The organism is Sphingobacterium rhinopitheci, assembly GCF_022627575.1.
GTDB lineage: Bacteria > Bacteroidota > Bacteroidia > Sphingobacteriales > Sphingobacteriaceae > Sphingobacterium > Sphingobacterium rhinopitheci.
On record NZ_JADEYQ010000010.1, the window covers coordinates 1 to 57,671 of the forward strand.

A 57,671-nucleotide genomic window follows, 5' to 3' on the forward strand; every position below is an offset into this window, starting at 1 on the left:
TGGGTTTATTAACTCCATTAAGTTATTTTATTTACAAAATTTGTTTAGATCAAGATAAATAGTATGAGTTTAAAAAGTGATATTACTGATAAGGTAAAAGAAATATTAGATACAAATTTTCAGATTGAAGATGTAAAATATGTTCCTGAAATATCTGATTCTAAATTAACTTTTGGAAATAAAGGATTACAGTTTGAAGCAACAGTATTATATATTGATTTAAGAGATTCTACAAAAATTCTTAACAAGCATAATAAATCCACAATTGCAAAAATTCATAAAGCGTATCTTTATACAACAGTGAAAATTGCAAAATCTTTAGGTGGAGAAGTTAGAAGTTTTAATGGAGATAGTGTATTAGCATTTTTTGAAGGTACAACAAAAACTACGCTTAGTAATGCAGTTGAAGCGGCTATGAAAATTCGATATATGATTGCTCATTCAGAATCTGGTATTAATACACTACTTTCAAAATATTCTGCTGTAGATTTCGGAATTGGACTTGATTATGGGAAAATACTATGTGTTAAAGTTGGTGTAGGTGGTGATACAAATACAAAAGATTTAATTTGGATTGGAAATCCCGTAAATAAATCTGTTAAAATAAGTGATGAATGCAGAGCTTCAGACTATATCGGAATTTCAAGCTATGTATATAGCAATCTTAATGATAGTGTAAAGTATGGAACAAGAAAAAACTATTTTGGACAAGATGAAAAAGTAGATATGTGGACACCATATCAAGTTTTATATAATGGGAAATATGAAACTTTTTATAAAACAAATTGGTACTGGTCTATTTGATTATAGGACTACGGCTAACATCGTATTGGCGAAATGGCGGGTTAAGGGAGAAAATTTAAAGTTTCTCCTTTTTTTGTCGCAACAGCCTTTTATATTTCCTTTTTTCATAAATTTAGAAAATAATAAAAGGCTGTTGCTTAGCTTAGTGTAAAATTGAAAGTTTAGGCTTTCTAATCCGCCACTATCGCCAATACGCAGCCCGTTATGTGTAAGCTACACCAAGAATCCTTATGAAAATTAGAATTACAAAGTTTAAAAAAATTGACGACGTTGAAGTCCAATTAAAATCACTTAATATTTTTATTGGAACTAATAATTCAGGGAAAAGTAGTTTTATCCAAGGTATTCAATTTGCGATTTCAAGTGCCCAAACTTTAAAATTAAAAAACGTTTCATGGCGAACTCAATCTAACACACAAACTCTAAATCTTGATTCTACAGATTTTCTATATACTCCCACAAGGCACATTGAAAATTTGTATCATGGAAGGAAACTCGTTACTTCTCAAAAAAGAGCTGACAGAATATCAATGGATTTTAAATTTACAGAGGAAGAAGAAGAATCTACTATTTCTGTCTCACGAGGTAAGAATGGAGGATTTGCGACAGTAGTTAAAGGAAAATCTTTAGGAATTCAAATAAATGATATTGATAATCCATTTTGTGTTTATGTTCCTGGAATAGCTGGAATTCCTATTCAAGAAAAATTTGAAGTTCCAATAGCAATTAAAAAATCAGCGACGAGAGGTGATAGCAATAATTATTTGAGAAATATATTATTAGACATTTCAAAAAGCGAAGCTAAATGGAATTCATTCATATATTCTATAAATCAAATATATAAAGACATAAAAATAAAAGTTATTTTCAGAGACAGCGTTTCTGAATTCATTGATGTTTATGTTACTACAGATCAAATTGAATTACCACTTGATTCAATTGGAACAGGGCTATTACAAACAATTCAGATTTTTGCTTATATAGAATATTTCAATCCGAAAATTATACTATTAGACGAACCTGATTCACATTTACATCCAACTAAACAAAAAGAATTAGCTAAAGAACTTTTAAGGAGAACAAATGAAAATCAAGATTTAAAAGTGGTATTTTCAACACACTCTCGTTACATATTAGAAACATTAGAAGATGTTGCTAATGTTGTCCATTTCCAAAGTGGTAAATCTTTCCCTAATATTCAAGGAAGTAAAATTTTACTTGATATAGGTGCTGCTGATGCGGAATATTTATTTTCTAAAAAGAATTTGAAATATATTATCGTAACAGAAGATAAAGTTGATAATGTAAATGAAAAAAAAGAATTTCTTAAAAAATTTGTGTTAGCAAATGGTTTGGATGAAGACGAATTTGTGTTGCACTCTTATGAAGGTTGTACTAAAGTCGATTTTGCAAAAATTTTAGAAGGATTTGTTCGTAAACAGATTCCTGGAGTAAAAGTTATAGTTCATATAGATCGAGATCAAAAAGTAGATGGTGATAGAGATCTAATAAAATTAGAAGATGATTGTGAGAAAAGAGACTTACAATTATTCGTAACTAAATATCAAGAAGTTGAAAATTACTTTTGTCAACCAGAACATATTGCTGAAGTGTTTAAAATTGATATAAATGACATTAAGTCTAATTATGAAGAATTTGTAGAGTCTTTGAAAGAAGAAACCAGAAGAAAATTATCAAACTTTATTCTTAGAGAGAGAAAAGATTTATCTCTAAATAAAGATGGAAAACAAGACATTATTCTTATAAATAATATTGTTGACAAATGGATTACTGAACATTTGAATATATTAGTACCAGGAAAAGAACTTTTAGGGAAAACAAAAAACTATTTACAAACTGTTCATCATCAGAATCCAAATGAAATAATTAATATTTCAAAGTACTTAATTGATGAAAATTTTAAAAAACTAATAACATAGCCTACACATAACATCGTATTGGCGAAATGGCGGTTTAAGTGAGAAATTGAGAGTTTTTCCTTTTTTTGTCGCAACAGCTTTTCATATTTCCTTTTTTCATAAATTTAGAAAATAATAAAAGGCTGTTGCTTAGCTTAGTGCAAATTTGAAAGTTTCGGCTTTCTAATCCGCCACTATCGCCAATACGCGACCCGTTAGCGGCAAGCTTAAAGACAGACATTACGACATTGAAAGATAAAATTGAAAGTTTAGTTTATAATTTTTTTTTGAAATCATCTGATTTCAATGGCATTCCTTTACGAAATATCTCTAAGGAACTAAATATTGAATATGAAGGTTCAATTGACTTAATAAAAGAGCTTGTAAGCGAAGAAATTGTTTCTATACAATCAAGCACCAATCCACATATTATCGGCTTTCAGCATTATCCAATTGACAGTCAAAAACACATTTTGGAAGATGCAAAAAACACAAAGGAAAAAATACATTCTTTCGGAGAATTTTCTTTTTCCTCTGAGGAAACAGAATTCCCGATTTTTCTTTCATAGGCATTTTTTTAGATTTATTTTGTCCAGTACAGACATTTTGATGTATATCATAAATCTGTTTATTCGGCTTTATAATCTCCTTTAGCTTGTTTAATATATTGTTAGTCAGATAATTAATTCTTGTTGGTTTTAGCGTGGGTTTGGTTGTGCGTTATGATGGGTTCGTTTTGGTTTTTAGGATAGCACAGCGGTCGCAGGGAATCTATCGAGCAAAAAAAGGACATCTGTAAAGAAGTCCTTTTCTGTCGATTAGCTATCGTTCTATCTGAGGATTGTTGGAGCTTATAAGTACGTCGTAATTACTTTGGATACTTTCCAACCTTCTTTTGTTTGCGCCAGAGTGATGTAATCTACTCTAGAGAATGTATCAAATTTATAGATAGATTTTGCTATAGCTGTTTTTCCAGTTATGTCCAGTATTTCAGATGAAGTGACACAATTATAATTTAGGCCTTTATTTTCTTTTAGGTATTTTAAGTATTCTCTTTTTCCAGATTTGCTATTGTTGGATGCATTTTCGTATTGAAAGTCATCGGCGAATAAGAAATTATTGTAATCAGTATTGCCTATAGATGTACATTCAGCGTACGTAAGGAGTATTTCTTTGGCATCTTTAGCTTTTAATGGATTACTGTAATTATTTGCAAATGATGATAATGATAAGGTCATTAATAATGCGGTAACGATTGTTGAGATTTTACTTTTCATGATTTTAGAAGTTATATTTTAATAGTTTTTTTAGTTGTTGATTCAAAAGTACAGCTACATGCGGTCTGTCGACGATGGTAATTAGACCAACGATTTCAATTTTTCGGTGAAAATGGGGGAGGTTTCGGTGAACATTTTTTTTATTTCAGTAAATTTTCGGCTGAAATATCATTTTTGTGGATTATTTTTTACGAATAGGAAAAATAAAAATACTTTTTAATAGTATATCATTTCTTTGTGTAGCATTGCTTTTAACAACTTGTAGTTCTTTGTTTTAGCTATTTTATTTTGTCCGCTGTATCTCCAGATTTACGCTATAAATAGTAGTTATAGCGGTATAGAGCGCTTTTTTTTGCATAAAAAAGGAAAATAAAATTTGCAGGGGAGGTTAATTTTTCTACCTTTGTGCCGGAGAGCTGGCAGAGTGGTCGAATGCGGCAGTCTTGAAAACTGTTAACTGTCACAGGTTCGGGGGTTCGAATCCCTCGCTCTCCGCAGAATCATTGTTACGATGATTTCACTATAAAGGGTTTAAGTGCTTCCAAACTTAAGCCCTTTTTTTATGTCCAATATTTTGGGATTATCTCGATATTAGGGATTTATAAAAATATATATTATTGCTGTTGATATACTTTTACGTAATCTACATTCATCTCAAAAGGAAGGTCTTTGTCGTCAATCTTGCCAGGCCAGCCTGCGCCTCCCGATTGGTTTAAGATGATATAAAAAGGAGCGTCAAATGGCCATTGCTTTGAGGTAGCGTTATCACTTTTGTGGTAGGTATATTGTAATTCGTCATTTACAAAAAATTCTATCTTAGTAGCATCCCATATTATACCATACACATTAAACTCGTTAATCTTATAGTTGGATTTGAAAGTAGATTTACTCGCGCCATCTGCATTCGTTTCAGATTGTGTATGTACGGTCTGATGTACGACTTCCTCCTTATTGACATGCTCCATGATATCTATTTCACCACTATTGGGCCAGTTGCCATACTGATGTGGTGATTCGGGCATCATCCATATCGCTGGCCATGAACCTTGGCCATGATTGAACTTTGCTCTTACTTCTACTTTTCCATATTTGAAATTGAATTTTTGTGCCGTTTGTATTCCTCCAGAATGGTAAGGGAGAGGGTCGCCTTCTATCTCTTTATTGTCCATACGTAGTTTTAATAGCCCTTTTTCTTGGCTTACGTAATCATGCCCTTCGGTAAGGAATTTAGCCCAGGCAGGGTGCCATCTCGGGGAATAAGACCACTTGCTCGTATCAAAACTAATCCCTTTGTCAAAATTGTCTTCAAATATGAGTTTCCATTTTATTTTACTTTCTTTTTGTTGAAGCTTACTTAACTGAGGATTGATTTTTTTGGTGCTATGACAGCTGGTGCTTGCTAGTACTATGAGTATTGCTAAGATAGATAAGAATTTAGGTGCCATTTTAATAGGTTAATTATAGTATTGAGGTTTTAATATGTTATACATAATGTAAATATAAGGAATTTTTGATAATTCAATATACAGATCAGGATAGATTTGCATTGTGTCGTTATGTTTTGATGGAGTTATGATTTTATAAGCTATGAAACTAAATATTTTTGTATTTTTACTTTAAGTTAAATAAATTTCTTTATTTTTCTTTATTTTTACAGTTGTTAAGTATTAATATAATCGTTCTATTCTAAATATTATAGTGTGCAAATTTTAATAATTGAGGACGATAAGCGGATAAGTGATTTCCTGATCAAAGGATTGGAGGAACACAATCATTTAGTTACGTTGTGTAAGTCTGCAGAGGATGTGTTGAGTAATTATCTATTCATAGCTTGGGATTTGATAATATGTGATATCATGCTCGGTGAGGTCGATGGCATTCAATTGGTGCAAACTATGCGATTTAAGAAGATATATGCCCCAATATTAATGTTGAGTGCCCTCAATACCGTTCAAGATAAAGTAGCAGCATTAGATAGTGGTGCGGATGATTATATCATTAAGCCTTTTCACTTTGACGAATTATTGTCCCGTATAAAGGCGCTCACACGGCGCAACTATTATCAAAATCAAGAAACGCCAGCCAATATTTTAGTATTTGATGAATTGAAGATTGACCAAAGTCAGCATCAAGTCTATGTATATGAAGAGAGCGTAGAATTGTCTCCGCGCGAATATAAATTGCTAAACTACTTGGTGGAGAATACTGATAAAACGGTCACACGTATTCAGATTCTAAATGCGGTATGGGGTATTACTTTTGATAATCATACCAATGTCGTAGATGTCTATATCTCTTATTTACGAAATAAGATCGAAAAAAAAAGTAAATATATTGTCACCATCAAAGGCGTCGGTTATATGTTTAAAACGAGATGAGCCTATGAAATTGAGATATCGTTTGTCCTTGTATTCGTTGCTGTTATTTAGTGTTGTCTTTTTGATACTGTCCCTATCGGTTTATTTATCTCTATATAAGGTGATGGAGAAAACGGAGATACAGACGGTGGAGAGCAAGTCACTATTGGCAGCTGTTTATTATCTAGAGAAAGATGAGTTATCTTATAATGAACATGCATTGATCACCATTCAATTGGAGAATGCTATCTCGAGGTCAAATATTGCTATTTTCAATGCTAAAGGCCAACAAGTAAATGGCGATATGGATTTTCCGCTGTCCAAGGATTTTTTGGAAGATGTGGTTGCTGACCATATAAGTCATTATATAACGGATGAATATTTCTATAATGGCATCTTTTACAAAGATAATGAAGGTGATTTTGTTGTCATAACAAGAGCATCCAAAATAGAATTTAACAAACAGGTAGACGCTTTAGTGAAGATATTGATTACGATCTCGGTAATCTCTTTATTTATAATTTTTGTTTTTAGTCAGCTGTTGGGGTATATCGCTTATCAACCTATTGTGTCTATTATCGATCAGATTAGAAAGCGTAAAGAAAGTAACTTTTATCAACCATTGGAATTGAAAAAAGCATATACGGAAGTGAACGACTTAATCATTACATACAATCAGTTTATAGATCATATAGCTAAAACATTTGCTGTACAGAAGAACTTTATCGACTATGTGTCTCACGAGTTACGTACGCCCATTGCTGCATTGTTTGGTACGCTAGATGTCACAAAACAGAATAAAAGATCTACCAAAGAGTATGAAGAGGTTTTGGAGCAGCTAAATCAGTATGCCAATGATTTGCAAGATACCTTGGATCAGATGATGCTGCTATCAGGCGCAAAGACCACCTTTGAACTGATTACAGTGCGTATTGATGAGGTGATATGGCAAGTTATCGAAAAGGCTATTCTATACCATAGTGCACGTATTGAAGTTGATATCAATGTATCAAATGATCAATTACTGAAGGTCAATGGTAACGATAAGTTGCTTGAATTGGCTTTAGATAATATTGTAGGTAATGCTATCAAGTATTCGGATAATCAAATTGTAAAGTTGAATTTTTTGGAGCGAAATCATCATTTAGAGATAGATATAATTGATAATGGAATAGGGATTCTAGCTGAAGATATAAACCAAATCAAGCAAAACTTTTATAGAGGGAGTAACTCGAAGAACTATCCAGGAAAAGGTATCGGCCTATCAATAGCTAATATTATATTCAGCCTGCATCAGATTAACTTACGTATTTCACCCAATCCCGCAGGAGGAACTATTGTAACCCTAGTATTTGATAACTAATACCTTCTTGATATTCTAATGTAATTCTAATGTGATTCAAAAGTTTCTCTAATGTTGGGATACTAATTTTGTTCTCTTAATATAGTTATGGAAAAAAATAAAATTGCGCTTATTTTGTTGCTATGGTGTGCCTGTGGTCCGCTGAAGGCACAGATTTACTCCTTGAAGGATTTAGAGGTTCATTTCTTGGAGAACAATACGGCATTAATCGCTAATAAGTATAATATAAGCAAAGCTGATGCAGAGATTGTCCAAGAGAAACTGTGGCCTAACCCCAATCTAGCTATTACCGATATTAATTTATGGAAAAATGATACCGCAGATGAGCAGCCTTATCTGTTTGGGAAATTTGGTCGTTATCAACAGATTTCTTTTGAACTACAACAATTAATAGAGACTGCGGGAAAGCGTAAAAAACGTATTTCTATGAAAGAGCTGTCTAAGCAGTCGGCCTTATATGATTATGAAGAATTGATGCGTGCCCTCAAGAAAGAGCTCCGCCTGTCTTATTATGCTTTGGAGCGTATACACCGTGAAGAGCTGCAACTTATCACTATGATCGATCTTTTTGAGCGCTTAAATGCGCAATATGAACGACAGTCCGCACTTTTGAATGTACGCAAAGCTGATTATTTCCGTATTCAAACAGAGCTATTGGGTCTTCAGAAAGAACAGGTAGAACTAGAAAATGCGAAGCATGATGCCCTTACCAACCTTCGCGTATTGACCAACTTGTACCATTTGGATAGTGAGCAGGTTTATTTTAGTACTTCCAGCCTATTATTGACCTCTCTACTTCCAAATGATTTAGTAGAGCTAGCGACAACACTTAATATAGATCTGCTACGACAGGAAAATGAAGTCAATAGATCAAAGGGGCAGTTGGCATTAGAGATAGCGGAGCGTACGCCTAATGTTACGTTTCAACTCAATTATGATAGAGCAGACAATATCATGAAGAATTTCTTGGGGATAGGGGCAAGTATGGATATCCCCGTATTCAATAGGAATAAAGGAAATATAAAGGCTGCAGGATATGAAATGGAGGTACAAAAGCATACGCAAAAGGCACTGCAAAGTCAATTGGAACAAGAAATTCAGAAGCTTCTTAATCAAATCCACAGAATAGAAGCTTCTTTGGTCAACTGGCCTAATAAGCAAATGGAGGAACAAGTATTGATGATTGAACGCTATAAAAAGTACCTTCAGAATCGTGAAGTAACCTTGATGGAGTTTATTGATTTCACGCAATCCTATAGAGAAGCGATACAGGCGTACCTTCAATTGCAAGAGACCTATCACCAAGTGTTTGAAGAGTTACAATATAACGTAGGTAAAGATTTTTAAGATGAGAAAACAATTTATAATACTTATTTCTGCAGCGCTATTGATCACCAGTAGCTGCGCCAGCAAGGCAGATAGTCAAGGCGATGAAATAACAGATAGTTCTAAATTTTGTTTGAATGCTCAAATGAAGGAAAATACTCTGATAGAGGAAGCAGTGGAGCAAACTATAGCCGATCAGTTGACGCTGACGGGGAAGGTTTCGTACGATGAGAATAACCTTGTATCCTACAAAAGCTTGATACAAGGAATTGTCGTGAGGGTAGATTTTGAATTAGGTGATTTGGTCCAAAAAGGGCAGGTGCTTTCGGTTGTGAAATCGACAGAGATACAAGGTCTTTTGGAAGATAAACGAACGCAAATGAATAATGCAGAATTATTGCGAAAGCAACTTGCTGTAAAAAAGGAACTCCTCCACGACGGACTAGCGTCACAACCTGAAGTTTCGGACTTGGAGTATCAATTAAAATCTATACAGATAGAAATAGATAGAATAAGTAAATCCTTGCGCATGTATCGGTCTATTGGAGATGGGCAATTTCAAATAATAGCTCCTCAAGATGGTTATATCGTACAAAAGGATATTAGTGTAGGGCAGTCTATTTCTGTAGAAGCAGAGTATTCTTTATTCTCCATATCTAATCTTAATAGAGTCTGGGTAATGGCTAATATATATGCTAATAATCTAAAATTTGTGCAAGCAGGTGATTTGGTACAGGTACGCACTGTTGCTTATCCAGATCGTATATATCCAGGTAGAATTGATAAAATATATCATGTATTTGATAATAATGAGCATGTAACAAAAGCACGTGTGGTATTGGAAAATCAGGATTTGAGCCTTTCGCCGGGCTTGAGTGCTGATATCATCATCAGCAAGAAAAATACAGCAGGGAAGGCTTTTGCTTTCCCTAAAAAGGCGGTCATTTTTGTGAATAATAACAACTATGTAGTGGTTTATAAAGATGATTGTAATTTGGCTATTCGTAAAGTCACACCTATTACAGGTACTCAAGAATATATCTTTGTTGAAGAGAAGTTTCAACCAAATGAAAAAGTTATTACCTCAAATGCTTTGTTAATATTTGAAGAACTAAATAAATAGCCATGAAAAAGTTTGTACAAGCTATCGTGACTTTTTCGTTGCGTAACACCACTGTTATTCTTTTCGGAACCTTACTGTTATTTTTTTGCGGTATATATGCGCTCCGATATACTGCTATAGAAGCATTTCCTGATGTAACAAATACGCGGTCACGTGTCATCACACAATGGCCCGGGAGGAGTGCAGAAGAGGTAGAGAAGATCGTTACTTTACCTATTTCTAAGGTGCTAAATAGCATCCCTAATAAGGTAGATATACGCTCTATATCCTTGTTCGGTCTTTCCGTGGTAGAGGTTCAGTTTGGCGATGGTATTGATGATTTCTATGCACAACAGTACGTTTCTGCAAAACTCCGTTCTGTGGATCTCCCAGATGGGGCAGATGCTGAAATTGAACCGCCATCTGGAGCCACAGGGGAGATTCTTAGGTATATTATCAAGAGTGATCTGCCTATCAAGGAGATTACCGCGATCCAAGATTGGGTGCTGGAAAGAGAGATACTTTCTGTGCCTGGCGTTGCAGATGTCGTAACTTTTGGAGGTGAAGAAAAGATTTACGAAATAAAGATAAACCCTATACAGTTAAAGAATTATGATCTTTCTTCTTTGGATGTGTATGAAGCAGTATCCAAGTCTAATATCAATGTCGGTGGAGATATTATTCAACAGGGAGATCAAGCATACGTGGTACGCGGGGTTGGGTTGTTGGACAAATTGGAAGATATAGGTAATATCATTATTAAGGCCGATCGCTCTACGCCGATATTGGTGAAAAATGTTGCTGATGTCGCTATCTCTAGTAAGCCAAGGCTTGGTCGTGTGACCTATAATGAGCATGATGATGTATTACAAGGTATAGTAATATTGCTACGTGGCGCCAATCCTTCTGAAGTAGTTGCCCGGTTAAAGGGAAAAATCGAAGAGCTGAATACGCGCACATTACCTGATAATGTAAAAATTGAAATTGTTATCGATAGGACCAAGCTCGTTGATAATACCATATATACCGTATCCAAAAATCTAATCGAAGGTGTCTTATTAGTTTCTTTGATCGTCTTTATATTCTTATACAATTGGAAATCTACACTTATTGTAGCATCGGTTATTCCGCTGGCTTTTCTGTTTGCTATCATTATGTTGAAAATACAAGGGCTACCAGCTAATCTTATATCTATGGGCTCTTTGGATTTTGGCTTGCTGCTGGAAGGAACATTGGTTATTGTGGAGACTGTTTTTGTCGCTTTAGCAACAATACAGCATAAGGTAGGAGCGGAGCGTTTTGCCAAGATGAGTAAAATGGGCGCCATCAAGAAAAGTGCGGGTAGTGTTGCTTCCTATATATTCTTTGCTCTTATTATCTTGATTGTGGCTCTATTGCCAATTTTTTCCTTTCAAAAGGTCGAAGGGAAGATGTTTACGCCTTTGGCGTATACCTTAGGTTATGCATTAATAGGATCTCTTATTTTGAGCCTTACTTATGTGCCAGCCATGTGTAAGCTGTTGTTTACCGAAGGTATGGTCGAAAAGGAGAATTTTATAGCTAGGTTCTTTACTCGGTCTATTTATGGATTGTTTAGTGTTGCTTTTGCGTATAAAAAAACAACCATAATATCATTTCTGGTATTATTGATAGTGTGTGTAGGTCATTTTGCTAATTATGGCTCTGAGTTTCTCCCTAAATTGAATGAAGGTGCCATTTATATTCGCGCTACTCTTCCCAATAGTGTCAATCTACAGGAGTCAACAAGACTTACCAAAGAGATGAAAGAGCTGCTGTGGGAGGGCAATGAAGAGATAGATTTTATATTCACACAAACAGGTCGTCCCAATGATGGTACTGACCCTACAGGCTTCTTTAATATTGAGCTGAATATTCAGTTGAAAGACCCTAAAGAGTGGAAACGTAATATATCTAAGGAGGAGATGATCCAAGAGATGCGTACTAAGCTGGTAAAATATCCTGGTGTTACTTTTGGCTTTTCGCAGCCTATTCAAGACAATGTCGAAGAGTATGTTGCTGGCGTAAAAAGCCCTTTAGTAATTAAGATTTTTGGCGATGACCTATATGACTTAGAGAAGTATGCGAATACGGTAGCTAAAGCTATTGCTCAAGTGAAGGGAATCACCGATATCAAAGTCTTTAAGAATATTGGTCTTCCCGAATTGAAGATTCAATTGGAGGATCATATGATGGCGCGCTATGGTGTCACCACTGCTGAAGTACAAGCGGTGATAGAGATGACGATCGGTGGGCAGGTAGCTACAAAGTTTTATGAGAATGATAGGCAATTTGATGTGGTTATTCGTTTTCAAGAGCAATACCGTGATACAGCAGAGAAAATCGGTAATATAATGATCCCTACTAGTGATGGGCACAGTATCCCTCTGAAAGAGATTGCTACAATAGGATATCAGACAGGACCTGCATTTATATATCGTCAAGGCAATAGCCGTTATATAGGTATAGGCTTTGGGATAGAAGGGCGCGACTTGGGGTCTACGATTCATGAAGCAAAGGAAGTGGTCGCAAAAGAGCTGAAGCTCCCCAAAGGGAATTATATGACTTGGGCAGGGGAGTTTGAGAGTAAAGAAAGGGCAGCCAAACAACTGACTTTAGTAGTGCCGATTTCGTTAGTTTTAATTCTGTTACTATTGTATTTCAATTTTGGTAATCTCAAGGATACAGCGATCGCTTCTCTTACGTTGCCATTTGCTTTTGTTGGTGGTTTCATTTCCCTATGGGTGACGCAGACCATATTTGGTATTTCCGCAGGTATTGGTTTTATTATTCTCTTTGGTGTCGCCACTATAGATGGTATTGTATTGCTAGGGGTGATCAGGGATAATATGAAAACCTATAGCAATCTGATGGAAGCCATCAAAGATGGAGTCAAGAGTAGGATTCGGCCCGTAGTGATGATTGCCCTGATGGGTTCTTTGGGATTGCTACCCGCAGCTTTATCTACAGGGATGGGAGCCGAGATCCAAAAGCCTTTGGCCATCATGATTGTTGGTGGATTGATCGTGTGTTTATTTCTTTCTTTTACAGTGTTGCCCGTCGTTTTTTATCTTGCTTATCGCAATGATAAAGGCTATAAAAAAAGTATAGAGCGGATGAAAAATTAGTTTTAAAGAAAATGTGTTTTTTAAACCTTCCTGTTGATTTACAGGAAGGTTTTTTTATATTTAACTAATAAGAAAATTAGGTCTAATGTGTTTTATATAGTTTTGGTAATCAGTACTTTTAATTGTTTTATATCATTTATAAATTCATCTATTATATGCTCGTTTGTAGCCCAAGATGTTATTATTCGTATCGCGGAGTAGTCCTCGTTAATTTCCTTCCACTCTAAGAATAGATACTTCTCTTTTAACTTTTGGATAAGTGATTTAGGGAGTATAGGGAATAGCTGATTGGTGGTCGAATATGTCAAAAAGGAATATCCATTCGCTTCCATTGCTTGCGTTATTTTCATGGCCATCTTATTCGCGTGAGCAGCTAAATCGAAGTATAGATTGTCCTTGAATAGTTCAAGAAATTGAATGCCTAGTACTCTTCCTTTTGCTAATAATGCTCCTTTTTGCTTGATGATATAATCAAAATCTGGCACCAAGGAAGGGTTGTTAAATACGATTGCCTCTCCCAATAATGCGCCATTTTTAGTACCTCCAATATAGAATACATCCGTTAGTTGAGCGATGTCAGCGAGTGTCAAATCATTGTTGCCCGCTGTCAATGCATGTCCCAATCGGGCACCATCCATAAATAGGTACAGTGAGTGTTGTAGACAGAATGCATACAGATCTGCTAATTCGGATTTGCTATATAGTGTTCCAATTTCTGTAGAATTGGAGATGTACACAAGCTTTGGTTTTACCACATGTGGACGCATGCTATAGGCTTTTAGTACCTGCTCGATGGCGCTAGGTGTAATCTTACCATCCATACTTTCAATAGTGATGATACGATGCCCTAATGCTTCTATAGCGCCAGTTTCATGTGCATATATATGACCAGTCTGTGCACTTATTACAGCTTCGTGTAGCTGTAGTAGAGCTGATATAATCAATAAATTTGTTTGTGTGCCACCGGATACAAAATAGATGCTTGCCTTTTCATTTTGTATGTGTTGTTTTATTATTTTTTTTGCTTCTATGCTGTATTCATCTTCCCCGTATCCATTTTGCTGGGATAGATTCGTTTCTATGAGCTTTTGGAGGATGTTTGGGTGTGCTCCTTCAGTATAGTCGTTTTTGAAATTATACATTATTTATTGTTTAATTGTAATCGCATCATGATATCGGTTTGTTCGTCGTCACCGAGTTTAAAAATATGTTTATCAAATGCCTCAAATCCATTTCTTTGGTAGAAATTGATGGCTTTATGGTTTTCCTCCCAAACACCTAACCAGATGAAATCGGCTTTTATTTCTGTAGCTATCTGTACCGCTTTCTCATAGAGTAGCTGTCCTATTTTATGGCCCTGGTATGCTTGGAGGACATAGATTCGTTCGATCTCTAGACTGTTGTGTTCTTTTAGTTCTGTCTGTGCAAGGCCTGTGTTGACTTTTAAATATCCTACTACGGAAGCTTTGTCTTTAGCAAAATAATAGCTGCTGTCTGTAGTGTTCAACTGCTGGTATAGCTCCTCATTGGCAAAATTTACATCGAGATATTTCTGCATATCTTCTTCTGTATTGTCAGTGGCAAAAGTTTCCGAAAATGTTATTTGGGCAATATGTTGAAGTTCTGCAGCTTCATTGGGGCCAACTTTATGTATTTTAATAGATTCCAATTTATACTCCTTTTTGTAAGTAAAGATAGGCGATTATATAGATTATTTCAATTGACCTTCGTTAAGCAATTCCATTTATTAGATAGGGGTATAGCTAATATTTTTATACCTTAGTAACTGCATTATTTTAGAATGCCTACATTACCTTAAACCTAATTATAGATTAAAAATGCGCTTTTATATTTTCCTTTCCTGTTTATTGTGTTCATCACTTTGCTATGCTCAACAAGTTAGGGAAGAGGTTGTTACCTTTGATAAAGCCTATAAAAGGAGTTATACAACCTATAAATTGGAATCTGACGCCCCAAAAATAGACGGAAAGCTAGATGACGATGTATGGATTAATAAAGGAGAATGGTCTGAAAAATTTTCACAGGTTATACCATTCGAACGTGTATACACTCCTTCTTGGACACGAATGAAAATATTTTATGATGATGCTAATATCTATGTAGCTGTCTATTGTAAGGATGTAAATCCTGAAACTATGAATGCTTTTATCGGAAATAGAGATGATAATAGTAATGGCGATTTGATCAGTATTGCCTTTGATACTTATCATGATTATCGCGCTGCGGTAGAGTTTAATATCAATCTTGGAGGCAATAAAACGGACCTCACTGTTACCGACAAATTATCTGTAAATCTGAGTTGGAATGCAGTCTGGGAGGGGCGTACACATATCAATCTAGCTGATTCTAGCTGGACAGCAGAATTAAGGATTCCATTTAGCCAATTGCGGTACAATAAGGATAATCTTGATGGCAAATGGGGCCTTCATGTACGTAGGATAATCCGTAAAAACAATGAAGTACAAAACTGGAGCTTAATACCTATCAAGAACAATGGTCATGTATTCTCCTTTGGTACCTTGGAGGGTGTAGATAAGTTACCAAAACCTCGTGGTATTGAATTCTTACCTTATGCAATGGCAAAATTTACGAAGGAGCCTAAAATTGCAGGCAGTCCTTTTCAAAATGGCCATCGCTGGGGTAAAAATGTAGGCTTAGATGGTAAAGTGGCGATTAATGATTTTACCTTGGACATGACTATCAATCCTGATTATGGTCAAGTGGAATTGGATCCTTCGGTGATAAATCTGTCTGCTTATGAGGTATATTACGAAGAGAAGCGTCCTTTCTTTTTGGAAGGGAAGCATATTTTTGAATTTGATAATAACGCTGAGGGAATGATGTTTTATTCCCGACGTATAGGTGCTCGACCATCTTATTCGCCTGCGAATATTGATAATGTGGACAATTTTGCCAGCAATACAGCTAATATCCCAATATTAGGCGCGCTAAAGCTTACGGGGACCAATCGTAGTGGTGTAACTATTGGCTTATTAGAGAGCGTCACAGGGCAAACGATGGCACAGGTGATGCGCAACAAGGTGACTGAGGAGGTGATCACCGAGCCACTGACCAATTATACGGTTGCTCGCGTGCAAAAAAACTGGGAAGGTAATACCTTGATCGGCGGAATGGTCACTTCAGTCAATCGGCGTTTGCAAGATGAATATCTAAAAGATGTGTTGGTGCAAAATGCCTATACCGCAGGGCTGGATTTTACGCAGTATTTTGCCAATAGATTGTATTATATCGATGCTAAAGGGATGTTTAGCAGTCTTCACGGATCTTCCAAAGCGATATTAGCTACTAAGCGAAATGCCACCCATTACTATCAACGTGAATCTTCACGTGATTATCTGCATATGAATGAAAATCTAGATTATCTACAAGGCTCAGGGGGATATGTCAAAGTCGGTAAGAAGGGAAATGCACAATGGAATTTTTCTGAAACTTTCAGTTGGTCTTCTCCAGGTTTTGATTTGAATAATATCGGGTACATGAAACAGTCTGATTACAAGCTTAATGAGAGCGAGATAGCTTTTCGTAAAACCGACCCCTGGGGGCCCTTTAGATTTGCAGGAGTCAATCTTACGCAAAAGAATATGTGGAATTATGGTGGTAAAGCTATTAATAATGATGTCGCTATTCGATTTAGAAGTCTTAGTATCAAGAGGCGCATTGAGCTGGATATAAAAGAAGCTTTTGCTTGGAATACAATAGATAGCCGTCGTTTGCGTGGGGGGCCTGATATGAAATACAATAGTAACCTGGAGACGACGGTGGCTATAAATACAGATCGTGCCAAGCCTATCATGTTCAAAATGGAGTATTATGGACGACATTATTTAGATCAAGCAACAGGGTACAATGAAATAAGACCAAGTGCCGTTTTTAGGTTAGGTAATCATTGGAGGGTAGCTGGTCAATTTAATTATGGTAATAATCGCGATGCTTTACAGTATGTCGCTACTATCCAGCCCGATAATGATCCTAAAAAGAATACTACTTATATGCTTGGCAATATGGCACAGCGGACCTATGGTGTTACCTTGAATATGCAATACAATCTGACACCGGATTTGTCTTTCCAATATTACGGTTCTCCATTTACTTCTATCGCCTCATTTGATAATTTTAAAATAGCCAGTAATACAGCATCTAAGCACTATAATGAGCGTTTTGTGCCTGTTGATGATGCGCAACTGATGCTTCAAGGAGATAGCTATTCAATGAACTACAAAGGCAATACATTGGATTTTAAGAATCCTAATTTTAGCTTTAATGAATTGAGGTCTATATTGGTTACGCGATGGGAATACTTGCCTGGCTCTACTATTTACTTAGTTTGGGAACACAATCGCTCTAATAATGCCGGAAACTATTATGCAGGTTGGTCAAATAATCTGGATAGCATGTTTAGTCTACCGTCTTCAAATACCATTATGCTTAAGGTAAATTATTGGTTTGCACTATAATATAAGAGCTCTTTGGTTTGATGAATGCACTTGATTGGTACCTTGATTTTGTTGTGTATGAAAACGATTAACGGTTCTCTTAGTCCTCTAAAATAACAGACCATATGATCTCTTTATTCTGCTGATTCGCTCTTCAGTAAAGAGAAATAGAGGGTTTGTGGTTTATTTTATCTATTTGAATAAAAGTGATTTATGTATCTATTGATAAATAAACATTTTAAGTGAATGGCTGCGTTTATTCAATAAAAAAGGTTCTGATGGAATACATCAGAACCTTTTTTCTATATGTGTTTTCGTGTGCAATCTATGCTACGTCTCGTAAGTCTACAGGGACAACACGTGATACGCCTTGTTCTACCATCGTAACACCGTAGATGATGTCTGTACTAGCTATAGTGCGCTTATTGTGTGATACTACAATAAATTGTGACTCATTAGAGAAGTCTTTGATGATCTTATTGAATTTGTCAATATTCGTGTCATCAAGAGGGGCGTCTACCTCATCAAATATACAGAATGGTGCAGGCTTCAATAGGTATAGGGAGAATAGAAGGGCCGTGGACGTCAATGTCTTCTCTCCACCAGATAGCTGATTGATAGACAATGGACGCTTCCCTTTAGGACGTGCGATGATGTCAATATCAGACTCTAAAGGATTTTTAGGGTCTGTCAATAGGATATCACAGCTATCTTCTTCATTGAATAGTGAACGGAATACCTTGATAAAATTCTCACGTACGGTCGTGAAGGCATGCATGAATTTCTCATTAGCAGAGCCGTCGATTTCTTCAATTGTAGACATCAAAGTAGCTTTTGCATCTAGGAGGTCATTCTTTTCTTTATCGATAAACTGATAGCGTGTAGTGATCTCATCGTAGGCCTCTTTGGCCATTGGGTTGATCGTGCCGTAGTCATCAAGCTGTTTTTTCAAGCGTGTACACATCGAACCTAGTTCTTCGATAGATTCTGTTATTTCTGGCATTTCGCCTTCCAACAGTTCTTTGATATCAATATTGAATTCTACCGAAAGTCTTTCTTTCAAGGAGTTGAGATCAATTTGCAATTCTGTTTTCTTGTCTTTGATTTCGGTAATCAAGAAGTCGTATTGATCTTTAGCTTTACGTAAGCTAGCGACCTCTTCTTCTAAGTCATTCAGTCGTTTACGGAAGGAGTAAAACTCTTCTTCCATCTCTATTAGCGCTTTCTCTAAAGTGTCTTTTTCTTCGTAAAGGCCTTTTAAGTCCTCATCATTGCTGTCCGTAAACGTCAAGGCATCTTTCATGTCTACCTTGATTTGCTCTTGCTCAGCAGTGCTTTTATTGATGCGTTCTTCTAAGGCTTCTTTTTGGCTTTCACGGTATTCCAAATCTTTTTGGATACCCGAGACTTTATTTTGCTGCTGGTGAAGACGTATATTTTCTTGATTATAAGCGGTAGATTTTTCGTTTACAATTTCCTGTAACTCTTGGTAAGCAGCTTGTAAGTCCGCTAATTGTTTTTGACCTTGCTCGATCTCTACTTTTAATATTTTGAGTGCAGGCTCTGCTTCTGTTAGCTCCTGTGCAATCTGTGATAGGCGATGCTCAATATCCTGCTTGCGGTTTTGTGCATTCGATATGAATGCTTGATACTGCTCTTGCTTAGTTTTTACCGATGTCCATTCGTTTTGGAGTCGCGCCAATTGTATACGCAATTCGTCGATAAGCTCTTTTTGCGACTGTGCCTTCAAACTTTGGATCAGTGCTAGTTGTTTTGACTCTTCCTCTTGAAGGGTTTCAATGTGTGCATTTAGCGTTTTAATCTCTTTAGCGAGGATTTCTATGTTTTTGGCTCTACCAATGCGTTTGCCTTCAAATAATCCAACAGAACCGCCGCTAAGGCCCAATTTGTGCTTGCTGAAACGTCCTTCGTGCTGTAGTATGATGATATCATCTGCAGGAAGTGCCATTTCCATACCTGCGGTGGTATTTGATTTTAATAGGTATACATTTTTAAGTAGTTCTTGGCAAAGGGCTTCGTATTTTTTATCCACTTTGATCACTTCCATTGCGTTGATCATCGTATCAGGGATAGAAGCGTGACTAGTGCTGGCAGAAGGCATTACTGCTTCAAGGATAAAGAAGTTGGCACGACCACGTGAAGAGTCGTTCAACAATTTGATGGCTTGAATAGCGTCTTTTTGACTGTCTACAACATAGTGATTCATCACCGATTCTAAGAAGTTCTCTATTGCAACACGGTATTCTTCTTGACAGAATAAAATATCTGAGAATAGCGGGTATTGCTTTGGCCATCCTGCATTCTTACGTAAAAACTTGATAGATTCAGGGAAGCCTTCCAAGTTATCGATCAATGATTTTGTTAGATTGTACTCATTTTGCTTCGCATCCACTAGGCGCAATTCTTTATTGAGCTCCACTCTAGCTTCCTCTAAGCGTTCTTCGGCTTGCTTTATTTGACCATTGAGATTACTTTCCATAGCGATCGCATCATCATATTGCGCCTGCTGGACATCCAATTTTCCTTGGATATCGGCTACCGCAATATTGAAATGTGCTAGCTCTTCAGATTTTGATGAAGCATCTTGCAGATTACGAAGGGCTTCTTGTTCTAGTGATTCTTTCTGAATATTTAAAACAGCAATATCCTTTTCCGCTTTGTATACTTTATTTTGAAGCTCGCTATTATCATTGGCAAACCTATCCAATTTACTTTTTGCCGTTTGTTGTTGACCTCGTAATTCTTCTACTTCGGTCTTTTGGTTTTGTATATCGTTTTGAAAAACATCTAGTTTAGCTTGCTCTTCGTAAATCTCTTCATTAAGTCTTTTGAGCGAGTAATCAACGTTGTTTAACTGTTGCTTGTCCAGATTAAGGTCGGTGATGACACGCGCTTCTCTTTCTTGAAGATGGTACAAACGTTCGTTTTTGATCTTTTTATCATTCTCATACGTACGAATTTTGTTAATGAATTCGTTTGTTGTTTTCTGTTGCGCAGAAAGACTCTTTTCTTTTACTAATATTTCTTCACGACCTGTTCGCAGTTCTTTTTCCTTAACATCGATTTGCTCCAATGTCGTCGTCAATGTCTGTTGTAGATCTTTCTCTTTCTCGGCCAATGAAGTCAAATCCGAACTAAAGCTATCCAATTTATAATAAGCCAAACCGATGCTAGCCTTTTTATACTCTTCTTTTAGCAAGAAGTATTTGTCTGCTTTTTTAGCTTGTGTTTCTAGTGACTTTAGGTTTTTAGTAATTTCATACAATAAATCGTCAACACGTGAAAGGTCAGCTTCAGTTTCTTTTAACTTGCTTAGTGTTTGTTTTTTGCGAACTTTATATTTAGAAATACCTGAAGCCTCCTCAAATAGGTTACGTCTAGAGTTGTCCTTGTTGGCAATGATTTCATCAATCATTTTAAGCTCGATAATAGAGTAGGTGTCTGCACCAATACCTGTATCCAAGAATAAATCTGTGATATCCTTCAAACGGCATTTTACATCATTCAAGCGATATTCAGACTCCCCTGTACGGTATAGCTTGCGCGTGATCGTCACGGTAGTGAATTCGGTAGGAAGGATGTTCTTATTGTTGTTGAATGTAAGAGATACCTCAGCAAGATTGGAGGGCTTACGTGATTTTGTACCGTTGAAAATGATGTTCTCCATTTTCTCGGAGCGTAATGTTTTGGTACTTTGCTCACCCAATACCCAACGAATAGCGTCTACCACGTTTGACTTGCCACAGCCATTAGGCCCGACAATAGCAGTAACACCTTCGTTAAAATTTATCGTGATCTTATCACCAAAACTCTTAAATCCCTTGATCTCAAGTTTAGTTAGTTCCATTAACTTTTTCTTAATATAGCTTACGAAAATACGCATAAATCAAGACAAAGAAAATCTAGGTTTTGCACATTTTGAAATAATCTCCTATCTAGTTGAATAATTGGTGTTTAATTATTTTACATTTCTTATTTATGCTGGTTTATCAGCTGATAATTGTTGCTTTTGTATAAAATATTCTATTTTCGTGCATTACAATTATGATATGAAAAAGTTGCTTGTCTTGTGTTTGTGGTTTATGATGGTTCAATATAATTATGGACAATCAAAGAGGATATTGTTTCATACAGCTTATGGTGATGTCAAAGTGCTGTTGTATGATTTTACGCCTAAGCATAGGGATTTGATAGTAGATGCTATTCAAGATTCTGTCTATGCAAATGCTTTCTTCAATAGGATTATTAAAGATTTTGTGGTGCAAGGAGGTGAGCATGATGATGCTATTTTGAAACGTGAACAAGAAAATCCTTGGGCGCCAAAGCAGCGTCTAGATCCAGAATTTGATGAGCGTGCATTTCATAAGATAGGTGCTTTAGGTGCTGGTCGTGATGATAATCCGCGCAAAGCTTCTTTTTTAAACCAGTTATATTTTGTGGTCGGTAAAGCGGTTACAGCTGATGACCTCGATAGGTTGCAGATCCAAAAAGATATCACCTATACGGATCTACAGCGCAAGGAATATTTAGATAATGGCGGCTTGCCTCGCCTGGATAAAGACTATACTGTCGTAGGTGAAATATACGAAGGTCTTGATGTAATGATGAAGATTAGTCGACTGCAGACGGAAGCTGCGGATTATCCTTTGACTCCTGTTTCTTTTAATCTGTCTTTAATAAAATAAAAGTCTATATGGTATTTATGCATCGATTTAAAGTGGACTTAGAATGGTCTTCAAAGGAAAGTAATGGTTTAGATAAGATTGGTAGAACTATTAAAAATCATATTGTTAAAATTGATGGAAAGGAAATTTTGAATATTTCTGCCGCCAAGTCTTTTAAAGGAGATGCCACGTTGTATAATCCCGAAGATCTATTATTGTCGAGCTTAGCTTCTTGTCATATGATGTCTTATTTGTATTGCTGCTCTACGCATAAGATAGAAATATTATCCTATACGGATCATGCAGAAGCATTGCTTGAAGTAAGCGATGATGGGGCTGGGCGTATCGTACAAGTATTGCTTCATCCTGTTGTTGTAATTGCTGATCCCAGCCAAATTGACTTAGCGCTTAGTTTACATACTAAAGCAAATGAATTATGCTTTATTGCTAATTCCTGCAATTTTCCGGTAGTGCACCAAGCTTCATGCTCGGCTCCCTAATTTAGGCTTGATTTTCTATTTTAGCTATTTGTAAAAATATGTTAAATCTATTGACATGAATACTTCCACTTAATAATTTAGAAGCGCAATTATCTAAATTATTTAAGTAACTATGACTATTAGAAATCTATTTCTAGCAACGATCGTGGGCATTTGCGTAATTTTTATAAATCCTGTCAATGCCCAACAATTACAATTCTACACTACATTTCCTAAACAAGTGGTTTCACCAGGTGAAATCGTAACTTATAATGTAGAAGTCTTAAACAATAGCAATCAAATTATTACTTCGGGTATCCAATTGCTTAACCTACCTGACAATTGGTCTTCTGAAATTCGTTCCGGTAATTTTGTTGCCGATGAGATCTCTATTATTGGCAAAGAAAGGAAATCTATCGAGCTAAAAGTGTTTGTCCCTCAGGATGTCAAAAAAGGACAATATACTGTACGGTTGAACGGTAGTAAAGCAAATAGTCTTCCTTTGACGATAGAAGTCGGTAAAAATGGTACCGCTAATGCTACATTCTCCTCTTCACAGACCAATATGCAGGGGGCTGCAACCTCTACATTTACGTTCAATGCTAGTTTGTATAACGCTTCAGCGCAGCAAGTTGTCTATGCCTTGCAGGGAAAAGTGCAACCTGGATGGGGCTTGGTGTTTAAAGCTGAAGGTAAAGAGGTAAGCTCTGTAAATATAGATGCCTATCAAAAGAAAGATATAACGATAGAAATTACCCCTCCAGAAGGAATCGCTAAAGGGACGTATAAAATTCCGGTACAAGCGGTGGGTGCTGCATCCTCAGAATTGACTTTTGATGTCGTGGTTACTGGATCTTATAAGTTGCAACTCACGACTTCTAATGCTAAGCTAAATACGGATGCTACTTCGGGTGTTTTTAATACGGTAGAGCTGATTTTGAAAAATACCGGATCCTCAGACCTCCATGGTATCAACCTTAGTGTTGATAATCTTAGTGACTGGGAGGTAATCTTTGAGCCTACACGTATAAATACGCTAAAAGCAGGGGAAGTAGCTAAGGTAAATGCCAAAATTAAACCCTCGTCTAAGGCTGTAGCTGGTGATTATATGTTGAATATACAGGCTAAAAATAATGATACCTCTAGTAAAATGGAAATGCGGGTTACGGTAGAGACTTCTATCCTGCGCGGATGGATTGGTATGCTCTTGATAGTAGCTGCTGTAGGCTTGATATATTACTTGATAAAACGATACGGAAGGAGGTAGTTATGGATAATTCGATTATATCCATTGATAATATATCCAAATTTTATGGTAAGCACCAAGCCGTAAAGAATTTAAATCTACAGATCAATAGAGGAGAGATCTTCGGTTTACTGGGGCCTAATGGTGCTGGTAAATCAACTACAATCTTGATGTTGATGGGGATGACTGAAGCTACTGAGGGACATATTCGGATAGCAGGCTTAGATCCACAACGTGAGCCCGTATCGGTGAAGCGTATAATTGGATACTTACCAGATAATGTAGGTTTTTATGATAATATGTCTGCTTTAGACAATTTGACTTTTATAGCACAATTAAATGGGGCTACTGCAGCAGCAGCTTATGCCCATGCTATTACGATGCTTGAGAAGGTAAATTTGAGCGCTGTCAAGGACAATAAGGTTGGTACTTTCTCCCGTGGTATGAAGCAGCGTTTAGGTCTTGCTGAAGTGCTCATCAAAAAGCCGCAAATAATAATACTGGACGAGCCTACTTTGGGGTTAGACCCTGTAGGTGTACAAGAGTTTTTGCAGCTGATAAAATCTTTAAAGGAGGAGGAAGGGTTGACTGTTCTATTATCATCGCATCATCTGCATCATGTTCAAAAGATATGTGATCGTGTTGGACTTTTTGCTGATGGCGTAATGCGAAAATGCGGAACTATAAATGAATTAGGCGCTGATATATTAGATGGTACTGTAAATAGATATCAAATTGAAGTCGTTGATTCTGCTGAAAATATAAGGGAGATTATTCACAGCCGATTGCGGAGTAGTTTGCCACAAATAGATATACGAACGCAAGAAAAAACTATCTATGTACAGGGGGAGTCCTTGTCTATGGATATATTATGGAGTCACCTTAAAGATTTTGAAAACTATATCGTGCGTACCGAAAGATCTGGAAATACAATAGATGATATTTATTCTTATTACTTAGACCGTAAACATTAATGATATGAAGAGAATCAATAACTTTCAAATTCTTTTCCATAAAGAGCTTCGTGATAATCTCAAAAGTTGGAAGTTTATTATTTTATTGTTTTTAATTCTTGGAACGAGCTATGCTGCTATTTATGGTGCTTTTATAGCTTTGACAACATCGAATAGCACATCGCTAGTGGGAACGGTAGATTCATATTTCTTTTTGAAGTTATTCCTATCCTCTGATGGTACAGTTCCTTCTTTTTATATATTGGTAGGTTTTTTAGCTCCTTTATTGGGACTCACATTGGGATTTGATGCCATCAATACAGAATTTAATAATCGAACGATAAGTAAATTATTAGCTCAGCCTATATATAGAGATCATATTATTCTTACAAAGTTGTTGAGTAGGATTTTTATTATCGCAGTGATTTACATCGCTATCATCCTATCAGCAATAGGATTTATTATTTTGAAGACGGGTTTATTTCCAAGTACGCAAGAAGTAGTGAGGCTATTCTTTTTTTATCTATTAATCGTGACTTATTTAGGACTTTGGCTCAATTTGGCTGTATTGTTCTCTGTTATCTTCAAGCAGCCTGCTACAGCGGCAATATTAGGGATTACGATCTGGATATTCTATTTGTTTTTGTATCCTATGCTCTTAAATGTTGTTGGTAAATTGGTTAACCCTGGCCCATATGCGAATCAATATCAAATCCTAGCGTATCAAGAATTTATGCTTACTGTGATGCGCTTTTCACCTACGCAGCTCTTCGAGGATGGTACGAGTATTATATTGTCTCCTTTGGCAAGAAGTATAAACCCGATTGCTAATAATCAGTTTGTAGGCGCTATTCCCAATCCATTATCTATCAAGGCTAGTATTCAGATTGTGTGGTCCCAATTGTCAGCATTAATAGCTTTATCAGCGCTCTGCTTTGCTGCATGCTATTGGTTGTTTATGCGCAAAGAGATAAGGGCTTAGCGATAAGGAAGGTTGGTGATAACTAAAAATCGGTCGATATAGACATATCGACCGATTTTTAGTTATATAGTAATATTGTTATTTCTCAATATCCTTGAGGCTTGTCATCTTTTTGTATTCTAAGAAGCCTTTGATGTCTTCAAAGTGTTCGCGAACGCGTTTGTTGCCAAACTCAAATACTTTCTCTGCCAAGCCATCCAAGAAGTCCCTATCGTGAGAAACTAAGATCAATGTACCATCAAAATCTTTTAATGCATCTTTGATGATATCTTTAGTTTTCATGTCCAAGTGGTTGGTAGGCTCATCGAGGATCAATACGTTTACGGGCTCCAATAGTAATTTTATCATCGCTAGACGTGTCTTTTCACCTCCAGAAAGTACTTTTACCTTTTTCAAGGTATCGTCACCACTAAACATGAATGCTCCCAATAAGTCTTTGATTTTTACACGTACGTCACCTACGGCGATTTGGTCTATTGTTTCAAATACCGTAAGGTCACCATCCAATAATGCGGCTTGATTTTGGGCGAAGTAACCTATCTTAGCATTGTGTCCTACTTTTAATGTTCCCTCAAAGTCTATTTCTCCCATGATTGCTTTGATCATAGTTGATTTACCTTCCCCATTTTTACCGACGAAAGCAACTTTTTGACCTTGTTCGATGACCATATTCGCTTTTTCAAATACTACATGGTCTCCATACGATTTATTCATATCCTCCACGATAACAGGGTATTTTCCCGATCGCGGTGATGGAGGGAACTTCAGACGTAGTGCAGAGTTGTCTACTTCATCAATTTCAATTACTTCCAATTTCTCCAACATCTTCACACGCGACTGTACTTGCAATGTTTTGGAGTAGGTACCTTTGAATCTGTCGATAAATTCTTGGTTGTCTGCAATGAATCGTTGCTGCTCTTCGTATGCTTTTAATTGGTGCTGACGACGCTCTTTGCGCAATTCCAAATAATGGCTGTATTTCGCTTTGTAATCGTAGATACGTCCCATTGTTACTTCAATCGTACGATTCGTAATATTGTCCACAAAAGCACGGTCATGGGAGATCACGATTACTGCTTTGGCTGATGTAACCAAGAAGTCTTCTAGCCATTGGATACTTTCGATATCCATGTGGTTCGTAGGCTCATCCAGTAATATTAAATCAGGCTTCTTCAATAAGATCTTAGCCAATTCGATACGCATACGCCATCCTCCCGAAAATTCAGATGTTTGGCGTGTGAAATCTTGACGCTCAAAACCTAATCCTTTTAGTACTTTTTCTACTTCAGCATCATAGTTGACATCTTCAATAGAATAATATTTTTCACTAAGCTCGGATACGCGCTCGATCAATTTCATATAATCGTCAGTTTCGTAATCCGTACGTATATTCAATTGTTCGTTTAACTCTTCCAGCTCGTCACGCATTTTATAGACTTCGTCAAATGCTTTTGATGTTTCTTCAAAAACAGTAACATTGTCCTGCGTCAATAGGTGCTGTGGCAAATAAGCAATTACAGCGTCTTTAGGGCCTGATACATTCCCGGTGGTAGGTTTTCCTGCTCCCGCAATGATCTTTAATAGTGTAGATTTACCAGCACCATTTTTACCCATTAAAGCGATTTTGTCATTTTCATTAATAGAGAATGATACATCAGAAAAAAGTGTTGTCCCGCCAAACGAAACGGAAATATTATTTACGTTGATCACTATGAATTCGTATTAAAAATAAGTCGCAAAGATAACTAATAAAAGCAATATAATGTACTGCAATCGAAGATAACAGCTTCGTGCTAGTGGGTAACTAAACGGCTGTCTATTTGCTGTGTTTAGAGAATTGCTAAGTAGGTATATCCACGAGATATCGCGGGGTAAGATTAATAAAGTGTAAAGCTGAGTGTTTTTTGTGGAGCTAAGCTCGTTAAGGATATTTTTAAATCTAAAAAAAGGCTCAACAGATGTCGAGCCTTCCACAATTGGTTTGGTTTTATTTATGTTTATAAATAGTAGTCTATTTTTATTGTAAATACTCATTTTCAAAAACTACCCGAAGGTATTTGTATATTAAGTATTTTTTTATCTTAAAAATCCTCAATAGGGATTTCAAATGCTAGCAGCCATAAACTACGCTAGTCACAGTCAGATTCTAGTATTTGCCAAGCAAATGATGGCTAACATAGTATTGATCTCAAAGTATCTTTATGCTGTGGAACTTCTTCACGCTATCTACTGAGATACTTATTGTACATGAAATAAATGTGCCTAAGCATAGTGCTTCTTACAGCTAATTGTTACGACAAAGTAAGAGGTTTTTAGTTGTTATATTGTAATTTTTGTGGTGGACAAAAGGTGGACAATAGTTTATTAAGCTGATAATGAGCGGTAGTTTTTATTGATTAATTGCTTCGTTTGATCGTATTGACGTTTTATTATTTCATCATTCCGAGGAGGATCGACCTGGCAATCTGTTATTTCGCAACAGATTGCTTCGCTTGCTCGCAATGACGTTTTATTATTTTACATGCTCTGTAGCGGATGACGTCCTATTTAGTGCGTGTATACAATTAAAAAAAGGCGCAACAGATGTTGCGCCTTTCACAATTGGTTTGGTATTATTTATGTTTATAAATAGTAGTCTAATGTATGTATTGTTATTTTTCAAATACTATGCGAAAACCTGCAGTAGGAAGATATGAATTTCTTGCCATAGCTGATCTTCCAAAAGAATTAGGAGCTGCGGTTTGATAAGAGCCACCGCGTACAATATGAAAGACACCACTATTTACGATAGGGTTGGTCACGGGATCACTACTGTTATACGCTGGTATAGTTGAGGTAGGGTAGGTGTCTCGTGTTATTTCAGCGACATTGCCATAGATATCGTATAATGAATTTCCGTTAGCACGTAATAGTCCTACTTTATGTGTTATGTTACTGCTATTGGTCGTTATCCATGCATAATTAGCAGCGCTCTCATTAGCAAAGAAATGTAATGTATTAGTACCTGCGCGTGCAGCGTATTCCCACTGTGCTTCAGTAGGTAATTTTCCACCTGCCCAATTACAATATGCAAGCGCACCTTCTGGTGTTACGTTGGTTATTGGAAGATCCTTATTGTTTGCAGATATAGTCCAAGGGTTTCTTTCCTTGTCAAAATCAGCAGTAGGGGAATTAGGGGCGCCTATATAAAGCAGATTTATGCCATCTAGAGTAACCACGTTGTCAGTTAATTTTACATTGTTCGCATTCAAGAATTCTACATATTGCCCAATTGTAATTTCATACTTACTCATGTAAAAATCATTGGTCAACGTAACGTTATGCAAGGGTAACTCATTACTTTGAAAGGGGTTATTAGGATTTCCCATTATAAAAGTGCCAGCCTTAATAAATGTAGTAGGTATATCATTAGGGAAATCTGTGAATGTTATACTATATGCTTTACCCTGAATTAATGCTAATTGCTGGGGCTGATTTACGATTTGAGTTTTATTGCCCTGTGACATTAGTATCAAGGGTTGGTTGGCTACTAATGTCTGTGTAGGTACTATAGCACGATAGGTAAATGATGTTTTGTAATCTGTTGACGTTGGTTTTTCTACACGATAGGGGCGAATAGCCGAATAAATGGAGCTATTGCTCGTGAATTGTTGTGTAGCCAAATTAAACATCCCTGTAGTATTCAGTCGATTGAGCATGATTTGTAAGCTCTCATCGACATTCATATCAGGATATGCAGTAGAGTGCAGCGGGATTTCTATTTGAAGTAAACTTAATTGATGTCTAAAGGTCAAGTTTACGTAATTGCTATTTGTAGTATTCATGGCACGAGCAGCCATCAAATCGGAACCAACAAAATTATCTATCGATGTTTGGTCCGTTTTAATACTAAATTGATAGTTCGTAGGGTTGGTCATTTGTGCACTATATGGATAATAGGCATAGAAGTCCAAGTTGTTGACACCACTAGGCCATGAGATATCTCCTTGCCAGTTGGTACCATCATAGACAATCTTTATATTGTGAATTATATTACCGCTTGCTTGTAATAGTTGACCGGCAGGTACTGCAAAAATACCGATACTATCTAAGGCTGTAAAAGCAGCATGTAGATCACTCTTATTATTAGGTGGGGATAGTGCCAATTTATCTAGTGATGCGGCTTTTACTAAGGGAGCGTCAAATAATGTACCCCCCTCATCGGATGATGAGGCTATATTTATCTTAAAGTTTATTTTATTGTCTTTATTGTGTTCCTCTGGAGATAATATATCCGTGTTTTTACAAGCTTGCAAAAACATAACTGCCATTATAAAGATGTATTTAATCGCAAATATTTGTTTATATTGTAAAAGCATGTATAGTGTTAAGTTAGTTAGGGATTAATAACGATACGGAAGCCAATGTATAAATTAGTGGTATTTTTATTGTTAAAATTTCTTACATAAGCTGATGCATTTTGTGCATTTAAGGAGGTATTGCCTCCACGTATACAAGCATAGGTAGTTGTAATTGGACCTATAGGATCTATCAATGGCATGAGCTCATTATTGGCTATTGGATAAGGGGGAAGTTCATTTATCCATGCTCCATCTAAACACCATTCCGACACATTTCCAGCAATATCATTTAATCCCCAAGGGTTTGTTTTTTTTACGCCTACAGGTTGTAGTTCACTAATTGGATTATTAATATTTGGATTATTTTTGAAGTGACCATAGTTCATCATCTCATTTGCATCGTTACCTGTGAAGAATTTTGTCTTTGTTCCGGCTCGATAAGCATATTCCCATTGTGCCTCTGTAGGTAATGTACCTCCTTTCCATTGCGCATAAGCTAATGCTCCCTGCCACGTTACATATACCATTGGGTAATTTTCAAATCCTGGTTGTACTACCCATTGATAAGTATCATAATAAGGTGTTACTTTTCTTGAATTATCGACATTAAACAATGTAATTGAATTTCCGTTGATTTCTTGTTTAACAGCATTTCCTTCCAAACTCAGCTCCCCCCCAATAGCATTCAAGAATTCAGCATATTGTTCTACTGTAATTTCATTTTTACTCATATAGAAACTTTTACTTATACGTGCCCAGTGCGGTCGATATGCATTTGCTGGACTAAAGTTATGTATAACAGCAGTGTCTGGTGCTCCCATAAGGAACGTTCCTGCGGGTATATAGGTATATTCTATAGGACTGTTGCTTGTTACCCCTTCTACAGGTGCTGAAGAGTTAAGTGTCCATGGGCTGATATCTGTCAGCTTTACACGGATTGTTTTCTCTAATACGGTTATTGTATACTCGTATAATTTGCCTGATTCGAATTCATCAAGCCTAGGAAGGTTATATTGCCATTCCAATGCCCCATTACTCAATTTGAAGCTGCGATTTGCTAAGTCATCATTTGGTATGATAATACCTTCGCGTGCCGTGCCAATAGATATTGCTGTCTGTGCTACTTGTTTAGTGTCCAGTGTTCCTGTAGTCAAGTTGAAGTCTGCCCGGTCATAGAAGCCTTGCATCTCTATATTTATTGTTTCAAGCCCAGTGTGCGTACCGTCACTATTCTGAAGGTGGAACACGACCTTGCTTAATTGGTGATTAAAACTCAAGGATGCAGTGGTATTGCTTTTATTGATCTCCTTTGTAGTGTTACTATATAACAAATCAATCGCTTTTTGATCAGCTTGGTTACGTACATCTATAGCATAATTGCTGGTAACATCATTTTTGTATGGTGCATATGCTATCAAATCGATGTTTCCGGATTGGGGGTAATAGATAGAATTACCCTGTAATTCGAATATCGATAAATTGGAGTTGTAAGTATATTTACGGTTGGTTTCTACTAATGATGTAAAGCCAGCAGAACCACTTGGTTTTATAAAGAGGGCAAAAGAATCTTTATTTTGCCAATAAATTGTTGGAGAGGCGTATGCTGACGCCACAGTTGCTTTGATGTGTAGCTGCTGATCGCTCCAGCCTAAATATGCTTCATCCTTGTGCGAACAAGACGAACCTAAAAATGAGGTGAATAGAATTATTAAAAACGGTATTGTATTAAAAATCTTCATATCGTAGCGTACTTAGCTTTGTCTCGTGCAAGTTTATTATCATTAAATACATTAAAACAGTTAATAGTTAATAGTTTATTAGCTAGCTAATCCTACAAAACAGAAATAATATAATTATTGCAAATAATTAAAATAATAACAAATAAAGAGTTTTAAACTTGTTTTATCTAATATGAAGGGGGGACAAATAGTGGACAATAGGGTATAGGTTTATTAATAAGCTTCTTGTGTTACTTTTTTATAAAGCCAGACTTGGTAAGTTTAAGGGGGCAAATAGCCATGAAATAAACGATCTAAAATTTATTAATCCCTTTAATTAGTTGTTTTGTGGAGATGATACCTGAGCAAATAAAATAAGCAGGAATGGCTGTAGGCCGGTTATTTATTTTCTGTCCATTTTCCTTGAATCATAAATCCTTCCCTTTCTCCTCGTGTGCTATTTTCATCACGATAGCTTATAAAAGCATTGACATCGCCCGTCTCTACATTAACAATTTTGCTTACTGTAAGGCCATCTACTTCTATCCAATTAATAAGAAACTCCGTTTTACTTATTTTTTTAAAGAATATTTTCTCTTCGCCTTCGTTTACTATTCCATCTTTATGAGTTGTCTTCCAGTGTAGTTTTTGGTCAGAAATATAATTTACTTCTGCCTCAAACTCGGGATAGGTAATGGTTGCTTTTTTGCCTATGATGTTGTACTCTTTTGTATCTTCTTTATCTGTTTGTTGTTGACAAGATAGCGTTGTTAGGAGTATGAAAAGAAAACTAATTTTTAGAGCTGAATACATGATTTTGTGTGTTTGTAATATGTTATGAATGCCTTAATATTATTTGCCTGATATGAATAATTCTTAGTTAAGTTGGATTTCAAGCTTATTTAGTTCGTTGATATGTTGCGTGTTATGAATATAGTGATTTTTTATTAGTGCGACTATTTTCAAATGAATGTATCAGATAAATGTAAAGATATATCTACATAGAAAAAAGCAAGTCCTCCGCTTAATTCCACTCCTTAATTTTAAGTATATTTGATAAAGAAATTTAATTATTATGAAATCAAAAATTATTAAAGCTTATGGTGCAGATTCTCCAAAATCTGACCTTAGTGAAATGCAAATAACAAGAAGGGACTTGACAGCTAAAGATGTAGAAATAGATATTTTATTTTGTGGTGTTTGTCACTCTGATTTACATACGGCTCGTAATGATTGGGGAGGAACCAAATACCCTGCGGTTCCTGGTCATGAGATTGTAGGGCGTATCACTGCTGTCGGTGCTGAAGTGAGCAAATTTAAAATAGGCGATTTAGTCGGTGTAGGTTGTTTAGTGGATTCTTGTCGTACTTGTGATAGCTGTAAAAAGGACTTAGAACAGTATTGTTTAAATGGGTCTACAGGTACATATAATGGACAAGATGTGCATTTAGGAGGGCATACTTTTGGTGGTTACTCGGAGTCTGTGGTTGTAGATGAGGCTTTTGTGCTTCGTGTTCCTGAAAATTTAGACTTAGCAGCAGCATCACCTTTGTTATGTGCGGGTATTACTACATGGTCTCCATTGAGACACTGGGGGGTCACAAACGGTACAAAAGTTGCTGTTATAGGCCTAGGTGGTTTGGGACATATGGCCATCAAATTGGCTAAAGGTCTTGGTGCTTCTGTCACCTTATTCTCTCGTTCTCCAGAGAAAATTCAAGATGCTTTAGATCTTGGTGCTGATGAGGTTATTATCTCTACAGATTCATCACAAATGGATAAAGTTCAGGGTAAATTTGATGTTATCATCGATACCGTGCCTTATGTGCACGATGTGAACCCTTATATAGCTACTTTAGCAATCAGTGGTACATTGGTGTTGGTCGGGTATTTGGGGCCTTTGGAACCGGTATTGAATACGGTGCCCATGATATTAGGACGTCGTTCAATAGCGGCATCCGTGATTGGTGGTATTGCAGAAACGCAAGAGATGTTGGATTTCTGCGGCAAACATAATATTGTTTCCGATATAGAAATGATTAATATGCAAAATATTAATAATGCATATGAGCGTATGTTAAAAAGTGATGTAAAATATCGTTTTGTAATTGATATGAAATCATTGAAAGTATAATTTTTTTGTAACTCGCTAATTGTTATGGGGTTATTTTAGCGAGTTACTTTTAATCATGTTCCGTCCAGGTTAGATTTTCAATCGTGTAACCTGATTTTTTAGCGTAGTCTAAATACTTAGTTTTTATTTCTGGAGGTATTGTTTTCGTTCGTGATAGAATCCACAGGTAATTTAAATTCTCTCCAAAGATAAGGGCATGTTGATAATTTTCGTCAATATGCATAATGTTGTATCCGGAATAAAAAGGTCCAAAAAAAGATACTTTTAAGGCGCCAATATTTTCAGTTTTGGCAAATTTAGCTTTACCAATAGATGTTTTTATTTTGTCCGTGTATATGTGCTGTCCTTGGTTTATAACTTTGATAGTGCCATTATTATTTAAGCAATATTTAGCAACGACATTTTTTAAATTTTTCTCCCAAAAAAAATCTAGCCTAGCTATTTCGTGCCATCTCCCTAGATATTTATTTATATTAAAATTGTTAACCACAGGGAGAATACTTCTTGTCGGCTTCAATAAGTTATAAAGCACAGTGCCTGCAGCAGATGCTGTTAATAACATTAACGTTCTTTTTTTATTCATAATTGTAAAGGTTTTGTAGATATAGAATTTTATATATACAATTATTTGGCCATTTTTTTAGCTTTGTAAAAAAAAGATAGTATTGTATTCAAAAGAAGAAGTAAAAAGATTGAAAGAACAGTTTTGGACATCTTTCGGTCAATATATGTCAGCGATCCCTTCTGCTGACATGGAGAAGGTTAATTGGGTGAACTATAAAACAGGTGTAAAGCATTTATCCTTTAAGATGGATGCTACCAACAAGGCGGCCTATGTCATGATTGAATTAACACATCCTGATGACAGTATGCGCGAATTGATGTACGCTCAATTTGTAGAATACAAAAATATTTTACACGCTAATATAGATGAAGAGTGGGAGTGGGACGAGGTTTACTATGATAGCGCCGGGAAGAAAACTTCTCGTATCTCTGTAGAATTAGCTAAAGTTTCCGTTTTTAAAACAGAGGATTGGCCTACATTGATTTCTTTTTTTAAACCCCGAATTATTGCGTTGGATGAATTTTGGTCCACCGCTAAATATGCATTTGATATTTTTAAATAATATATATGAAAACTAGAATTAGTGTTTTAGGTGTATGTGTTTTGTTGTTCCTTGTCGGACAAGTGCAACGTGCGCATGCTTGGGGCATGATTGGTCATCGTGTGATTGCCGAAATTGCAGAAAATCATTTAAACAAGAAAGCTAAAAAGAACATCCAAAAGTTAATTGGTGATCAAAAGCTTGCGTACTGGGCGAATTGGGCTGACTTTATTAAATCTGATCCCAATCCAGAATTAAATTCCACGGGGGCATGGCACTTTGTTAATGCAAGTCCAAATTTGACTTTCGAGGAGTTCAATAAAGAATTGCAAGCTTCTTCGGATAACAATCTGTACAAAGCATATAATCGTATTAAAGCGGAAGCTAAAAGTAAACAAACTGTTGATCTAGTGGAGAAACAAGAACAATTGTACTTTATATTGCATTTGTTTGCTGATGCACACCAACCGATGCACGTAGGTCGTGCTGACGATTTAGGTGGGAACAAAATTCCTGTTGTATTTTTTGGTCGCAAATCAAATATTCACCGTGTTTGGGATAGTGATTTAGTAGATAATGACAATTATGGTTATACAGAATATGCGCGTCTGTTGGATATTTACAAGCCAAAAGAATATAGTAAATATCTGGTTTCTTTTGAACAAGCATTGTATGAATCACACCAGTTAGCAAATAAAATATATGATGGTATTGAGCCAAATGCAGAGCTTTCATACAAATATATATACGAGTACAAATATTTGATGGAAGAGGCACTTTATAAAGCTGGTATTCGTTTAGCAGCAGAATTAAATGAAATATACGGTTAATCGATTATTTTAATAGATTCATTAACGATAAGCCAACAACGATTTCATTAGGGTTTAATATTCCATTTTTGCGGTGAGCATAATCCACATGCAACAATCGGTAATTGACCCAGCCTATATTTTTAAACCCTACTGTGCGTTCATAGTAGGGTTTACTATTTGCAGTAGCCAATAAATGATAACCAATATTGGTATGCCAATTTAGTAACCTTAAGAACGGGATTTATGGCGTAAATAGCCCTGAAAATCATGCTCTGTATGTATTTCTAAATATGATTTATTGGTACTGACGACGCTCTTTGCGGCGATATGCCTAAGATTGCCATTAAAATGTGTATAGTATATAAAAGAGATCATATTTCTTATAATGCTATCTGCAGGGTTTCAAGCTAAATTAATAGTGACTTCTTCGATTTTCATTTCTTGCGGTGTCAAAGAGATATTCAAATATTTGGGTGTTATAGCTTTGGTACATATTATTTTTTTACTGCTATAACCCAAACTTTTGAAAGTAATAACTGTATAATTCGATTCATGTATTTATGGTTAATTAAGCATAATAAAACTACCTTTTTATTTGATAGACATAATGTTAAGTAGAGATAAATGGTTTAGTTATTAGCTATAGGTTTAATGGTGTTTTTTGTTTTATGGATTTCATCCTAATCAAGGAGATTAGTTCTGGCCGTTGGTTTATTATAATAAACAAAAATAGCTGCCTTTTCTCCTGGCTACCCACCGAAATAGGCTACTGCGCGTACACGAATTGTAAGTCTGAAATTTGAAGGTTGTATTTTGAAGACATATTAATCTTATTTTTATTCGAGAAATATCACAGAAACTGTTAAATAGTAACAATTTCCTTTCTCAGATTTCATCCGTAAATTGTACCTTTGTGCTATGTCTGAAAAAATAATTATCCTAGATTTCGGTTCACAATATACGCAGTTGATTGCACGTCGTGTACGTGAACTTAATGTGTACTGTGAAATACATCCATTTAATAAAGTCCCTGAATTAGATGATACAGTAAAAGGTGTTATCTTATCTGGTAGCCCATATTCTGTGCGTCAAGAAGATGCGCCGCAAATTGATTTCCAAAGTATACAAGCACGTTTCCCTTTATTGGGCGTTTGTTATGGAGCGCAATACATAGCACAAAAAAGTGGAGGTGAAGTATTACCTTCAGAAATTCGTGAGTATGGTAGAGCAAATCTTCAATTCGTTGATGACACAAATATCTTATTAAAAGGTGTGCCAACGCAATCTCAGGTGTGGATGTCGCATGGAGATACGATTAAAGAAGTACCTTCAAACTTCACTATTATTTCGAGTACGGACAAAGTACGCGTTGCAGCATACCATGTACAAGGGACACAAACTTGGGGAATTCAATTTCACCCAGAGGTGACACACAGTACTGATGGTCAGGTTTTAATCAAGAATTTTGTGGTAGATATTTGTGGCTGCTCACAAGACTGGACATCTGAGTCTTTCGTTGAAACGACTGTTGCAGACCTTAAAGAACAAATAGGTAATGACCATGTGATTATGGCTTTATCTGGTGGTGTCGATTCTACCGTTGCTGCAATATTATTGCACCATGCTATCGGTGAGCGTTTGCACTGTTTCTTTGTTGATCATGGCTTATTACGTAAGGATGAATTCGAACAGGTATTGGATTCGTACAAACATATGGGATTAAACATCAAAGGCGTAAATGCTAAAGAATTGTTTTTCGCTAAATTAGAAGGTGTAAGTGAGCCCGAAGCTAAGCGTAAGATTATTGGTGGTGCATTTATAGATGTTTTTGATCAAGCATCCAAAGATATTCAAAATGAATTACCTGCAGGAGCGGAAGTGAAATGGTTAGGTCAAGGTACTATATATCCTGATATTATCGAGTCCGTATCTGTTAAAGGTCCTTCAGCGACTATTAAATCTCACCACAATGTAGGTGGTCTTCCTGATTATATGAAATTGAAGGTTGTAGAGCCTTTAAAAACATTATTCAAAGATGAGGTGCGTCGTGTTGGTAAAACTTTAGATATAGATCCTAATATCTTAAATCGTCATCCTTTCCCAGGTCCTGGATTAGGAATTCGAGTTTTGGGTGATATCACAGAAGATAAGGTACGCATTTTGCAAGAAGCAGATGAAATATATATCCGTAACTTAAAAGAGTCTGGCTGGTATGATAAAGTATGGCAAGCAGGAACAATATTTTTACCTGTACAATCGGTAGGTGTAATGGGTGATGAGCGTACGTATGAGCATGTAGTAGCCTTGCGTGCGGTAGGTTCATTGGACGGTATGACTGCAGATTGGATTCATTTGCCTTATGAATTATTAGCTAAGATTTCAAATGAAATAATCAATCATGTCAAAGGAATCAACAGAGTTGTATACGACATCAGTTCTAAACCACCAGCAACCATTGAGTGGGAATAAGATTTTGATGAATAAAAGGAATTTATTTTTTGCATTAACAGTAGCTTTAGGTGTAGCATCATGTACACCTAAAGTTTCTGTATTACGCTCACCTGACCACACTGCAGTAAATACCGTTGCAGAGGAAAAATCAGAAGCTTCAAATACTGCTGCAACGAATGCTAATAAAGACAATAAATTCAATCAGCGGAATATCGCTTTGCTATTACCTTTTCAATTGAATCAAGTAGCAGTAGGTACTTTAGACGATAAAGATGTCAAAAGATCGGCATTAGCATTGGATTTTTACCAAGGTTTTGAGTTGGGGTTAGAGCAATTGGCAAAAAAAGGTGCTAGTTTTAATTTGGATGTGTTAGATACGCGCGATAATGTTACGCATGTTGCTAAATTAGGAACTTCTGCTAAGGTTAATAATGCTTCTATCGTAATTGGGCCAGTTTATCCGCAGGAGATTAAATCTTTTGGTGCTTCATTTACAGATAAAGCAGTATTGCAAATCAATCCTTTGTCGGCAGCGATGCCTTCCGAATATAATCTACCCAATTTAGTATCTATTACGCCGCCGATAAAGTCCCATGCCAATGCTATAGCAGCTAAAGTAGCGAAAGAGTTTGGACCAGGGGATGTTATTATTATTTACAATACAGCTAATCCGGATAGTCGACAATTCCTTACGGGAATGGTTGCTGCTATCAAGCAAGCGAAGAGTACGGTAAATGTAGTATCAGTATCCACTATAGCACAGTTGAATGAGAATTTGAAACTGGGAGGTATTAATTATGTTATTGCTGGAACAACGGACAAAACACAATTAAATAGCTTAATTGATAATCTGACAAGTAAATATTTGGAAAATTTTTATGCTATTAATTTATTTGGACATCCCCTTTGGGATAGATATGATTTTAGTAGCTATGCTGATTTTGCAAATCTAAATCCCCTTATTACCAGTGAGAGCAATTTGCGTACTTGGTCTGCAGCTGTGAAATCATTTAGAGAAGATTATAATTCTAGTTTTGGCGTTAAGCCATCTGATGCTTCTTATAAAGGTTATGATGCGGCTATTTATTTTGGTGGATTAGTGAATAAGTATGGTGCCGGAAATATAGCGGACAAACTGACTAAAGAGCCATTTACTGGTATTTTTAGTGCTTATAAATTCAAACATAATGATACTTGGGGATTTGCTAATGAATCGGTATTTTTTAAGATCTACCGCAATGGCAGTTTTCAATTACAATAATTATATGGAAATAAACGAAAGACGTGTTCACCAACAGATAAGAAATTTTGAAAAAGCTTTGAATGGCTACAACCATGACGAGCCTCTTTCTAGGTATCTTACACGATTCTTTAAAGAAAATAAACAAATGGGGTCATCTGATAGAAGGATGACCTCTCGTTTTTGTTATAATTATTTTAGACTAGGTAATAGTCTTAATAATCATAATATCTTAGATCGTTTGGCTTTTGCTGAATATTTATGTGAAGAAAATTCACCATTGGTGCATGTATTAAAGCCAGAATTAGCCGATTCTTTGCAAAATGAATTGAGTGATAAAATTAATACACTTACAGCGACATATGGTTTTAATATAAAGGATGTATTTCCTTTGGTTGATCATATATCTACTGAAGTCGCAATTGATGACTTTTTAAAAAGTCATTTTGTACAACCTGATTTATTTATCCGTATCAAGCGTGGTAAAGAAAAATTAGTACATAGTATTTTTAAGGACCATGATATCCCTTTTACAATTATATCAACGCAAACTTTAGCGCTGCCCAATGGTACTAATCTGCAAAAGGTAGCGAATCTCGAAGGAATGTATGAAGTGCAGGATTTATCCTCGCAAAAGACCATTGACTATATCAACGCTGCTGAAAAGCAAAGCTGGTGGGATGCTTGTGCAGCTTCTGGCGGAAAAGCATTAATGTTATTGGATAAATACCCACAGGTAAATCTTCTTGTTTCTGATATACGGATGTCTATTTTGCGAAATTTGGATGAGCGCTTCGAAAAAGCACGTATTGTAACGCCGTATCGTAAAAAGATATTGGATTTATCACTACCTGTAGACGATACCATGAAAGATGAAAAGTTTGATGGTATCATACTGGATGCGCCATGTTCAGGATCTGGAACTTGGGGGCGTACGCCGGAAATGATTCAACAATTTAGTGCTGATAAATTACAATCATTTACTTCTTTACAAAAGGATATTTCCGCTAATGCTATTCCTTTCCTTAAAAATGGAGGTACATTAGTATATATTACGTGTTCGGTATATAAGGATGAAAATGAGGACGTCGTAGATTATTTGTTGAATAATTTTAACCTTCGCTTAGAAAAAATGAATACCATAAATGGATATGATAATAAAGCGGACAGTATGTTTGCTGCCCACTTTATTAAAGTATAATTTGTTATTGCTCAACTTTGGTCGGTACAATTAGTACCGGACAAGTTGATTTTCTAGTTACAGATTCAGAAACTGAACCTGATATAAAGTGGTCGAAGCCTGTTCTTCCGTGCGTGCCCATTATGATAAGATCAGCATTCCATTCACTAGCATAGGAAAGTATCTCTTGTTTTATAGTGCCAATTTTAGTGATAATGGAAACGTGCCCCACTTCAGGAAATGATTTACTAAATTTTGCGATAAAGTTCTCCGCAATAGCTTGTTCAACATCAACTAACTCAGGTACTACCACACTTGTTTGTCCTAATACAGGGTCGAATCCTAGCTGATCGGGAGGAACGGGTGGGACAATTGTTAGCAAAGTTATGGATGTTTCTTTATTTAGGTTAAGGGCCTTCGCATATTCTATTACTTTTTGAGATAAATCTGATTCTTCAATTGTAATTAAAATACGTTGAAATTTTGGGTTACTCATGTTTTTTATTTTTAAAAAATTATCTTCGTTATTGTATAACAAACTATAGATATTATTTGTTTTAGTCATTTTATGAAAATCGCAGCTAGTAATTTAAGTATTGTGCCATTTCGAGCAGAAGCCTCACACCGTAGTGAGATGGTTTCGCAAGTATTATTCGGTGAAGTTTTCGAAATTTTGCAAGAGGATGTAGATTTTGTGAAGGTAAGATTGCTATCTGTAAATTATGAAGGATGGATTCAGCGCAATCAATTTGGTAGTGTCATCGATAAAGAACAAGATACGACGATGATTGTCGGTATCCATGGCGCAACGGCTGTATCAGTTAAGCACCGTGTCAATCTAGTACATGGTACTGTGATTACAGGGGATACAATGCGTATCGGCGAAGAAGTTTTTACCATTGAAGGTGACTTAAGAAAGGTATCCTTAGCAGATTTCGATACGGAATTTGAATATTTGGTATCTCATTATAATAATTCCCCTTATTTGTGGGGAGGACGTACGATATACGGCATTGATTGTTCGGGTTTCTCTCAAATCGTATACCGTCATTTTGGAATTTCCTTGCCACGTGATGCTTGGCAGCAAGCTGAAAAAGGTGAGGTCGTGGATTTTCAGTCTGAAATAAGAAAAGGTGATTTAGCTTTTTTTGATAATGAAGCAGGGAAAATTACACACGTAGGGGTAATGATCAATAATGAAACCATTATACATGCGTCGGGAAGAATACGCGTCGATAAGATGGATAATGAAGGTATTTTTAATGCCGAACTTAATAAATATACGCATCGATTGCGTATTGTAAAACGATATATTTAATATAATTATAGTATTTTGAAAGCAGAAAATCCTTTTTATTATTTACCTAGTTCACAATTGTTTCCGATTGATGGGCCACTGGCAGGTTTGGATATAGCAAACAGTTTGACAGCTAAATTAAAAATAGCTAAAGAATACACTATTAATAATTCTCATGAGGAAGCACTTTCTGTGTATAATGAATTGATTGAAGAGTTTCCTAATTATCCTTTTTTGTATGCCTGCAGGAGTATCCTGAAGACAAGAATTGAAGAAGAAGAAGGTGCATTCTATGATTATCAAGTAGCCAAGCGCTTAGATTTTAACTACCACAATGCATTGGAATGGATCAATAATGCAGGGGAGATGGTAGAATCCGAAGAACTCCAAGAATTGATAGCTAATGAAAAGCAAGAGGAACAGTATTACATCAATCGCGCTACTTTATTTGTTCAGCATTTTGAATATCAAAAAGCCATTGATGATTTTACAAAGGCCTATTCATTAGGCAATAACCCTATAGTCCTTGTGTCCCGTGGCGCAGTAAATATGCGTATGGTAAAATACAATCAAGCATTATCTGATTTTAATGACGCTTTAAAGCAGGATAATTCTTTGATGCAGGGCTATATTTTTAGAGCTAAACTATTGGCTGCAATTCAGGAATTTGAATTGGCAGACATGGATTTTAATAAAGCTATTGAATTGTCCGATGGGGATGCTAATGTTTATGAAGAAAGAGCGCAATTTTATGAATTAAGAGAAATTTGGGATTTAGCAATAGCAGATTATACAACGGTCATAGAATTGAATCCTGAAGACTTTTATGTGTATGTATTGAGAGCAGATCTATACGAGAAATCAAATCTTCCACAGAAAGCCTTAGAGGATTATAATCGCGCTATAGAATTGAATCCTTATTATTCGGATTTGTATCAATACCGTGGAGATATACGCCAATCTTTGGGTGATGAGCATGGTGCAAAAGAAGACTACGCTAAGTTTGAAGAATTAGAAGAAGAATAAATAATACGCTTGTATATACTGTTGATACTATGTCTAAATCAAATAGTTATTTAAAAAAAATTAAAGACCTTGCTGCCAAAAATCTTCAGGAAGGAGAATTGTTCTTAGCGGAGAATGCCCTAAAAGATGACGTCATAGTACTACCTTCGGGTTTACAGTATGAAATCATCGTCGCAGGCGATGGCAAAATTCCTACAGCAAAGGATAAAGTCCTCTGTCATTACGCCGGATATCTGCTGAATGCTGAGGTATTTGACTCTTCTTATAAGCGTAAAAAACCAGAATCTTTTAGGGTTAATGAATTGATAAAAGGATGGCAAATTGCATTGCAATTGATGCCTGTTGGAAGCAAGTGGAAATTATTTATTCCACCGACATTGGCTTATGGATTTGAAGCTTTGACTCCTACAAGCGGCGGAAATTGCACCTTAATCTTTGAAATGGAATTGATCTCAATTTTATAATATGCGCAGCATTTGTTCGTTGTTATTATTCGTATTAGGCACTGTAAATCTGTGTATGGCACAAGAAGTTCATGATCTTATTGATCGTAATTATACGGCAAAAATAGCCCCAGGAGTCAGTGTTGTAGTAAAAAGTCCAGATGCAACAAAATATTATGCCAAAGGATTAGCCAATTTAGAAGATGCTACCGCAATAGATAGTTTAACGACCTTTCGAATGGCATCTGTCAGCAAGCAATTTACGGCGATGGCGATCTATCAATTAATAGCTGCAGGGAAGATTGATTTTCAAACTCCTGTTAGATCTATTTTACCTGAATTGCCAGCAGCAACCAAGGATATTTCTGTAGCAAATTTTCTGAACCATTCGTCGGGAATTCTAGACTATGAAAATCTTATTGAAGCAGCGCGAAAAACGCAGTTGACCGATTTTGATGTGCTAGAATATATCCGTAGCGTTGATTCTCTTTATTTCCCTCCCGGAAGCCAGTTTAGATATAGTAATACCGCATATTGTTTGCTTGCCTTAATAGTCGAGCGATTGACACATAAAAGCTACCCTGATGCTATTGAAGATTTGATCTTTAAACCTTTAGGGATTAAAGGTGCAACTGTCTTTCCATCGGTAGATATATCAAAGCGCGCATTTGGTTATCACCCTACAGATAATAACTTTCTATTTGCGGATCAAAGTTTGACCTCTTCGACGAAAGGGGATGGTGGGGTATATATATCAGCTGTAGATTATAACCGTTGGTTAGATAATCGTAATCCTCTTTTTACGCCTGCGTATTGGAATACCCTTCAAAAGCATAAGATATTGGTAAAGGACAATATATATTATAGTTTAGGCTGGTTTGTGAACTATGACACTGATGGATCATGTACAGTTTTTCACTCTGGTGAAAGTACAGGGTTTCATAATATGGTGGTATTTGCCCCTAATACAAATAAAATGATTTCTATATTCTCCAATAGAGATGATTTTCAAATAGCTAGATTATTTGATGAACTTGCTTCCCCGAATAATGCTATAAATGCTCTACCTAGGCCTTTATTCCATTGGCTTAATCAAGTATATATGAATGAATAAAAGTGCCTATATTGGTACTATAGGCACCTTCATCTTAAATATCTGTTAGTTTAAAAATATCCTTAACGCGGATTCCTTTTTCTGTATTTTGTAATGTACAGCATTCATTGACGGAGTCATGTTCTAAGAATAAAATATATTCTTTGTCTACGATCTCTTGCCAATAAGATTGTCTTTCATCCATCGTTAGCAATGGTCTTGTATCGTAGCCCATCACATAAGGTAGTGGAATATGTCCAACAGAAGGTAATAAATCCGCCATATATAAGATTGTCTTTCCTTTGTAATCGATCTGTGGTAGCATCATCGCTTCGGTATGTCCATGGGCATATCTGATGTCTATATTAGCATCGTATTTTTCACCTTCCTTCAAAAAATTAAGCTGTCCTGATTCTTGAATAGGTATTATATTCTCTTTCAGAAAAGAAGCTTTCTCACGTGGATTTGGATTTACTGCCCAATCCCAATGTTTCTCATTACTCCAAAATTTTGCATTATTAAATGCAGGGATCAATTTTTCATTTTCACGTTTTATTGCTCCTCCACAATGATCAAAATGAAGATGCGTCAATATAATATCGGTGATATCGTCGCGATGGAAGCCATATTTTGCTAATGATTTGTCTAATGTGTCGTCACCATGTATAAAATAATGACCAAAAAATTTAGCGTCTTGTTTGTCACCTAAGGCGGTATCAATTAGGGTTAATCGTTTACCATCTTCAATGAGTAATAGACGATTTGCCCAAGTACATAAGTTATTTGAATCAGCAGGATTAGTACGTTGCCACAATGATTTGGGTACAACACCAAACATTGCTCCACCGTCTAATTTGAAAAATCCCGTATCTATAGTATATAATTTCATAGTATGATCAGCTTATTCCCAAAGATAGCTATTTTATGATTGTCTTAACCTATTACTGTACTTTACTACCTTGATAAAGGCTTGTTATGCCATCATTTATCGTATGTTGGGATAGTTATTTTTTAAGCTCCTTTCATCATAGACAAGGCGTTATTTTTTGAAATATGATGAACTCTTGGTAGCTACCCAAAAAAGCCCCAGTACTTATTATAGAATACTGAGGCTTTTAATCTAAATAGGTAGGTTGATTATTAATAATTTTTGTAATCCCATGTCCCTCTATACGGGCGAGATTTCATGTTATTGGCATAAGCATTATCAAATTGCTCTGTTTTTGGATTCCATTTAATATCTTTTTGAAGTTCATAAGCTATATTTACAGCATTACAAACTGTTGCTGTACGATGTCCTATTTCTACAGATGCTACAGGTTTAGAACGATCTTTGATAGATTTTATCCAATCTGCATAATGATTATCCGAATAATGTAAACGTTTGTCTTTGCCACTAAATTTTAAATCATTTAATGTCGGATTGCTACATCTTAAAAATGATCTAGACACCTCTATGGTCCCATCATCACCAATGAATTGTATCGCATTGGAGTCACCCCATTGTTTATGATTTACTCGTGTGCCATTAGGATATTTAAAGTATAATCCTTCTATAGCGCCAGCTGTTTTTGGAGGGATAAATTCTGTAGGTCCCGAATTGTCCATATCTAATGCCCATTGTACAATATCAAACATATGTGCTCCCCAGTCTGTAATATATCCACCCCCAAAATCTCTATATCCACGCCACCAAGCCCATTCATCACTCTCTAAAGGTGGAGATAGGATAGGATGATATCCTCTATATAATGATGGTCCTACCCACATATCCCAATCCAAATATTCCGGAATAGGTTGGGATGGGAGATCACATTGTTTTATGGGTTCCCCTACGGATACATTGATCGTGTGTACTTTACCGATATAGCCGTTGCGTACCAATTCTGCAGCATGCCTAAAATTGTGCTGTGAGCGTTGCATACTTCCTGTTTGCAAGACGCGTTTATGTTTTTGTACCGCATTTACCATCGCACGCCCTTCATCAATAGTCAAGGAAAGGGGCTTTTCACAGTATATATCTTTCCCCATTTTGGCACTATCGATAGTATGTAGCGCATGCCAATGATCGGGTGAAGCAACTACTATGGCGTCAATATCTTTCCGTTCCAGCAGTTCTCGGTAGTCAGCATATCCATTTACCGCATTATTTGTTTTGGTTGAATTTACCTGATTTGCTAAGTTTATAAAGTGCGCTAATTTTTTTTTGTCTACATCAGAAGCTGCTATAACCATTGTTTCGGGCAATTGTCCAAGCCCATTTAATAAGGTAGGTACTTGCTTTCCCGTCCCAATATAGCCTAAGTTGATGCGATCACTAGGTGCTAAAAAATTAGTACCCCCTAATACATGCCTAGGTACAATACTGAATCCAGCTACAGCAAGGAACGTATTTGTAATAAATTTTTTTCTGTTCATAGTTTTATTAAAGTTTATAGTGCATTTTATAAAGTCGTTATATGGGTATTTCTATTTTTTAAGGGAAAATAATATCAAATTTGTCATAAGCTTCTGTTCGATGAGCTAGATGTTTAGTACTCGGCGAAATACCGAATAGCGGAGAGTAAGTACTTATTTTTACAGTTTTGCCATCCGGGATAAATTCAAGGATACGTAGCCATCCGTCACCTCCATTGCCTTCCCAGCCTCCTCCCAATGTTTGGACATTAAACATCATTTGATGTACAGGTTTATTGCTGTCGTTATTTTCTACGATATAAGATACATTATCTTCAAACTTACCATTACCATTTGCGGTATGACCACATATTACTAGTTTGATGTTTGTTGAAGGTTTTATAAGTTTGGTCCAAATCTCTTCACCTGTATTCCCCGAGAGGTTTGGTACATTAGCATTTACAATACGTGAGGCTTTTTGTCCATTTGTGAGAAAGGAATGTGTTAGTATTATTACATGATGATCTTTGTATGCTTGTGTAGCTATTGTTTTTTTACACCATTCTAATACTTCATCTCTTGGATGATATTCTAAACTTATAACGAGTAATGGCTTCCAGTTGTCTACATTGATTTCAAATACAGCATTTTCTAGTGATGCGCGATTATCTCTGTTTGGATAGGCAGAAATGCAACTATTTTTCCAGGTAGAATTGCGCTCTATAGGGAAATAGTCAGGATAATGCGTACTTCCATTTTCAGCATTTTTGAAGCCATAATCATGATTACCTAGCGAATTGATATAAGGAATTTTATGATCTAACCTTTCAAATGCCTTTGAGCTTGCTTCCCACATTTGTTTGCTTGTTTGATTAAGCATCTTTCGGTTTAGTACCATATTTTCATTCTGCTCTACCAAATCTCCTGTACAGAGGACTGCTTTAATATTTAGATTTTCGATATTGTCTGCAATCCAAGCGGTGGTTAAATCAAAAATTGGTTGATTGATATCATACTTACCATAACCCTGTGGATCGCCCATCAGGATAATAGAGGAAGAGTTTGGTTGACTTAAACTTTGGCGATCTGCTCTATTTTGAGCTGATGTATAGGTTATTGTGGTTGAAAATATGATGCCTATTAATATTTTTTTTAGTGCTAACATAGATTTAGGTGAAATTTAAGAATGCTGTTAGGCTATTTTTTTTGTTGCCTAACAGCAATAGATTAATTTTTGGTTTTTGTTGTTTTCTTCGAGATTTCTCTCTTTATATTATTCATATATCATGTCCTATGATATTAACTGAAATAGGGTCAGTTGGAATTTTTTTCTTTAAGGCTGATAGTTCGTGTATGGAATTATCTGATCCTCTTAACTAGGGCAATAAGAAACCCTCCAATGCTTGCCTGCTAAGCAGAGAGTCATAAATTGTTTTACAACCGTCATGTTGTTATCGTCTAAGTTCATGGCTAGCGTGTTTCCATAATTTTTACGAATAGCAAATAAGGTCATTAAAATGAGCATAATCGTTTTCATCAGATTTTAATGGTAATTGGTTATTTAGTTATTTATAATTGTATGTGTTTATAGACAACGATAGTCTAATAAATACATTTAAATATAGTTAATTTATGTATAACTCACTATATATGAGTGAAAAAAAAATAAACTGATTTACAGGTCTAAGGTCATTTTATGATTTGTAGAAATATAAAAGCCTGTATGTAGGGGTAAGAATTGCTTTAAGTATGTAACAAAAGCTATATTTTGATATAAAATGGATTTTAAGGCGAGGTGTATGAAAAGGATATATATGGAAAATTAATACAAACTACCTTAAATAGATACCGGTATGGTGACTTCTTTTTTCATTTTATTGGGCATAATAAATTCAATAGTGACAAACCCTTCTAAGCTATTGAATATTGAATTTATAGTTAATTCGAATCCTAAATCTTGATATACGCTGTCTTGCTCTTTAATCAAAGCATATTTTTCCAAATAATTACTTTTTGTGTTGTTTACAAAATGTACTGCGATACTATCCTGATTCCGTAATTCATAATTTGTAACTCTAAACAGCACTGAGTCTGCTGCATCTTCAGTATTGGTTTTTATATAACCAAATTGGTTGTATTCCTTAGATTGCTTTTCAGATAAGGGATATCTGGTGATGAATAGTATTTCGATAGAACCAGGGTTATTAGCATCAAATGATTCACTAGGTTCTATTTCTATGTTCTTTGTTAATTCTTGCAACAATAACTGTGTATCTTCATTAGAATAGGCTTCCTCTGTATGGTGACAACCAGTTAATAAAATGGAAATGACGAATGGGAATATTTTTGTTTTCATTCTACCGAATATATACTGCTCATGTAACAAATAACTTGCTGAATTGTTTTGTGTAAACTGTTAATATATAGAAGGTTAATTTATTTGTAATGCTCTTGTATTCTAGGATGTCATTTAGGTAGGTAGCTATACTGAAATTCTCCTGCACCTATTTGTGAAGGAAGTCATACAGGCTGTTTGCAATTCAATATTTATTCTGGTTCTTATTTATTGTTGTTCTGAGTAGGAATAAAGATTTGCTTTATACGTACAGATAAGATTATAGCTTAAAACCACTTACTAAGGTTGCGCTGACTACTATATATTCCTTGTTTGCCCGATACCATAGTCGCGATAATGCAAGTGGTCAAGGTCAGAGGAAATAATGCTGGGCCAAATAGTTCTACTGTCATTAATGCACAGGCTAATGGCGTTTTGGTAGAGCCCGCAAATACACCAACAAAACCTAATCCTGCCATTACGACTAAGGGGAGAGGGACATAAAGCGATAGAAAACTCGTCAATGTAGCACCGATGAAGAATAATGGGGTCACTTCACCTCCTTTGAATCCTACGCTCAATGTAAGGGTTGTAAAAATTATCTTTAGCAAAAAGTCATAGCTAGCAGCTGGTGCTTCAAAAGCAGATAAGATACTTGGGATACCTAAGCCTATGTATTTGGTCGTGCCCGAAAGGTAAATTAATAACAACAGTAATAGCCCACCTGCTGCGGCTCTATAATATTCATTAGTTATACGTCCGAATAATTTTTCCCATACTGTACCTGAAACAATAAATATCCTTGCAGCCAATCCACAGCAAATAGCTACCGGGATTATCCATAAATTGTTAAAGTCTAAATAGGTAATCGATTCTATAGCTGTATATTTTGTATGGGGCGCTTTGAGAATATGTGCTACGATGTGACTAGTGTATGCTGTAATGACCACTATCGGAAGGGCTTTGAGACGGATGCGTCCTAACTTGAAAACCTCAAGGGCAAATATGGCGCCAGCAAAAGGTGTTTCGAATAGTGAGCCAAAGCCGGCAGCAACACCTGCCATTAAAGCAATTCTATTTTGTGATTTGTCAAGCTGGAAAAAGGCCGCTAATCGGTCGCCATAGGTGCCACCATATTGCAATGCTGTACCCTCACGTCCCGCAGATCCTCCAAATAAGTGGGTTATAAATGTCGCCATTATTATTAGTGGCGACATTATCCATGGTATCTTGCCTTGTGGGCTGTAATATTCTTCTAAAAGTAGATTGTTGCCTTTTTTTGCAATGGGTCCATATTTTTTGTATAAATAGACTATTGTAATCCCAGCCAACGGTAGAAACAATAATAACCATAGGTTATTTTCCCGCGTATCTGTCACATAATTTAGCGCATATAGAAATAAGGTAGATGTTGTACCTGCACATATAGCTATCGATAAAATAACTTTTATCCAAATCCAAATAGATAGATTGGCATATGTAAAAGTTATTTTATTCATTAGAATAGATTATAAAAATGAAATCAATAGACTTGCCCAGCCGATGATCATCAATAACCCTCCTAATGGTGTTATGGGACCCAAGAATTTGAAATTTCTGTTCCAATATTCAGAAAAAGAAAGAATATAAATACTAAAAGAGAAGAGTATTGTTCCTGATATTATGCCATATACAGCTAATCGCTCACTGTATTGCGCAAAGGGAAGCTGAAAACCTAAAACTAATAAAGTCAGGGCACTATACATCTGATATCGTACACCTACTTCAAATGAAGATAGTCGTTCGGGGGATAATATTTTTTTGAAAGCATGTGCTCCAAATGCACCAAGTATGATGGCTAATATACCAAATAGGGTCCCACTTATAAGGGCTAATTCTTTCATCTTTTAGAGTTGTTTTTCTATTGTTTTTTGTTTCACAAAATTATTTTGTGACCATGTTTTTTTACCTTTTTTGTATACAAATAATGTAGGGATACTTGTTATTCCTAGACTTTTTGTCAATTGACTATTTTGATCAACATCGATTTTTACAACTTTTACTTTACCGTCGTACTTTTTGCTGATGTTTTCGATTATAGGAGCCAATTTTTTGCATGGAGGACACCATGTAGCATGAAAATCTATTAATACAATATCATTGTTTTGAAGGATATTTGTATATTCTTGAATTGTCATCCCTTTGGCTTTATTAGCCTCTTCATTAGTTACTAGTGGCAAGTTATTGGATTCCCATTTCATGATACCGCCATCGATATCAAATACAGTATACCCTAAGTCGGTCAATTTTTTTGCGGCAGCAGCACTTCTTCCACCTCCTAAGCAATATACATACAAAGGTTTATTTTTATCTAGGTTAGTGACTGTAGCTTCGAAATTAGCCTGATCTTTCCAATCTATATTAATTGCATCTTTTAGGTGTTTAGTTTCGTATTCTTTAACAGTACGTACATCTAACAATTGAATATTCTTGTTGTTAGATAAATCTTCTAGTGCTTTTTCACCCGATATTTTCGTTTGTGCAAAGCTATAATTGCTGGCTAATAATGCGAGTGCAAGGATTATTTTTTTCATAGTTTTTGATAATAATTATAGCTTTCCTATACGTTGTATTTTGCAATAAATAGGGAATCTAACGTAGATCTTAGCCTTTTAGCTATAAGCGCTTGTACAATTTTAATATAAAAGGGTACAAGCGCTATATTTTAGACAGCTATATAGTTATAGTGTTTTGAGAGACTTATTATTTCTTAAATGCCCATTTCTTTAATGATGAATTGTGCATTGTCAATTTTGTCGGCTATCCATAGTACATAGCGAATATCTACTCCGATAGAGCGGCTATAGCTTTCATTCCATGCAAAGTCATTGATGGTAGCGTCATAGGCACGGTCGAAGTTGACACCGATCAGCTCTCCATATGCATTCATCACTGGAGAACCCGAATTTCCTCCCGTTGTATCCATATTGTACAACATATCTACAGGAACGTCATTAGTTCCTTTCAATGTATAAGCGCCAAAGTTTTTGTCTAACCAAGCTTGCTCTATTGCTTGTGGATATCTAAAGTCTATATCTCCAGAATTGCCTTTTTCAATTATTCCTTTCACAGTAGTAAAAGGCTTCATATACACTGCGTCAGCAGGGCTATAACCTTTGATATTGCCAAATGTCAATCGTAGTGTTGAGTTAGCATCAGGAATAAAACTTTTGTCTTGGTATATTTCCTTTACAGCCACATAATCGCCCATTAGCTTATTCAAAACACCTTCTCTACGTGTCAGTTCTTGGTTGAAAGGTGCATGCTCATGTGCAAATTGTTGTTGAGATTTCAATATTTCATCATCATAAGCCAATAGCGTAGCTGCATTATTCAATACTTCATTATATAGCTTCTCTTTAGTATTTAGTTTAGAGTTGGCTATATTTTGTGCTATATAACTACCAGCAGCATCCGCTGATTTGAAGTTTTTGTTAGCGATTGTTTGAATAACATTTTTATCCTTTAGATTATATGCCTGCGCAAACATATGTGCAGCTATTTTTTGGTCTGCATCTACATTATAGCTCTCGTAAACGGCATCTAACTCTTTTTTTACTAATGCTATATTCTTATTAAAATATTCATTTTTTTGTGCTAAAGTCCCTTTCTTTGCGGTTTCTATTTTTAATTTATTGATTAGATTAGCAATTTGGTAAGTACGAATTCCAGTATATAAATTATTAAACCAAAGTTCTCTTTCAGCATCCGTAAAAACCAATTGGTAATGTTTGTCTATATCCGACATTAAGGTGCCATATTTAGCCTTTAACGCGGTATTTGATTGAATAAAATTAGCTAGGGCTTTATCTTCTTTTTGTTTATCTGCAATCAAATCTATATTACGAAGGCCTTTTAGTTTACCTCTATAATTTTTCATTACGTTGGCATTACGTTTTATACGTGTAGCCAATGCTAATTCTGTAGCCTTATCATTTTTTCCCGCTTCAAGCATGCGTTGATTTTGGAAATCATTTAACTCTGATGTATAAGGCAATAAGAATTTTTGTTGGTATTCTATGTATTGGGCAGGTCTATGTCTAAATGTTTTGCCGGGGTAGCCCAAAATAAAAACAAAATCATTTTCTTCAACACCGTTAGGGTTTACCTTCAAGTGTTTTTTTGGCTGATAAGGTACATTGTCTTTCGAATATTTGGCAGGCTTACCGTCTGGGGAAACATACGCACGTAAGAATGAAAAATCTCCCGTATGTCTAGGCCATACCCAGTTGTCTGTTTCTCCACCAAACTCGCCGATATCTTGTCTCGGTATATATACCAATCTTACATCTTCAATGGTTTTATATTTAAACAACACATAAGTCTTTCCGATAAACATTTCCGAAACCTCCGCTTTGATCGAAGGGTCTTTAGACTCTGCTTCTTTTACGAGTTGTGCTTTCTTTTTATTGATGATCGCTATACGTTCGATAGGGTCGTCGGTTTTTGCAATGGCATCTAGGATGTCCTTAGATACATCCTCGTAGGAGTCTGTAATGCGGATCGTTAATCCTCGTGCTTCGATTTCTTGTTCATAAGAATTCGCTACAAATCCATTCTGAAGGTAATTGTGTAATGGGCTTGAAGCGAGTTGTACAGCACTAAATGCGCAATGGTGATTGGTAATGATCAATCCATTAGGTGATACAAAAGAACCCGAACAACCTGATACACGTACTAAGGCATCTACAAGACCTATTTGTCCTGGATTATAAATATCCTTTTCACTAATTTTCAATCCTGCTTTTTTTAATCCTGCTTTATGTAATTCACTAAGCGGGAACATTCCTTCATCAGGTACAGATGCCGAAAAATTAATAGCGCTTGCGCTTACTAATAAAGCGAATAGAATAGATGACTTGATGTTTAATCTCATGCTATATACTTAATTTGTTTCTCCAAAAATAGTAAAAGTTTACTAATAGTGGCGTTTGAATCTATTAGTACGGTTGTCTTATTTGTCACATTATCGCTATAACTTTTGTATATTTGTATAGTTAAAATTTATAGTATGACCTTAGTCCAACTCGAATACATCGTAGCTGTAGATACCTATAGGAGTTTTGTAGCTGCAGCAGAGAAATGTTTTGTAACACAGCCTACATTGAGTATGCAAATTCAAAAATTGGAGGAGTCGTTGGGGACCAAGATATTTGATCGTAGCCGTCAACCTGTAGTGCCTACTGAGGTCGGCGTAAAAATAATCCAACAAGCGCGGGTTGTATTGTTGGAAAGCAAAAAAATAGCGGAGATTCTTCAAGATACCAAAGGAGAGTTGGAAGGGGAGTTGAAAGTCGGTGTTATCCCCACTGTAGCACCCTATCTATTGCCTAATGTAATAACTGCATTTCTAATCAAGTACCCTAAGGTGCAATTGCAAATATGGGAGTATACCACAGAACGTATAGTCCAAGAATTGAAGAGTGGTACGCTTGATTGCGGTATTTTATCTACGCCACTGCAAGATTCAGGTGTGATGGAAACACCTTTGTTCTACGAAACATTTGTCGCTTATGTTTCCGAGAAAAGTCATCTTTTTGAGAAGAAAGTGTTAGGGACAGAAGATATAGCTGAGGAGAAATTGTGGCTCTTGAATGAAGGACATTGTATGCGCGGTCAAGTGCTTAATATTTGTAATTACAAGCATAATAAAGGTACTTTGGGGACTTTTGAATATAATACCGGAAGTGTAGAGACTTTAAAAAGAATGGTGGATATTAATTCGGGTATAACCATATTGCCAGAATTGAGTATTCAATCCTATACCGAAGATCAATTAGGGCATATTCGTTACTTCAAATCGCCAGAGCCTGTACGGGAAATCAGCGTGGTGACTACACAAAACTATGTGAAAAGACAAGCTATCAGCACATTGATTAAAGAGATTATTGACGTTGTTCCTGAGCGATTTAAATCTAAAAAGAAAAAAGACGTAATGGGCTTTGATATTTAATACGCATAAAATGAGAGAACATTTTATACAAAAATTGGACGCGCTCAACAAATGGAGAATGAAGCGGATGTCTAACCGTAATTTCCTAATCGCATTAGCTTTTCTGGTCGGGATAGTTGGTGGATTGGCGGCCGCTTTATTAAAAGGATTAACCCATTCTATAGCTTCTTTTTTGCAAGATGATATCGAGTGGCAATATAAGTACTTCCTTTACCTGGTATTTCCTTTAATTGGGATTTTGTTAAGTGTATTGTATGTGCGTAAATTTTTGAAAGGCAAAAAATTTGACCACGGTATTACACCTATTATTTATGCGGTATCACGCAAATCAAGTAAAATTGAGTTTCACAATATTTATTCCCAGATCATAACTTCAGCACTTACTGTAGGTTTTGGTGGTTCTTCGGGTTTAGAAGCACCTATAGCATATAGTGGTTCGGCAATAGGTTCTAATATAGGACGTTTCTTTGGGCTGAGCTACAAGGAAGTTACGATGTTGCTAGCTTGTGGTGCTGCAGCAGGTATTTCTGGTGCTTTTGATAGCCCTATTGCTGGGATGATATTTGCAATAGAGATTTTGCTTACCGAGTTCTCAATCCCTGTATTAATTCCACTGTTGATATCTTCTGCTATTGCAGCTATCGTATCCAATTTGTTATATAGTGAGCCTCTTTTTCATACCGCTACTACTGGTTGGGAAATTGAAGCACTATTTTTCTATTTAATATTAGCTGTTTTTGTAGGTCTCTATACAGTCTATTTTTCGAAGCTTAGTCAAGGTATAAAAAAGTGGTATGCAAAAATCAATAATCCTTATCATAAAGTTTGGTTTAGCGGTATAGCACTAGGCGGTTTAATTTTTATTTTTCCTGCGCTGTACGGTGAAGGTTATATGACTATTCAGGCGATTTTGGATGGGAACTTCAATTTTGTAGTGAAAAATAGTTTATTCTCTGATTATAGAGAATTAGGATGGGTTGTGTTTTGTTTTTCCTTCTTAACCTTGTTTGCAAAATCTTTAGCCGCATTGATTACTGTTAGCAGTGGCGGTAATGGAGGGATATTTGGCCCTAGTTTAGTAATGGGTGGATTGTTGGGATTTGTATTTGCCTATGGTGTTAATTTATTAGGGATAATAGATCTTAATGTTCCTAATTTTGTGATGGCAGGTATGGCAGGCGCGTTGGCAGGTATAATGCATGCTCCCTTGACAAGTATATTTTTGATTGCCGAGATTACGGGCGGTTATACATTGATGATACCCTTAATGTTGGTTTCTTCTATTTCTTACTTAATAAATCGCTCAGTGATGAAACATTCTATCTATACAAAGGGGTTGGCTGAATCAGGTGATTTAATTTCTTATGAAGACAAAGATAGAACGGTGTTGAGTATGATGAAGTTGCGTTATCTTTTGGAGAGAAATTTCGTTGTTTTGAAGCTTAATGAAACGCCCAAAGATCGTCAAAGTGACATAATACATTCCAAACGAAATATATTTCCTATAGTAGATGAAAATGACTGCTTGATTGGAATAATATATAGTGAAAGATTATTTTCTATGCTTCTTGGCGAAGAAGAAGGGGTTAATAGGACATTTGCTTCGTTGGCACAAAAAGCGAACGATATAATTAAAGTAGATGAAAATATGGATACCGTTATGCGTAAAATGAATAGGGAAGATATTTGGATTCTACCGGTAGTAGATTTGAATGGCAAGTACCTTGGTTTTATTTCTAAAGCTGCAGTTTTTAATAAATATAGAGCCTTATTAATGAGGCAAGGCAATTATTTAGAATAGCATATTAATGGCTCTTAGTTTCTAAGAGCCATTATTTTTGAAACGTATTTTCCGATGATATCAAATTCTAAATTTACTGTAGTTCCAACACCAACATGTTTTAAATTAGTATGTTCAATTGTATAGGGGATGATGGCAACAGAAAATCTGTCCGCTAATGAATTAACGACGGTAAGGCTAATACCATTAACG

General features: G+C 36.0%; 46 protein-coding genes and 1 tRNA gene (1 of these 47 running past the window's edge). 27 read left to right on the forward strand and 20 right to left on the reverse strand.

Translation table 11 applies throughout. From position 1 onward, the window contains the following. The first annotated feature begins 63 nt into the window (after window positions 1–63). From IP023_RS10230 to IP023_RS10240, 3 genes are all read left to right on the forward strand, one after another. The gene (locus IP023_RS10230; protein WP_241790180.1) at window positions 64–804 is read left to right on the forward strand and encodes an adenylate/guanylate cyclase domain-containing protein; all 741 of its coding nucleotides are present in this window, start codon (window positions 64–66) and stop codon (window positions 802–804) included. Between the two features lie 230 nt (window positions 805–1,034). Beyond that, window positions 1,035–2,744, forward strand: coding sequence for an ATP-dependent nuclease (locus IP023_RS10235; protein WP_241790181.1), 1,710 nt, complete (start codon window positions 1,035–1,037; stop codon window positions 2,742–2,744). A 227-nt stretch (window positions 2,745–2,971) separates the two neighbouring features. After that, window positions 2,972–3,292: a hypothetical protein gene (locus tag IP023_RS10240; protein ID WP_241790182.1), complete on the forward strand. Its 321-nt coding sequence runs from the start codon at window positions 2,972–2,974 to the stop codon at window positions 3,290–3,292. 282 nt (window positions 3,293–3,574) lie between these two features. Here IP023_RS10240 and IP023_RS10245 read toward each other — a convergent pair whose 3' ends face one another. Next, window positions 3,575–4,000, reverse strand: a complete 426-nt coding sequence (locus IP023_RS10245) for a hypothetical protein (RefSeq protein WP_241790183.1) — start codon at window positions 3,998–4,000, stop codon at window positions 3,575–3,577. Window positions 4,001–4,410: 410 nt separating this feature from the next. Between IP023_RS10245 and IP023_RS10250 the strand changes: the two genes are divergently transcribed. Then, window positions 4,411–4,495: transfer RNA gene (locus tag IP023_RS10250), tRNA-Ser, on the forward strand. A 119-nt stretch (window positions 4,496–4,614) separates the two neighbouring features. On the opposite strand, the gene IP023_RS10255 is transcribed toward IP023_RS10250, so the two are convergent. After that, window positions 4,615–5,445 (reverse strand): glycoside hydrolase family 16 protein, encoded by an 831-nt coding sequence (locus IP023_RS10255; protein ID WP_241790184.1) that lies wholly within the window; start codon window positions 5,443–5,445, stop codon window positions 4,615–4,617. Between the two features lie 255 nt (window positions 5,446–5,700). Between IP023_RS10255 and IP023_RS15890 the strand changes: the two genes are divergently transcribed. The 5 genes from IP023_RS15890 (at window position 5,701) to IP023_RS10280 (ending at window position 13,294) form a co-directional block, all read left to right on the forward strand. Continuing rightward, entirely contained in the window at window positions 5,701–6,378 is a 678-nt protein-coding gene (locus tag IP023_RS15890; protein ID WP_241790185.1) for a response regulator transcription factor, read from the forward strand. A 4-nt stretch (window positions 6,379–6,382) separates the two neighbouring features. Next, window positions 6,383–7,720, forward strand: coding sequence for a sensor histidine kinase (locus IP023_RS10265; RefSeq protein ID WP_241790186.1), 1,338 nt, complete (start codon window positions 6,383–6,385; stop codon window positions 7,718–7,720). An 87-nt stretch (window positions 7,721–7,807) separates the two neighbouring features. Further along, window positions 7,808–9,067, forward strand: coding sequence for a TolC family protein (locus IP023_RS10270; RefSeq protein WP_241790187.1), 1,260 nt, complete (start codon window positions 7,808–7,810; stop codon window positions 9,065–9,067). A 1-nt stretch (window position 9,068) separates the two neighbouring features. Continuing rightward, complete coding sequence (locus tag IP023_RS10275; RefSeq protein ID WP_241790188.1) at window positions 9,069–10,169, forward strand: efflux RND transporter periplasmic adaptor subunit; 1,101 nt, start codon at window positions 9,069–9,071, stop codon at window positions 10,167–10,169. A 2-nt stretch (window positions 10,170–10,171) separates the two neighbouring features. After that, window positions 10,172–13,294 carry an efflux RND transporter permease subunit gene (locus IP023_RS10280; RefSeq protein ID WP_241790189.1) on the forward strand — a complete coding sequence of 1,041 codons (3,123 nt, stop codon included), beginning with the start codon at window positions 10,172–10,174 and terminating at the stop codon, window positions 13,292–13,294. 92 nt (window positions 13,295–13,386) lie between these two features. Here IP023_RS10280 and IP023_RS10285 read toward each other — a convergent pair whose 3' ends face one another. After that, window positions 13,387–14,436 (reverse strand): threonine aldolase family protein, encoded by a 1,050-nt coding sequence (locus IP023_RS10285; protein WP_241790190.1) that lies wholly within the window; start codon window positions 14,434–14,436, stop codon window positions 13,387–13,389. Further along, window positions 14,436–14,963 (reverse strand): GNAT family N-acetyltransferase, encoded by a 528-nt coding sequence (locus tag IP023_RS10290; protein ID WP_241790191.1) that lies wholly within the window; start codon window positions 14,961–14,963, stop codon window positions 14,436–14,438. The genes IP023_RS10285 and IP023_RS10290 overlap by 1 nt, the downstream gene beginning before the upstream one ends. A gap of 169 nt (window positions 14,964–15,132) precedes the next feature. Between IP023_RS10290 and IP023_RS10295 the strand changes: the two genes are divergently transcribed. Continuing rightward, on the forward strand, window positions 15,133–17,790 hold the full coding sequence (locus IP023_RS10295) for a DUF5916 domain-containing protein (RefSeq protein WP_241790192.1): 2,658 nt from the start codon (window positions 15,133–15,135) through the stop codon (window positions 17,788–17,790). Window positions 17,791–18,094: 304 nt separating this feature from the next. Here the strand turns inward: IP023_RS10295 and smc are convergent, their stop codons facing one another. Further along, the gene (smc, locus tag IP023_RS10300; RefSeq protein WP_241790193.1) at window positions 18,095–21,637 is read right to left on the reverse strand and encodes a chromosome segregation protein SMC; all 3,543 of its coding nucleotides are present in this window, start codon (window positions 21,635–21,637) and stop codon (window positions 18,095–18,097) included. 202 nt (window positions 21,638–21,839) lie between these two features. Between smc and IP023_RS10305 the strand changes: the two genes are divergently transcribed. The 5 genes from IP023_RS10305 (at window position 21,840) to IP023_RS10325 (ending at window position 26,114) form a co-directional block, all read left to right on the forward strand. Continuing rightward, complete coding sequence (locus IP023_RS10305) at window positions 21,840–22,475, forward strand: peptidylprolyl isomerase (protein ID WP_241790194.1); 636 nt, start codon at window positions 21,840–21,842, stop codon at window positions 22,473–22,475. Window positions 22,476–22,492: 17 nt separating this feature from the next. Then, window positions 22,493–22,954 (forward strand): OsmC family protein, encoded by a 462-nt coding sequence (locus IP023_RS10310; protein ID WP_241790195.1) that lies wholly within the window; start codon window positions 22,493–22,495, stop codon window positions 22,952–22,954. 112 nt (window positions 22,955–23,066) lie between these two features. Next, window positions 23,067–24,200 carry a COG1470 family protein gene (locus IP023_RS10315; protein WP_241790196.1) on the forward strand — a complete coding sequence of 378 codons (1,134 nt, stop codon included), beginning with the start codon at window positions 23,067–23,069 and terminating at the stop codon, window positions 24,198–24,200. Window positions 24,201–24,202: 2 nt separating this feature from the next. Then, window positions 24,203–25,153, forward strand: a complete 951-nt coding sequence (locus IP023_RS10320) for an ABC transporter ATP-binding protein (RefSeq protein ID WP_241790197.1) — start codon at window positions 24,203–24,205, stop codon at window positions 25,151–25,153. A gap of 4 nt (window positions 25,154–25,157) precedes the next feature. Beyond that, on the forward strand, window positions 25,158–26,114 hold the full coding sequence (locus IP023_RS10325; protein WP_241790198.1) for an ABC transporter permease: 957 nt from the start codon (window positions 25,158–25,160) through the stop codon (window positions 26,112–26,114). 78 nt (window positions 26,115–26,192) lie between these two features. Here IP023_RS10325 and IP023_RS10330 read toward each other — a convergent pair whose 3' ends face one another. The 4 genes from IP023_RS10330 to IP023_RS10345 all read right to left on the reverse strand — a co-directional run bounded on the left by IP023_RS10330 (window position 26,193) and on the right by IP023_RS10345 (window position 32,985). Continuing rightward, window positions 26,193–27,824, reverse strand: a complete 1,632-nt coding sequence (locus tag IP023_RS10330; protein ID WP_241790199.1) for an ABC-F family ATP-binding cassette domain-containing protein — start codon at window positions 27,822–27,824, stop codon at window positions 26,193–26,195. A 941-nt stretch (window positions 27,825–28,765) separates the two neighbouring features. After that, a complete protein-coding gene (locus IP023_RS10335) occupies window positions 28,766–30,424 on the reverse strand; it encodes an SUMF1/EgtB/PvdO family nonheme iron enzyme (RefSeq protein WP_241790200.1) in 1,659 nt (552 codons plus the stop codon). 65 nt (window positions 30,425–30,489) lie between these two features. Continuing rightward, on the reverse strand, window positions 30,490–32,193 hold the full coding sequence (locus IP023_RS10340) for a fimbrillin family protein (RefSeq protein ID WP_241790201.1): 1,704 nt from the start codon (window positions 32,191–32,193) through the stop codon (window positions 30,490–30,492). A gap of 378 nt (window positions 32,194–32,571) precedes the next feature. Next, the gene (locus IP023_RS10345; RefSeq protein ID WP_241790202.1) at window positions 32,572–32,985 is read right to left on the reverse strand and encodes a MoaF-related domain-containing protein; all 414 of its coding nucleotides are present in this window, start codon (window positions 32,983–32,985) and stop codon (window positions 32,572–32,574) included. Between the two features lie 262 nt (window positions 32,986–33,247). Here IP023_RS10345 and IP023_RS10350 point away from each other — a divergent pair, with 262 nt between their 5' ends. Then, on the forward strand, window positions 33,248–34,306 hold the full coding sequence (locus IP023_RS10350) for an NAD(P)-dependent alcohol dehydrogenase (RefSeq protein ID WP_241790203.1): 1,059 nt from the start codon (window positions 33,248–33,250) through the stop codon (window positions 34,304–34,306). A 49-nt stretch (window positions 34,307–34,355) separates the two neighbouring features. Here IP023_RS10350 and IP023_RS10355 read toward each other — a convergent pair whose 3' ends face one another. Then, window positions 34,356–34,889, reverse strand: coding sequence for a lipocalin family protein (locus tag IP023_RS10355; RefSeq protein WP_241790204.1), 534 nt, complete (start codon window positions 34,887–34,889; stop codon window positions 34,356–34,358). A gap of 82 nt (window positions 34,890–34,971) precedes the next feature. Here IP023_RS10355 and IP023_RS10360 point away from each other — a divergent pair, with 82 nt between their 5' ends. The 5 genes from IP023_RS10360 (at window position 34,972) to IP023_RS10380 (ending at window position 41,116) form a co-directional block, all read left to right on the forward strand. After that, window positions 34,972–35,433 carry a DUF4268 domain-containing protein gene (locus IP023_RS10360; RefSeq protein WP_241790205.1) on the forward strand — a complete coding sequence of 154 codons (462 nt, stop codon included), beginning with the start codon at window positions 34,972–34,974 and terminating at the stop codon, window positions 35,431–35,433. 5 nt (window positions 35,434–35,438) lie between these two features. Beyond that, window positions 35,439–36,242, forward strand: a complete 804-nt coding sequence (locus IP023_RS10365) for a S1/P1 nuclease (RefSeq protein WP_241790206.1) — start codon at window positions 35,439–35,441, stop codon at window positions 36,240–36,242. Window positions 36,243–37,142: 900 nt separating this feature from the next. Then, window positions 37,143–38,693, forward strand: a complete 1,551-nt coding sequence (gene guaA / locus IP023_RS10370; protein ID WP_241790207.1) for a glutamine-hydrolyzing GMP synthase — start codon at window positions 37,143–37,145, stop codon at window positions 38,691–38,693. Next, on the forward strand, window positions 38,623–39,936 hold the full coding sequence (locus IP023_RS10375; protein WP_241790208.1) for an ABC transporter substrate-binding protein: 1,314 nt from the start codon (window positions 38,623–38,625) through the stop codon (window positions 39,934–39,936). Before guaA ends, IP023_RS10375 begins: the two co-directional genes overlap by 71 nt. A gap of 4 nt (window positions 39,937–39,940) precedes the next feature. Then, window positions 39,941–41,116 carry an RsmB/NOP family class I SAM-dependent RNA methyltransferase gene (locus tag IP023_RS10380; RefSeq protein WP_241790209.1) on the forward strand — a complete coding sequence of 392 codons (1,176 nt, stop codon included), beginning with the start codon at window positions 39,941–39,943 and terminating at the stop codon, window positions 41,114–41,116. A gap of 4 nt (window positions 41,117–41,120) precedes the next feature. Here the strand turns inward: IP023_RS10380 and IP023_RS10385 are convergent, their stop codons facing one another. Then, window positions 41,121–41,591 (reverse strand): universal stress protein, encoded by a 471-nt coding sequence (locus IP023_RS10385; protein WP_241790210.1) that lies wholly within the window; start codon window positions 41,589–41,591, stop codon window positions 41,121–41,123. A gap of 72 nt (window positions 41,592–41,663) precedes the next feature. Between IP023_RS10385 and IP023_RS10390 the strand changes: the two genes are divergently transcribed. The 4 genes from IP023_RS10390 to IP023_RS10405 are packed head-to-tail and all read left to right on the forward strand — an operon-like array spanning window position 41,664 to window position 44,975. Further along, entirely contained in the window at window positions 41,664–42,413 is a 750-nt protein-coding gene (locus tag IP023_RS10390; protein ID WP_241790211.1) for a C40 family peptidase, read from the forward strand. A 15-nt stretch (window positions 42,414–42,428) separates the two neighbouring features. After that, the gene (locus tag IP023_RS10395; protein ID WP_241790212.1) at window positions 42,429–43,418 is read left to right on the forward strand and encodes a tetratricopeptide repeat protein; all 990 of its coding nucleotides are present in this window, start codon (window positions 42,429–42,431) and stop codon (window positions 43,416–43,418) included. A gap of 29 nt (window positions 43,419–43,447) precedes the next feature. Next, window positions 43,448–43,882, forward strand: a complete 435-nt coding sequence (locus IP023_RS10400; RefSeq protein WP_241790213.1) for an FKBP-type peptidyl-prolyl cis-trans isomerase — start codon at window positions 43,448–43,450, stop codon at window positions 43,880–43,882. Window position 43,883: 1 nt separating this feature from the next. Beyond that, window positions 43,884–44,975 carry a serine hydrolase domain-containing protein gene (locus IP023_RS10405; protein WP_241790214.1) on the forward strand — a complete coding sequence of 364 codons (1,092 nt, stop codon included), beginning with the start codon at window positions 43,884–43,886 and terminating at the stop codon, window positions 44,973–44,975. A 34-nt stretch (window positions 44,976–45,009) separates the two neighbouring features. Here the strand turns inward: IP023_RS10405 and IP023_RS10410 are convergent, their stop codons facing one another. The 8 genes from IP023_RS10410 to IP023_RS10445 form a co-directional block, all read right to left on the reverse strand. Further along, entirely contained in the window at window positions 45,010–45,843 is an 834-nt protein-coding gene (locus IP023_RS10410) for an MBL fold metallo-hydrolase (RefSeq protein WP_241790215.1), read from the reverse strand. 251 nt (window positions 45,844–46,094) lie between these two features. Continuing rightward, entirely contained in the window at window positions 46,095–47,372 is a 1,278-nt protein-coding gene (locus tag IP023_RS10415; protein WP_241790216.1) for a Gfo/Idh/MocA family protein, read from the reverse strand. Window positions 47,373–47,430: 58 nt separating this feature from the next. Next, entirely contained in the window at window positions 47,431–48,516 is a 1,086-nt protein-coding gene (locus IP023_RS10420; protein ID WP_241790217.1) for a metallophosphoesterase, read from the reverse strand. A 672-nt stretch (window positions 48,517–49,188) separates the two neighbouring features. Continuing rightward, window positions 49,189–49,737, reverse strand: a complete 549-nt coding sequence (locus tag IP023_RS10425) for a hypothetical protein (protein WP_241790218.1) — start codon at window positions 49,735–49,737, stop codon at window positions 49,189–49,191. A gap of 236 nt (window positions 49,738–49,973) precedes the next feature. After that, window positions 49,974–51,185 carry a chloride channel protein gene (locus tag IP023_RS10430; protein ID WP_241790219.1) on the reverse strand — a complete coding sequence of 404 codons (1,212 nt, stop codon included), beginning with the start codon at window positions 51,183–51,185 and terminating at the stop codon, window positions 49,974–49,976. A gap of 9 nt (window positions 51,186–51,194) precedes the next feature. Next, window positions 51,195–51,569: a DUF423 domain-containing protein gene (locus IP023_RS10435; RefSeq protein WP_241790220.1), complete on the reverse strand. Its 375-nt coding sequence runs from the start codon at window positions 51,567–51,569 to the stop codon at window positions 51,195–51,197. 3 nt (window positions 51,570–51,572) lie between these two features. Continuing rightward, the gene (trxA, locus tag IP023_RS10440) at window positions 51,573–52,259 is read right to left on the reverse strand and encodes a thioredoxin (protein WP_241790221.1); all 687 of its coding nucleotides are present in this window, start codon (window positions 52,257–52,259) and stop codon (window positions 51,573–51,575) included. 176 nt (window positions 52,260–52,435) lie between these two features. Then, window positions 52,436–54,601: a S46 family peptidase gene (locus IP023_RS10445; protein ID WP_241790222.1), complete on the reverse strand. Its 2,166-nt coding sequence runs from the start codon at window positions 54,599–54,601 to the stop codon at window positions 52,436–52,438. Window positions 54,602–54,736: 135 nt separating this feature from the next. Here IP023_RS10445 and IP023_RS10450 point away from each other — a divergent pair, with 135 nt between their 5' ends. Next, window positions 54,737–55,678, forward strand: a complete 942-nt coding sequence (locus tag IP023_RS10450) for a hydrogen peroxide-inducible genes activator (RefSeq protein ID WP_241790223.1) — start codon at window positions 54,737–54,739, stop codon at window positions 55,676–55,678. Between the two features lie 10 nt (window positions 55,679–55,688). Continuing rightward, window positions 55,689–57,479, forward strand: a complete 1,791-nt coding sequence (locus IP023_RS10455; protein WP_241790224.1) for a chloride channel protein — start codon at window positions 55,689–55,691, stop codon at window positions 57,477–57,479. A gap of 14 nt (window positions 57,480–57,493) precedes the next feature. Here the strand turns inward: IP023_RS10455 and IP023_RS10460 are convergent, their stop codons facing one another. Continuing rightward, window positions 57,494–57,671, reverse strand: partial view of a riboflavin synthase gene (locus tag IP023_RS10460; protein ID WP_241790225.1) — the final stretch only. The gene runs 413 nt beyond the window's last position; 178 of the gene's 591 nt are visible here — the last part of the coding sequence; its start codon lies off the right edge, out of view; its stop codon occupies window positions 57,494–57,496.

Excerpts from the sequence above, each read along its gene's own strand:
- IP023_RS10400 (WP_241790213.1), top strand. The coding sequence starts at position 43,448 with ATGTCTAAATCAAATAGTTATTTAAAAAAAATTAAAGACCTTGCTGCC.
- IP023_RS10375 (WP_241790208.1), top strand. The coding sequence starts at position 38,623 with ATGTCAAAGGAATCAACAGAGTTGTATACGACATCAGTTCTAAACCAC.
- IP023_RS10355 (WP_241790204.1), bottom strand. The coding sequence starts at position 34,889 with ATGAATAAAAAAAGAACGTTAATGTTATTAACAGCATCTGCTGCAGGC.
- IP023_RS10310 (WP_241790195.1), top strand. The coding sequence starts at position 22,493 with ATGCATCGATTTAAAGTGGACTTAGAATGGTCTTCAAAGGAAAGTAAT.
- IP023_RS10285 (WP_241790190.1), bottom strand. The coding sequence starts at position 14,436 with ATGTATAATTTCAAAAACGACTATACTGAAGGAGCACACCCAAACATC.
- IP023_RS10345 (WP_241790202.1), bottom strand. The coding sequence starts at position 32,985 with ATGTATTCAGCTCTAAAAATTAGTTTTCTTTTCATACTCCTAACAACG.
- IP023_RS10350 (WP_241790203.1), top strand. The coding sequence starts at position 33,248 with ATGAAATCAAAAATTATTAAAGCTTATGGTGCAGATTCTCCAAAATCT.
- IP023_RS10410 (WP_241790215.1), bottom strand. The coding sequence starts at position 45,843 with ATGAAATTATATACTATAGATACGGGATTTTTCAAATTAGACGGTGGA.
- IP023_RS10405 (WP_241790214.1), top strand. The coding sequence starts at position 43,884 with ATGCGCAGCATTTGTTCGTTGTTATTATTCGTATTAGGCACTGTAAAT.
- IP023_RS10235 (WP_241790181.1), top strand. The coding sequence starts at position 1,035 with ATGAAAATTAGAATTACAAAGTTTAAAAAAATTGACGACGTTGAAGTC.
- IP023_RS10385 (WP_241790210.1), bottom strand. The coding sequence starts at position 41,591 with ATGAGTAACCCAAAATTTCAACGTATTTTAATTACAATTGAAGAATCA.
- IP023_RS10390 (WP_241790211.1), top strand. The coding sequence starts at position 41,664 with ATGAAAATCGCAGCTAGTAATTTAAGTATTGTGCCATTTCGAGCAGAA.
- IP023_RS10380 (WP_241790209.1), top strand. The coding sequence starts at position 39,941 with ATGGAAATAAACGAAAGACGTGTTCACCAACAGATAAGAAATTTTGAA.
- IP023_RS10320 (WP_241790197.1), top strand. The coding sequence starts at position 24,203 with ATGGATAATTCGATTATATCCATTGATAATATATCCAAATTTTATGGT.
- IP023_RS10230 (WP_241790180.1), top strand. The coding sequence starts at position 64 with ATGAGTTTAAAAAGTGATATTACTGATAAGGTAAAAGAAATATTAGAT.
- IP023_RS10255 (WP_241790184.1), bottom strand. The coding sequence starts at position 5,445 with ATGGCACCTAAATTCTTATCTATCTTAGCAATACTCATAGTACTAGCA.
- IP023_RS10420 (WP_241790217.1), bottom strand. The coding sequence starts at position 48,516 with ATGTTAGCACTAAAAAAAATATTAATAGGCATCATATTTTCAACCACA.
- IP023_RS10340 (WP_241790201.1), bottom strand. The coding sequence starts at position 32,193 with ATGAAGATTTTTAATACAATACCGTTTTTAATAATTCTATTCACCTCA.
- IP023_RS10280 (WP_241790189.1), top strand. The coding sequence starts at position 10,172 with ATGAAAAAGTTTGTACAAGCTATCGTGACTTTTTCGTTGCGTAACACC.
- IP023_RS10365 (WP_241790206.1), top strand. The coding sequence starts at position 35,439 with ATGAAAACTAGAATTAGTGTTTTAGGTGTATGTGTTTTGTTGTTCCTT.
- IP023_RS10315 (WP_241790196.1), top strand. The coding sequence starts at position 23,067 with ATGACTATTAGAAATCTATTTCTAGCAACGATCGTGGGCATTTGCGTA.
- guaA (WP_241790207.1), top strand. The coding sequence starts at position 37,143 with ATGTCTGAAAAAATAATTATCCTAGATTTCGGTTCACAATATACGCAG.
- IP023_RS10430 (WP_241790219.1), bottom strand. The coding sequence starts at position 51,185 with ATGAATAAAATAACTTTTACATATGCCAATCTATCTATTTGGATTTGG.
- IP023_RS10415 (WP_241790216.1), bottom strand. The coding sequence starts at position 47,372 with ATGAACAGAAAAAAATTTATTACAAATACGTTCCTTGCTGTAGCTGGA.
- IP023_RS10325 (WP_241790198.1), top strand. The coding sequence starts at position 25,158 with ATGAAGAGAATCAATAACTTTCAAATTCTTTTCCATAAAGAGCTTCGT.
- smc (WP_241790193.1), bottom strand. The coding sequence starts at position 21,637 with ATGGAACTAACTAAACTTGAGATCAAGGGATTTAAGAGTTTTGGTGAT.
- IP023_RS10295 (WP_241790192.1), top strand. The coding sequence starts at position 15,133 with ATGCGCTTTTATATTTTCCTTTCCTGTTTATTGTGTTCATCACTTTGC.
- IP023_RS10335 (WP_241790200.1), bottom strand. The coding sequence starts at position 30,424 with ATGGCAGTTATGTTTTTGCAAGCTTGTAAAAACACGGATATATTATCT.
- IP023_RS10245 (WP_241790183.1), bottom strand. The coding sequence starts at position 4,000 with ATGAAAAGTAAAATCTCAACAATCGTTACCGCATTATTAATGACCTTA.
- IP023_RS10450 (WP_241790223.1), top strand. The coding sequence starts at position 54,737 with ATGACCTTAGTCCAACTCGAATACATCGTAGCTGTAGATACCTATAGG.
- IP023_RS10265 (WP_241790186.1), top strand. The coding sequence starts at position 6,383 with ATGAAATTGAGATATCGTTTGTCCTTGTATTCGTTGCTGTTATTTAGT.
- trxA (WP_241790221.1), bottom strand. The coding sequence starts at position 52,259 with ATGAAAAAAATAATCCTTGCACTCGCATTATTAGCCAGCAATTATAGC.
- IP023_RS10455 (WP_241790224.1), top strand. The coding sequence starts at position 55,689 with ATGAGAGAACATTTTATACAAAAATTGGACGCGCTCAACAAATGGAGA.
- IP023_RS10275 (WP_241790188.1), top strand. The coding sequence starts at position 9,069 with ATGAGAAAACAATTTATAATACTTATTTCTGCAGCGCTATTGATCACC.
- IP023_RS10435 (WP_241790220.1), bottom strand. The coding sequence starts at position 51,569 with ATGAAAGAATTAGCCCTTATAAGTGGGACCCTATTTGGTATATTAGCC.
- IP023_RS10305 (WP_241790194.1), top strand. The coding sequence starts at position 21,840 with ATGAAAAAGTTGCTTGTCTTGTGTTTGTGGTTTATGATGGTTCAATAT.
- IP023_RS10445 (WP_241790222.1), bottom strand. The coding sequence starts at position 54,601 with ATGAGATTAAACATCAAGTCATCTATTCTATTCGCTTTATTAGTAAGC.
- IP023_RS10270 (WP_241790187.1), top strand. The coding sequence starts at position 7,808 with ATGGAAAAAAATAAAATTGCGCTTATTTTGTTGCTATGGTGTGCCTGT.